This is a genomic window from Kitasatospora sp. NPDC127035 (genome assembly GCF_042726075.1).
Classification (GTDB): Bacteria; Actinomycetota; Actinomycetes; order Streptomycetales; family Streptomycetaceae; genus Kitasatospora.
On sequence record NZ_JBHXDN010000004.1, the window covers coordinates 1 to 55,182 of the forward strand.

Consider the following 55,182-nt stretch of genomic DNA (forward strand, 5'->3'; position numbering starts at 1 on the left):
CCGGGCGCCCCCCCACCCCCCCCCCGCGGCCCCCGCCCCCCCGCCCGCCCCCGGCGCCCCGCCCCGCCCCGGCCCCCCGGGGGGCCGGGGGCGCTCCCGGGGCCGCGATCGTCGGCGGGGCCGAGCGACGCGGGGGCTCAGGAGGGCGGGTCGTCCGGGCGGACGCGGTCCAGCAGGGGCAGGAGCTCCAGCGGCGCGCCCGGGTAGCGGGTCGCGGCCAGTTCCCCGTACGCGGCGCGGTTCCCGTCCACGACACGGGCCAGCAGCACCGCGAACGGGCGGTCCTGCGCGGCGGCGAGGCCCCGCACGAGCTCGACGGGCGGGTCCACGGGTGGGGTCCGTTGCCCGGAGGGGGTGCTCCCGGAGGGGGTGTTCCCGGAGGCGGGGAACGGGTCTTCCGGCGGTGCGGCGGAGTGGCGGGGACAGGAGGTCCGGACAAACGTTCGGTCTCGTTCGCGGGCCCGGTCAGGACGACGCGCCGGCCTGCTTCGGTCCTTGCCTCGGGCGCTGCTCCGGGCCTTGCTCCGGGCCCTGCTCGGACCCGGCGGCCGGTGCGGCCGGTGCGGCCGAGAGGAGTTCGCAGTCGGTGAAGTTCATGCAGCCGCAGGCGAGACAGGCGGCGACGGCGGCGCGCAGCTGCTGCGTCTCGCGGACGATTCGGTCGAGTTCGGGCAGCTTGCGTTCGGCCAGCTCGCGCCACTGACGAGTGGCGCCCCGGTCGGGGGCGTCGTCCAGGAGCCGGCGGATCTCGGCGAGCGTGAAACCGGCGCGCCGGGACATCCGGATCAGCGCGAGGCGCCGCAGCGTCGCGGCGGGCCAGACCCGGCGACCGCCCTCACGGCGGGCGGCCGGCAGCAGCCCGAGGCTCTCGTAGTAGCGCAGTGCGGACGGCCGCAGCCCCGCCTGCCGGGCCAGCTCCCCGATGGCCAGGTACCGCACGGCATTCCTCTCGGACCGGCTTGACTTCAAGCGCGCGTGAACCGCTTGCCTGGCCCGCATGATCTCATCTGCCCTGCGCTCCAGGCTGCCCCGGGACTACCGGCCGCTGTTCGAACGGCGCGGACCGTTCCGGCGGCTGCTGCCCGCCTTCGCGGTGTCCGACCTCGGCGACGGAATGAGCGTGGTCGCGGTGGCGTGGCTCGCGCTGCAACTGGCCCCGCCCGGCGGTTCCGGCCTGCTGGTGGGCGCGGCCGTCGCCGCCTACGTCCTGCCGGGCGCCGCCGGCGGGCTGCTGCTCGGCCGGTGGCTGCGCGGCCTGCCCGCGCGGCGGCTGATCCGGGCCGACGCCTGGACCAGGGCCGTCCTCCTCGGCTGCGTCCCCCTCGCGTGGGCGCTCGGGGTGCTCGGCCCGGCGCTCTACTTGGCGCTGCTCGCCGGCTCGTCCCTGCTGCACGCGTGGGGCAGCAGCGCCAAGTACGCGTTGGTGGCCGAGGCCGTGCCGCCCGGGCAGCGGCTGGCGGCGAACGTCCTGCTGAGCACGAGCACCTGGGTCGCCACCGTCGCCGGACCGGCGCTCGCCGGGGCGCTGGCGGTGGCCGTCGCCCCGGCCTGGCTGATCGGGCTGGACGCGCTCTCCTTCGCGGTCCTGGCCGTCCTGGCCGTCCGCTCGGGCCGTCCGGACGGCAGGGAAGTGGGCCGGGAGGAAGAGGGCCGGGAGGACGGCGTGGCGGCGGCAGTGGCGCCGCCCGCCGGACCGCGTCGCTCGGGCGAGGGCCTGCGCGTCCTGCGGACCCGGCCCGGGCTGCTCGGACTGCTGGCGTTGACCTGGTTGTTCAACCTGTTCTACGGCCCGGTGGAGGTCGCCCTGCCGCTGTTCGTCGGGCAGGACCTGCACGCCGGACCGGGGCTCCTCGGCCTCTACTGGACGGCCTTCGGCCTGGGGGCGGCGCTCGGCACCCTGGCCGTCGGCGCGCTGCGGCGGCTGCCGGTGTGGCCGATGCTGCTGGGCATCGTCGCCGCCCACGGCCTGGCCATGCTGCCGTTCGCCCTGCACGGGCCGAGCTGGCCCTCGGTCGTCGGCTTCGCCCTGGCCGGGGTGGTCTACGGGCCGTACAGCGCGCTGGCGCTCAGCCTGTTCCAGGACGGTGTGCCGCCGGCCGCCCTGACCGCCGTGCTGGCCCTGCGCGCCTCCGTCCTGCTGACGGCGGGCCCGGTGGGCACCGCGCTGGGCGGCCCGCTGACGGCCGTCCTCGGCCCGCGCCAGGTCCTGGTGGGCGCGGGCCTCGCCATGGCCGCCGTAGCGGTCGGCGCCGCCGTGGTGAGGGTCCGGTCCCTGGCGAGGGGGCGGATCCCGTCGCCGGCAGGGCTCCTGAGGCAGGAGACGCGGTAGCGGTCCCGCTGCGGTCAGGGACGCCGGGTACCGCCCCGCACAGGACGTCGGACCGGTCGACTTCCTGTGCGGGGTCTTTCCGGACGGTTCGTGGCCGGGGCAACCCGCCGGGCTCCACAGCGACGGTGACGGCGGCCCGTCGGCGGTGTGTCGGTCCTCGCAGAGCGCACGACGGAGGCGGCTTGCGCCGGTAGTCGGCCGGTCCGACCTCCTGTGCGGGATCCTGCGCTGATCAGGGTGATCGGTGGGGGCGAACGGCTGGAGGCTGCGCGGGTGCTGCTGCTCGGGCGGCGTCGAACAGCGGGAAGCCGACGGGTGCCCGGGCATGGGCGCACGGCCGTGAGTGCCGGCCCCGACGGACGAGCTCGCGTGTGGAGTCCGACGGCGCGGGGCCGGGTACCGGGGAGGGGGGAACGACTCACCAGGGGGAGCGGGATGGCCTATCGCGGTTTGATCGTCGACTTCGCGGGCGTGCTGAGCACTCCGCTCGGACTGTCCGTGCGGGCGTGGTGCGATCGGCAGGGGCTGCCGTCGGACGCGTGGCGCCGCGCGCTCGTGGACGACCCGGCGGGGCGGGCGCTGTACGTGGAGCTGGAGTTGGGCCGGATCTCGCAGGCGGAGTGGAACCTGCGGACGGCGGAACTGCTGGGCGGGATCGAGCACGAGGACCTGATGGGCCGGGCCCACGCGGAGGTGCGGGCCGTGCCGGAGATGGTGGCCCTGGTGGAGTCGGCGCGACGGGCGGGGCTGGCGGTGGCGCTGCTGTCCAACTCGTACGGGGTGGATCCGTACAACCCGTACGTGGCCACCGGGGTGTGGGATCTGTTCGACGTGCAGGTGATCAGCGGGGACGTGGGGTTGGCCAAACCCGACCCGGAGATCTTCCGCCTCACGCTGGACAGGATGGGGCTGGCGGGCGAGGACTGCGTCTTCGTGGACGACTACCCCGCGAACCTCCTTCCGGCGGAGGAGTTGGGGATCACCACGGTGCACGCCGACGGTCCGGCGGCGGCGAGCCGGGCGGCGGGGATCCTGGGTCTGGCGCCGGGGCAGTGAGACGGGGGGCGTCCCGGGCGCGCGCCGCCGGAGGGGGCGGTCACCTGTTCGGCGCGGCGGCTTCGAGCGCGTCCAGGGAGCCGGACATGACGGTGCGCAGGTGCTGTGTGAGGCGTTCGGCCGGCCAGTCCCACCAGGCCAGAGCGAGCAGGCGGGCGACGTCGGGTTCGCTGTAGCGGGTGCGGATGAGTCCGGCCGGGTTGCCGCCGACGATGCCGTAGTCGGGGACGTCGTCGACGACGACGGCGCCGGACGCGACGACGGCGCCGTGGCCGATCCGGACTCCGGGCATCACCATGGCGCCGTAGCCGATCCAGACGTCGTTGCCGACGACGGTGTCGCCCCGGCCGGGGAGACCGGTGAGGAGGTCGAAGTGTTCGGCCCAACTGCCGCCCATGATGGGGAACGGGAAGGTCGACGGGCCGTCCATGCGGTGGTTGGCGCCGTTCATGATGAACCGCACGCCGGTGCCCAGCGCGCAGAACTTGCCGATGACCAGCTTCTCCGGACCGTAGTGGTACAGGACGTTGCGGGTCTCGAAGCCGGTGGCGTCGTCCGGGTCGTCGTAGTAGGTGTAGTCGCCGACCTCGATCAGGGGGGACGTCACCAGCGGCTTCAGGAGGACCACGCGGGGTTGCTCGGGCATCGGGTGAAGGGTCGAAGGATCCGGCAGGGCGGAACTCACGGCAGCACTACTCCGATCACGGGCGGGGACGACGTGTCCGTGATCGTAACCTTCGTGTGCCACCCGACCGGGGGCCGGCCTGCTGGGTTGGTCAGGTGTGGGTGGGGAGTTCGCCGGTGTGGATGGCGGTGATGAAGGCCCGCCAGGCGTCGAGGGTGAAGGCGAGGACCGGTCCGTCGGGGTCCTTGCTATCCCGGACAGGGATGAGGCCCGTGAGACCGTCGGCTATCTCGATGCAGTCGCCTTGGCCATTGCTGTAGGTGCTCTTGCGCCACTGGATGGGTTCGAAGGTCTGCTTCATGTCTCGTACTCCTCTGCGACTTTCCTCAACCATGTGACGGACTTCTCGGGCTGCACGGACGAAGCCATGAGACGAAGGAACGTGTCCTCATGGCGCGCGACCTCGGTCGGCCGTTCCGTGTAGGTGCTGCTGGTCGTTGCCTCGGAGTAGGCCACGCTGCCAGGGATGTCGCTGAACGACAGCACAGAGAACGACGCTCCCATGGCCGCGTGTGCTCCGGCTGAAAACGGGAGGACCTGGATGGTGATGTTGGGCTTCTCATCCGCCATGAGCGCGAGATGCCTCAGCTGTGCCGCCATGGCTGGCCCGTTGCCGACGGGTCGCCGTATGACGGCTTCGCCGATGATGGCCCAGAACTGCGGGGGATCCTGTCGATTGAGAATGTGCTGACGGTCCATTCGGAGTGCCACGCGGCGCTCGACCTCTTCTGTGGACTCCGTGGGATTCATCGCTCGGATGACATGTCGGGCGTACGTCTCGGTCTGGAGTAACCCAGGAACCAGCTCACACTGGTATGTCACGATCTTCGTGGCGTCCGTTTCGAATCCGACGTAGGCCCGGAACCAGTCCGGCAATGCATCGCCGTAGGCGTGCCACCAGCCCTGCTGACGACTCTGCCGAGTCAGACTGAGGAACTGTCTCACCTCTTCGGGTGAGCTGATCCCGTAGTGGGCCAACAGCTTCGCCGCGTCACGTTCTTGTAGTGAGACCAGTCCGCTCTCGATGCGACTCAGCTTGGAGGCGGACCAGCCGAGGGCCGCGGCGACATCCTTGGCATTCATCTCGCGTGACGCACGCAACTTGCCAAGCTCACCGCCGAGCCTACGTCGCAGCACGGTCGGACTGCTCACTCGTCACACTCCCTGGCTGTTCGGTTCCTTGCATAGTCTGCCACCCCTTCCAGAGCCTCAACCATGATGGCTGAAGCTGCAATTGCTGGCGACTTGCGCTTGCATGCAATCCATCCTGAGGTGCATGCTACACAGAGTAACTCGACGGATCGTCTGAGTGATCAAGGCGGCTGGTCGCCGGGCATTCCTTTGCCCTCCTGGCCGTCCTCGTGGCAGCACCACGCCTTCAACTCCCTGTACCTGGAAGGTGAATCCGCCATGTCCGGAACCTCCCCCTCTCCCGCCTCTCCGGCCTCCCCCGCCTCCTCCCTCTCCTGCTGGCTGCTGCGCAGCCGGCGTTCGCCCGGGGAGGCCCGGCGGATCCTCGAACGGTTGCTCGCCGACGCCCCCGGCGGCGAGCGCTTCCTCGGCACCGGGCGGCTGCTGGTCACCGAGTTGGTGACCAACGCCGTCGTTCACGGCACGCCGATCGGCCGTCGGGTCCGGCTCGTGCTCCACGTCGACCGGCGGCGCCCGCGGATCGAGGTGCACGATGCGCGTGGGGAGCGCGGTCCCGTGTTCCGCGCCGCCAGCGGGGAGGACGAGTCGGGGCGGGGCATCCTGCTGGTCAAGCTCCTTGCCCGCCGGTGGGGTTGCTGCCCGCGCGACGGCGTCGGCAAGATCGTCTGGGCCGAGGTCGCCCCCGCCGCCGAGCCCGCTCCCGCCTCCGGCGAGTGTGCCGCGTGACGGACCGCCGCCCGGTCACGGCCGAGATCACCGGCGGCATCCTGCCCCCGACCACCTACCCGCTCCTCCCGGGAGCCCTCTCCGCGCTCTGGTTCGCCCTCCAGTTCCGCCCGCTCGGCAGGGCGCAGTGGGAGCGCTTCGAGCGCTACCTGACCGGTCCCGGCGCCGACCGCTTCGTCGCCGAACACCTCACCGGCATCGGCCCGTTGTCGCTCCAGGTCCTGTTGCCGGACGGCGTGCACCACCTGCGCCTGGGCTGGACCGGTGCCGAAGCCCCCGGTGCCGACACCCCCGACACCTCCGGCGCCGCCCGGTAGGCCGTCCCCGTCCCTGGGAGTATGGCCCGATGGACAACACCCCGCGACGGAACATCGGTTCCGGCTCCCCGCTCGAACCCCGCATCGGTTTCTCCCGGGCGGTCCGCAAGGGCCCCTACGTCGCGGTCGCCGGCACCGCGCCCATCGGCGCCGACGGCGCGACCGTGGGCCCGGGCGACGTCCACGCCCAGACCGTGCGCTGCCTGGACATCGCCGAGGCCGCCCTCGCGGAAGCGGGTGCATCGCTCGACGACGTCGTGCGGACCCGCATCATGCTCACGGACGTGAGCCGGTGGGAGGAGGCCGCGCGGGCGCACGGCGAGCGGTTCGCCTCGATCCGTCCGGCCTGCACGTTCGTCGAGGTCTCGCGCTTCATCGACCCCGACTGGCTCGTCGAGATCGAGGTCGACGCCGTCCTCGGCTGACGTCCGGCCGCCACCAGTCGGCCGCCGGCCTCAGGTGCCGACGCCGCCGAGTGCCTGCGTGTGCGGCCTGCATGCCAGCTGTGGTTCGAGGGTCGGGTTCTACGCCGGCCCCGTGGCGAGCAAGACGGGTGGGCGGCGGTGCCCGGCCGGTGGCGACCGGCCGGCGACTGGGGCTCGGCGTGGTTCTGTTCGGCGCACTGGCGGCTGGCGGGGCGCGCGACTGGTGGGGCGTACGGCTGCCAGGGGGGCCGCGATCCAGGCCGGAGAGGGGGCGGCGTGCCCGGCGTGCGGGACCTCGTGAACGGTGGGGGTGGGGCGCCTGGTGGGGGCGGTGTTCTGCTCGGGGCGATGCCGGACCCGGGCGTGGAGGGACCGGGCGGGGCCGGTGGCCCGGCCTCGCTCCCGTGGCGACCCGACCGCCGGTGCAGTGAGCCGCTCCGTTCCCCTGCGCCTCTACTCTGCGCAGGATTTGGCGCTGATCCTGCGCTCGGGGCAAGGGGCAGGTTGCCGATGGTGAGAGTCGGCGGCTCCGGGCGGTCGGGTGCGTGATCTGCGGTGACGGATCTTGTGGGTGCGGCTCCGCAGGGGCGGTACGACGAGCTGGTGGCGGAGGGCCGCTCGCCGGTCGGGGAGATGGGCCGGCGCCAGTTCCGGATCGGGGACATCGCCTTGGAGATCGCCCCGTGCACGCGGTGGGCGGCCACAGCCCGCCGGTGGTGGAGGGGCCGACCACGGTGGCGCCGACGGGGAGGCGGGCCGGCGTCGATCCCGGTGCCGTCGACGACGGCCCCGGTGGAAGCGGCGCGGATGTGTAACGGATCGTCAGGGCTGGTGCCTCTCTTAGGCGGGGGCGCGATCACGCCGATGGCGCCCCCGCGATGCGACACCTACCGAGGAATCTGGGGATCGACACATGAGGCGAGTACGAAACTGGGCCGTGGCCGCACTGGCGGCTACCGTGCTGACGGCGGCGACGGCCACCGGGGCCACCGCGGCCGGGGCGCCGGAAGCCGACGGTGTGCAGGTGGACGGCGCGCGGGGGGCTGGGGCGCGCTTCGCGCCGGCGAAGCTGCCGTTCGAGGACGCGGTGCTCAGCTCCGGTGCGCAGCTCGACGCCCGCACCACTTGGGCGGCCGGCTTCCGGATCACCGGGGCCGACCAGGCGCCGCGGTTCACCCCGGTGGTCGCGGAGCGGGTGGGAGGGAACGGTGAATGGCGTGAACTCCCGGCCCCCACCACAGACTTCATCGGCCGGGCGACGGCGGTGGCGGGCAGTTCGCCGCGCGACGCCTGGCTCGTGGGCGATCGCGATCGGCGCACCGGCCGGATCCTCGCCCAGCACTGGGACGGCACCGCGTGGACCAGCACCACCGTCGAGGCGCCGCCCGGCGAGATCGGCTCCCTCCATCTGCTCGGCGCCTCCGCGCCGCGGCCGGGCCGGGCCTGGGCGGTCGGTCGTGCGGCGGTCGTCACCTCCCGGACCCCGGGGCCCGTCCCCGGGAGCGAATCGGTGGAGTACAGGACCACCGGACTGATCGAACGTTGGGACGGTACCGCCTGGCACCGGCTCGCCGCTCCCGAGATCGACGGGGACTGGTGGCTCAGCTCCGTCACCGAGATCGCGCCGGACGACGTCTGGGCGGTCGGGAACACCGCCTACCCCGACGACCGGCCCGTCCTGCTGCACTACGACGGCCGGGACTGGACCAGGGTCACCGCCCCCGCCTTCACCGGGCTCTACGGCGAGTACCAGAGCGTTGCGGCCAACGGGCCCGACGACGTGTGGGTGGTGGGCCGGGCCGTCCTCACCGACAAGGACCGCGGCCACCCGCTGGTCGCCCACTACGACGGCCGCTCCTGGAGCACGGTGGCCGCCCCGGAGGGCGTGGCCGGCAAGCTGTGGTCGGTCACCGCCGTCCCGGGCGGCATGGCCGCCGTCGGCTGGGACGCGAGCGGCGGGCCGGACCGGCCGCTCGGCCTGCGCTTCACCCACGGCCGCTGGGAGACGCTCGACCTCTCCGTGCCCGGCTACTCCGACCTGTCCTACCAGGCGGTGGTGGCCGGGCCGGGCGGCCGGTTGACCGCTGTGGGCGCCGGCACCACCCCGAAGTCGTCGACCTACCAGCCGATGGTGCTCACCGGCCGCAGGTGACGCCGTCCCGCTCCCGTGCCCGGCCCGGGCACGGGAGCGGGGAACGCGCGGACCTGAATGTCCCGTCTCATTCGATCTTGCTCATGAGCAAGGCCGTGACCTGCGCGGATGCAACGGCATGTGAGATGGGTTCAGGTGGAAGTCTCAGATGCCGTTGCCTCTCAGATGCACTTCGCGGCGGGTGTCTCAGTTGACGATGTCGGTTGCTGCGACTCTCGGTGTGTTGTCGGGTGCTGGACTGGTTCCGGCTCGGAAAATCGTTCGCCAACCCGGGGTCTGTGGGCCGAGACTGATGAGCCCATCACAGCGGACGGAAGAGCGGCCAGCACTGACGTACAACCGAGACACCTTGCCCTTCCCCGAGAACCTCGTGCCCCGAGCCCCTGATCCGGGCATGCACCACTGGGAGGGTCTCGACCCGGACCGTCACCCGTTCACCTGGGACGACGACGAGGAAGCCTTTCTTTGCGCGCTGGTGCGCGAGTGGGTGCCACCCGTGCTCTCCGGCATGAGGGGTCACTGGGAGGGCGAGTACTGGTGTGCAAGCCAGGTGGACGCGATCATCCGGGAGCGGTACGGGAACTGGGCTCAGGGATGGAACTGGTGCTACCGGTACGGCGGGCCCATTGGCAGCTGGGTCACCGGGGCAAGCTCGGTGACGACCCCTGATGAGACTGCGGCAAGCGTCGTGGCCGCGCTGTTGGAGTGGCGGGAGTGGTTGGAGAGGATGGCTCAGCGCTTCGCGGAGCTGGCGCCGCCACCAGAAGCCTCTCCCGAGGATCGCAGCTGGCATCTGGAGCGGGCCTGCGTCCGGCTCGTGACACTCGCGCTGGACTCGGGAGCGGAAGGCGGTTGGCACGGGCAGGCCGCGCGGGTCCTGCGCTGGTTCCTCACCACCACCGGCATGGGGCAGGCCGAGGCTGAGCAAGCGGTGGAGAGCGCGATCGGCGGCCGGTTCAAGAGCTGGGTCGCCCCTGGACGGACGCTGATCGAATCTGTCGGCGAGGACCTCGCCACCGGCCTGACCGGCCATGCCCCCTATCGGGACCACCGTGAGCGGGCGGCCCTGGAGGATCTCCATGACCGCTATTGACAGTCTTTCGACCTGGCTGCGCGTGCGCCGCGAGACCGACTGGCAGCAAGCACCCGCTCTGCGGCGGGGGTTGACTGCGCGCGATGGGTTCCGGGCGTGGTGTGAAGGGCCAGTCCGCCAGCGCGACGCTGTCCGCGCCGAGCGCCTGCTCGCCGCCCACACTCTGGCCTGCGCCGATGCTGCACGCCGCGCCCCGCTGGACTTCGCCCTCCTGGCCAGCTGGCAGCGCGAGGTCCTCGGCGGGGTGGAGGTGCCATTCCGTGCGGCGGACGCCTATGCGAAGGCCGGCCGCGAGCGCTATGGCCTCACGTCACGGACCCAGGCTGACTTCGCCGCCTGCCTGTACGAGGCGACCGACCAGGGTCTCCCGCTGGCGGCCCGCGCGGCCCGCGCGTACCTCGACGTGGCGTTCTTCCATCCTTTCACCGACGGCAATGCCCGCTCGGCCCTGCTGGCCTTGGTCCACGTCCTGGCCCGCGAGGACATAGTCCTCTCGGAGGTCGGCCCTCTCCAAACAATCCGCTACGCGGACGACCCGGCGGGCGTCGCTGACCTGGCCACTCTCATCGGCGTGCTCAACCGCCGCCGATGCTGAAGTTCATCAGCATCGGCAGCCCCCCGGCGGCAGGTCACGTGGTCGACGCGGACGGACGCCCGCCCGATCACCGTACCCGGACACCCGCCGTGCACGGACGGCCGAGGCGGCGCGGTGGGGCCGTGTGGCAGTGAGGCAGCGGGGCGGAGGCCGTCAGGTGAGGTGCCGCAGGTAGGCCTCCGGGCGTTCGAGGTAGCGGCGCCAGTGGTCGACGAGGGCGAGGTCCTGCCAGCGGGTGGGCCGGATGCCGTGCTCGCCGACCTCCAGGACCGCCGCGTCCGGGGTGGCGGCCAGGATCGGGGAGTGGGTCGCGCAGACCACCTGCGCGCCGGACCGGCCCAACTCCTGGAGCAGGGCGACCAGCCGCAGGCTGGAGGTGAACGAGAGCGCCGCCTCCGGTTCGTCCAGCACGTACAGGCCGGGCCCGCGGAACATCGACTCGAAGACGGTGAGGAACCCCTCGCCGTGGCTCATCAGGTCGGTGCGCTCCTCCCAGTAGCCGGGCCATCCCTGCTTCTCGGCCATCATCCGCATCGCCGACTCCGCCCGCAGGAAGAACCCGCGCCGCCCGGAGCGCGGGCCGGAGGCCATGGCGAGGCCGCGCGGGGTGTACTCCAGGCGCAGGCGATCGCCGAGGGCGCTCCTCGCGCGCGGCGACGCGTACCGGGAACCGCCGCGCCCGCCGTACGAGTCGAGGCCGAACGCCTCGGCCACCGCCTCGACGACGGTCGACTTGCCGCTGCCGTTCTCGCCGACCAGGAACGTCACCGGCGCGGGCAGGGTGACCCCCGCCCCGACGAGCGCGCGCACGCACGGGACCGTCCACGGCCACGCGTCGCGGTCGTCCGCGCCGAGCAGCTGCGGGTGGACGCGTAGGCGTTCGACGATCATGCGGGGCCTCTCCGGGAAGTGCCCGACCGCCGTCGGAAGCTCGGTGGCCGTACGTCCGAGCCTAGGCGGCGGGTACGACACTCCGGGGTGGGACGGGGCCGCACGTCGGCGGCTACGACCGGCGCAGCCCCAACTCTCCCGCGCGCAGGCCGGCCTGGAAGCGGGAGCCGGCTTCGAGCCGTGCCATCAGCTCGGCCACCCGCCGCCGGTAGGTGCGCAGCGAGAGGCCGAGCCGCCGGGCCGCCACCTCGTCGGTGAGCCCGGAGGCCAGGGAGCGGAGGATCGTGCGGCCGTCCGCGTCGAGGTGCGGGACGTCGCCGGACAGGTAGGCGTCGAGGTCGACGGCGCTGTCCCAGACCGCTTGGACCAGCGCGTGCACGCCGTCGATCAGGGCCTGCGACGTGGTCACGGTGTACTCGCGGCCGGCGGGGTTCTCCCGTCCGGCCAGGATCATCACCCGCCGGTCGATGAGGATGGTCTCGTGCGGCAGCGGTGAGCCGCTGATCCGGACGAGGGCGCCCGCGCCCTGCACCAGCCGCAGGTGGACGCGGGCCTCCTCGTCGGCGAGGGCGACCGGGCTGAGGAGCTTGCGGGTGGTGAAGCCGGGTGCGGCGGTGTCCTTCGGCCGGGTCCGGACCGCGGCCCTCGCCTCCGGCCGGGACCACGTGCGGAGGTCCCTGGCCGCGCACAGGAACTCGGTCTGCGCGGACTCGAAGAGATGGCCGGCGCGCGCGGTCAGTTCCGCGTCGCCGTGGACCGAGAACACCTGCTCGTTGCGCATCCGTCCAGTCTGGCAGCAACTGGCCACGGTCTCGCCGGGGTTCGTGGCGGCGGACAGCATGGCACGCATGACGACCACGACGTTCCCGCTCGGCGGCGACCTCCCTGTCAACCGGCTCGGCTTCGGCGCGATGCGCCTCGCCGCCGGCACGTTCGACGGCCCGCCGAGAGATCCGGCGACCGGTGTCGCGGTGCTCCGGCGCGCCGTCGAGCTGGGCGTGAACCACATCGACACGGCCGGCTTCTACAACCGCGGCGCGGTGCGCGCGAACGAACTGATCCGCAGGGCCCTGGCCCCGTACCGGGACGACCTGGTGATCGCGACCAAGGTCGGTCCGCTGCCCGGTCCGGACGGCGTGCCGATCGGGCAGGCGGGGCCCGGCGACCTGCGCGGCCTGGTGGAGGCGGACCTGCGGGCCCTCCGGCTGGACCGGCTGGACCTGGTCTACCTGCGGGTGGGCGGGCTGACCGGGCCGGGCACCGAGTCGATCGCGGAGCGGTTCGCGGTCCTCGCCGGGCTCCGCGAGCAGGGGCTGATCCGGCACCTGGGCGTGAGCAACGTCGACGCCGCCCAGCTCGCCGAGGCGCGGGCGGTCGCGCCCGTCGCGGCGGTGCAGAACTCGTTCGAGAACGGCCCGGGACTGCTGGCCGCCTGCGAGGCGGCGGGTATCGCGTACGTGCCGTACTTCCCGCTCGGCGGGGGTTGGGTCCCGCTCGACCTCGAACGGCTCGGCCGGGTGGCCGCCCGGGTGGGCGCGACCACGTCGCAGGTGGCGCTCGGCGCGCTGCTGGCGTCCTCGCCGTCGGTGCTGGCGATTCCGGGTACCGGGTCGCTCGACCACCTGGAGGAGAACCTCGCGGCGGGCGGTCTGGTGCTCGGTGCGGAGGACCTGGCCGAGCTGCGCGCCTGACCGGGGGCACGGGGCGCGTCCCGGACTGCGGCTGCGCGGGCTCCCGTGGCTCGGGGTGGTCCCGTGGCGCAGGGTGGTCCTGCGGATCCGGGTGTTCCTCCGTCCGCGCGGCCGGTCCCGGGGCGGTGGCGGCTTCCGGTCGATGAGCGGGCGGCGGGGCGTGGGATGCGCGACCCGCGCGCCCCGCCCGGCCCGGTGCGTCCCGCCCGTTCCCGCCGTGCGGCGCGGTGCCGGGGAACGCGGCAGCCGGCGGCGGGTGCTGGCGACAATTCCCCTGTCATATGCGGAACTTCACGGTCCCTCCCTAGAGTCGCCGAGGCGTCTCCGGCGGGGCGCCCTCGCCGGAGCGCCGTCCGGCCGCGGGTCGCAGCGGCACATCACCACCGACAAACGAGGGCGGAACCATCGTGCGTGGGAACACCAGGGGCAAGAGGGTCGGGATCGCGGGCTGTCTGCTGGCCGGGATCGCGGCGGCGGCCGTCGTCACGGCCCCGGCCGCCGAGGCGCGGACCGCGTCCCCGACCCGGACCGAGGGCGTGAACTGCAGCACCGGGAGCTTCGGCTCGGACGGTAACCAGTGGTACTACAACATCTCCTGCTCGGCCTGGGGCACGAGCAAGTGGTGGGTGAACATCAGCTGCTCCGACGGCACCACCCGCACCTCCGGCCCGAACACGGTCTTCATGAACGTGCGGGTCTACTGCCCGCCGAACACCACACCGATCCAGGGTTGGGTGACCTACACCGCCTGACCCGGGACCGGCCCGGGCGACCGGGCCCGCCCGGGCCGGTCTGCGCCGCCGCCCCGCTCGGGGTGGCGGCGCAGCACGTCGGCGGGCCGACCTGCGGTCGTCACTCCGTGAGCTCCCGCGCGGCCGGCTCGGGGCCGGTGGCGGGGTCGCGGGTGAGGAGGTAGCGGGCGCCGGGGCCGCCGGCGGCGGCGCGGTCGCCGGCGTTGTAGAGGGAGCAGCGGGTGAGCGAGAGGCAGCCGCAGCCGATGCAGCCGGTGAGCTTGGCCTTCAGGCGTTCCAGTTCGGCGATCTGCTCGTCGATCCGGCTCTGCCAGGACTGGGCGACGCCGTCCCACTCGGCGCCGCTGGGCGCGCGGCGCTCGGGGAGGCGGTCGAGGGCGACCTTGGCCTCGTCGAGGGAGAGGCCGACCCGCTGGGCGGCGCGGACGAAGGCGATCCGGCGCAGGGCGCCGCGGGCGTAGCGGCGCTGGTTGCCGGTGGTGCGGGTGGCGTGGATCAGCCCCATCCGCTCGTAGTAGCGCAGGGCGGAGGTGGCGAGGCCGCTGCGTTCGGAGAGCTGGCCGATGGTGAGGAGGTCGTGGCGGCCCGGGGGGTTGACGGTCATGGGATCACTGTAGCGGCTTGACTTGAAGTCGACTTCAAGTTGGAGCATCGTGGTCATGACGACGAGCACCCTCCCCGCCATCCCCACCGCCACCACCACTCCCACCGCCGGTTTCGCGGACCTGCCGGGCCTGATGGCCCTGATGACCGGCGACGAGAAGCACGGGCCGGCCGCCACCTCCACCCTCGACGCCCTCTGGGTGCTCTACGACCGGGTGCTGCGGGTCTCCCCGGCCACGGCCGAGGAGCAGGACCGCGACCGCTTCCTGCTCTCCAAGGGGCACGGCCCGATGGCGTACTACGCGGTGCTCGCCGCCAAGGGGTTCATCGCGCCGGAGGTGCTGCCGAGCTTCGGCGCGTACGACTCGCCGCTCGGCCACCACCCGGACCGGATGCTGATCCCCGGGGTGGAGATCAGCTCCGGGTCGCTCGGGCACGGGCTGCCGCTGGGGGTCGGCACGGCGCTCGGGCTGCGTGCCCAGGGGCTCACCGACCCGGTGGTCTGGGTGCTGATCGGGGACGCCGAGTTCGACGAGGGGTCGAACCACGAGGCGGTGGCCTTCGCCGGTGCGTACGGGCTGGACCGGCTGAACGTCCTGGTGATCGACAACTCCTCCGCCACGCACGGCAGGGAGGGCGGCATCGCGGCCCGGTTCGCCGTCGAGGGCTGGTCGGCCGAGACGGTGGACGGGCGGGACCACGAGGCGCTGTACGCGGCGTACACCGCCGAACACCCCGGCCGCCCGCGGGTCGTGGTGGCCCGGGTGGAGCCGAAGGACTCCTGACCGCCGCCCCGGCCCTCCTCCCCGCCCCCGCACCCGCCGCCGCTCCGCACCCCCGGAACCACACCCGCACGACCCCGCCCCGAACGACCCCGCCCCGAACCACCCCGAACGGTAAGGAATCCCGACCGATGGACACCATGCGCGACCGCTTCGTCGACCTCACCGCCCGTCTGCTGGAGGACGACCCGCGATTGGCCGTCGTCCTGGCCGACGTCAGCGCCGCCGGCTTCACCGGGGCGGCCCGGCGCCACCCCGACCGCGTGATCAACGTGGGCATCCGGGAGCAGCTGCTGATCGGCGCGGCCGGCGGCCTGGCGCTCGCCGGGATGCGGCCGATCGCGCACACCTTCGCCAGCTTCCTGGTGGAACGCCCCTTCGAGCAGGTCAAGTTGGACCTGGTGCACCAGAGCGTCGGGGCCGTGCTGGTGAGCGCGGCCGGCTCGTACGACTGGCCGGCCGGCGGGCGTACCCACATGGCGCCGGGCGACGTCGCGCTGCTGGACACCCTCCCGGGCTGGACGGTCCACGTGCCCGGCCACCCGGACGAGGCGGAGCTGCTGCTGCGGCACGCGGTGGCGGACGGCGACCGCAACGTGTACGTCCGGCTCTCGGGGCACCGCAACGAGCACGCGGTGCCGGTCGAACCGGGCCGCTTCACCACCGTGCGCCGGGGCGCCAAGGGCGTGGTGCTCGCGGTCGGCCCGATGCTGGACGCGGTCCTGGCGGCCACCGCCACCCTGGACGTCACCGTGCTGTACGCGGCGACCGTGCGGCCGTTCGACGCGGCCGGGCTGCGGGCCGCCACCGAGCAGCACGCGGACGTGGTGCTGGTCGAGCCCTACCTGGCGGGGACCTCCGCCAACGAGGCGCACGACGCGCTCGCCGACCGCCCGCACCGCGTGCTGGCCCTCGGCGTGCCGCGCAGGGAGCACCGGCAGTACGGGTCGATCCCGGAGCACCTGGCCGCGTACGGCCTGGACGCGGCCTCGCTGCGGGAGCGGATCGGCACGTTCCTCTGGTGAGGCCGGGTCACAGGCGGAGCAGCGCGACCGAGTCGGGCTCCAGCGTGAGGCCGTCGCCCGCCACCGCGTACCCGCCGTAGCCGGCCACCACCTCCGCCTCGCCGCCGAGCGGCACCGCGACGGGCGCCGTGCCCAGGTTGACCGCCGTCCGGTACCGGCCCCGGTGCACCACCAGCCACCCCGCGGCGTCGTCGAACTCGGCCCGGACCGCCGCGAGATCGGGGTCGGAGAGCTCCGGCGCCCCGCGGCGCAGGCGGATCAGCGTCCGGTACCAGTCGAGCAGTCCGGCGTGCGGTCCGCTTCGCGGTTCGGTCCAGTCGAGGACGGAGCGCAGCACGGTGGCGGGCTCCTGCGGGTCCGGTACGGCCTCCGCGGCCCAGCCGTGTTCGGCGAACTCCCGTCGGCGGCCCCGGCGGACGGCCTCGGCGAGGTTCGGGTCGGTGTGGTCGGTGAAGTACTGCCAGGGGGTGGCGGCGCCCCACTCCTCGCCCATGAACAGCATCGGGGTGAACGGCGAGGTGAGCACCAGTGCGGCGCCGCAGGCGAGCCGGCCGGGGGAGAGGGTGGCGGAGATCCGGTCGCCGAGCGCCCGGTTGCCGACCTGGTCGTGGGTCTGGAGGTAGCCGAGCAGCCGGTGCCCGTGGGCGGGCGGGAACGGGCGGCCGTGGTGGCGCCCGCGGAACGAGGACCAGGTGCCGTCGTGGAAGTACCCCCGGGTGAGCGTCCGGGCGACCGCCACCAGCGGGGTTTCGGCGAAGTCGCCGTAGTAGCCCTGGGATTCGCCGGTCAGGGCGCAGTGCAGGGCGTGGTGGAAGTCGTCGCTCCACTGGGCGGCGAGGCCCTGGCCGCCGGCCTCGCGCGGGGTGGTGGTGCGCGGGTCGTTGAGGTCGGACTCGGCGATCAGGAACAGCGGCCGGTTGGTGGCCGTGGCCAACCGGTCGACCTCGGTGGCGAGTTCCTCCAGGAAGTGGACGGCCCGGTCGTCGGCGAGGGCGTGCACGGCGTCCAGCCGCAGGCCGTCGATCCGGTAGTCGCGCAGCCAGGCGAGCGCGCTGCCGATCAGGTAGGCGCGCACCTCGTCGGAGCCGGGTGCGTCCAGGTTGACCGCCGCGCCCCAGGGGGTGTGGTGCCGGTCGGTGAAGTACGGGCCGTACGCGGGAAGGTAGTTGCCGGACGGGCCGAGGTGGTTGTGCACGACGTCGAGGACGACGCCGAGGCCCTTGCGGTGCGCGGCGTCGACGAACCGCTTCAGGCCCTCCGGTCCGCCGTAGGGCTCGTGCACGGCCCAGAGCGAGACGCCGTCGTACCCCCAGCCGTGCTTGCCGGGGAACGGGCAGACCGGCATCAGTTCGACGAAGTCGACGCCCAGGTCGACGAGGTGGTCGAGGTGGTGGGTCGCCGCCTCGAAGGTGCCGGCGGCGGTGAAGGTGCCGACGTGCAGCTCGTACAGCACCGCGCCGGGCAGCGGCCGGCCGCGCCAGTCGGTCCGTGACCAGCGGAACCCGGTGTGGTCGACGGCCCGGCTGGGGCCGTCCGGGCCGTGCGGCTGCCGGGGGGAGCGCGGGTCGGGCAGCGGGCGGCCGTCGTCGAGCACGAACGCGTAGTCCCCGGCGGGTGCGTCGCCGTGCCACCAGCCGGCGCGGGTGGGGTCGCGGGTCAGCGGGTGACGGGTGCCGTCGACCGCCACCTCGACCAGCTCGTCCGCCGACGGGGCCCAGACCTCGTAGCGGGCCCCCGCCCGCGGGGTCCCGTCACGCGGCGCCCCGGCATGTCCGGTCGCCTCACGGTGGGTCGCGGCGCGGCCGGCCGGGTGGTCGGGCGTCATGCCTCGCTCCTTCTGGTCAGCAGCGCCACCGGGTACGCCGCCAGCAGGTCGGCCACCGGTACCGGGCCGGGCGGGAAGTGGCGCTCGGTGAGCTCGTCCGTCCACCGGCCGCCGGCCGGCAGGTGCAGCTCGGTGGTGCGCCAGCCGCCGGCCCGGTCGAGGCCGTACGGCAGCCGGGTGACCGCGGTGACCACGTCCGTCCCGCGCCCGAAGGCGAGCAGGTGGTCGGCGGCGGGGCCGACCGCGGTCAGCGGCCGGTGGGCGCCGAGGGCCCGGGTCTTCCGCAGGTGCAGCGCGGTCGTGGTGAGGTGCAGCTTCTCCCGGGCCGGGTCACCCGGCCGGGTCGCGGGCGAGTCGGTGAGCCGGACGGCCAGCGCCCCGAGGTCGACGACGCCCCGGTTGTCCGGGTCGACCAGGGTGTGGAGCGGCTCCTCGCTGCCCTGGTAGAGGTCGGGCACGCCGGGCACGGTGAGGTGCAGCAGCGCCGCGGAGAGCGTGTTGGACCGCGCGTACGGGGCGAGGGCGCTCACGTACCCCTCGACCCGGGGCAGCAGCCCGGGGTGGCCGAACACGGCGCGGGCGCGGTCGGCGAGGGCGCGCTCGAAGCGGACGTCGGGGGTGGTCCAGGAGGTGTGGACCTTGGCCTCCCGGGCCGCCTTGAGGACGGCGGTGACCAGCCGTTCCGGGGTGACCGGCCAGGCGGCGACCAGGGTCTGCCAGAGCAGCCAGTCGCTGTCCCGGTCCCCGCCCGGCCCGGCCGCGGTGGACCAGGCGGCGGCCTCCGCGGCCCAGGACCGGGGCTGCTCGGCGAGGACGGCGAGCCGGGCGCGGGCGTCGGCGCTGCGCTTGGTGTCGTGCGTGGAGAGGACGGTCATGGTGTGCGGCCAGTGCCGTTCGACGTAGTGGCACCAGGCGTGGAAGTCCTCCGGCCGCAGGCCCGGCCGGGCGGGCTCGCCGCCGACCTCGTTGAGGCTCAGCAGCGCGTTCCAGCGGTAGAAGGCGGTGTCCTCGACGCCCTTGGCGGCCACCGCGGCGGCGGTCTGGGCGAACCGGGCGGCGAACTCGTCCTGCTCGGGGCCGCGGCCGAGCCGGCCCGCCGCGAGGTCGGCGACCAGCCGGTCGGTGGGGTCGGCCGAGCCGTCGAGCGCCTCGTCCAGCTGCTCCGCGGAGGCGGCGGGCAGCGGCTCGCCGGGCCGGACGTACGGGCGGTAGGCGGGGTATCCGGTGAGCAGCCGCTGCAGCGCGGCCCGCAGCCGCTGCGGCGGGTGGTCGGCGTACGCGGGCTCGGCGGCGCCGAGCCGGACGGCCAGCCGGACCAGCCGTTCGACCTCGGCGGCGAGCTCCCCCTCGGGGGCGACCATGTCGGCCCGGCCGCGCCGGGCGGCGGCGAGCGCCGGGTGCGGGTCGGCGCACGGTTCGCCGGCCGGGGCCGCGCCGTCGGCGGGCGACGCGCCGGTGACGAACGCCTCGTACGCGCCGGCCAGCCGGCAGGCGCCCGCGTGGTCGGTGAGCACCCCGTCGATCCGGCGCAGCGCGTCGTACCCGGTGGTGCCGGCGCACGGCCAGTCGGCGGGGAGCCGCTCGTCGCCGGTGAGGATCTTCTCCACCACCGTGTACGCCCCGCCGGTGGCCCGGGCCAGCCGCTCCAGGTACCCGCGCGGATCGGCCAGACCGTCCGGGTGGTCGATCCGGAAGCCGTCCAGGACGCCCTCGCGGTGCAGCCGCAGCAGCACGCCGTGCGTCGCCTCGAACACCTCGGGCTCCTCGACCCGGACGGCGATCAGCTCGTTGACGGTGAAGAACCGCCGGTAGTTGAGTTCGGTGCGGGCCAGCCGCCACCAGGCGAGCCGGTACCACTGCCGGGCGAGCAGCTCGGGCAGCGGGAGCCGCTCGGTGCCGGGGCGCAGCGGGAGGGCGTGGTCGTGGTAGCGGAGGGTGTCGCCGTCGACGGCCAGTTCGCCGAGGACGGCGCCGAGCCGGTCGCCGAGCAGCGGCAGCAGGACCCGTCCGCGCCCGGGGGCGTCGGGCGGGCCGGGCTGGGCGCTCCAGTCGATGTCGAACCAGCGCGCGTACGGCGAGTCGGGGCCGTCCCGCAGGACGTGCCAGAGCGGCCGGTTGAGGTGCTCGGGTGCGGGGACGGCCATGTGGTTGGGCACCACGTCGGCGATCAGCCGCAGGCCGTGCCGGTGCGCCTCGGCGGCCAGCGCGCGCAGGGCGTCCTCACCGCCGAGCTGCTCCCCGATCCGGCCGTGGTCGACGGTGTCGTAGCCGTGGGTGGAGCCGGGGACGGCCTCCAGCAGCGGGGAGAGGTGCAGGTGGGAGACGCCGAGGGCGGCCAGGTAGGGGACGGCCGCGGCGGCGTCGTGCAGGGTGAAGCCCGGCTGGAGCTGGAGGCGGTAGCTGGCGGTGGGGACGCCGGCGGGAGGGACGACGGCCGGGCGGGGCTGCGCGGGCTCGGCGGCGTTGGTCATGTGTCCATGCCTACCCGGCCGGGCCGGTACGCAAGACCCGTTGCTGACCCGAACAGGTGAGCGGCGCGGTGGACGGCCGGGCCCGGAGGCTCCCGCCGGGGCCGGCCGCGCCCTCGCGGCCCGGTCCCCCGCCGCCCGGCGCCCGCCACCGGCCGGCAGGGCTCTCGCCGGCCGGTGGCGGGCACCGTCCTTCCTGCGGGGGAGGCGGTGCGCCGGACCCCGGGGGATCTCACGCGGGCCGTTGCAGCACCATCAGCGAGCGGTCGGTGAGCCAGAGGGTGTCCCCGGCCTTGACCCGGGCGCCCGACCCCGGCGCGGGCAGTCGCGGCTGCGCGGTGTCCACCACCACCTGCCACTCCTGCCCGTGCCCGGCCGGGACGGTGAACTCCAGCTGTTCGAAGTGCGCGTTGAACAGCAGCAGGAAGGAGTCGTCGACGATCCGCCCGCCGCGCCGGTCCGGCTCCGAGATGGCGTAGCCGTTGAGGAAGACGGTGAGGGACTTGGCGTAGCTGGCGCCCCAGTTGCGCTTGGTCATCTCCTCCCCGCCGGGTGTGAACCAGGCGATGTCGGTGAGGTCCTCGTACCCGCCGGCGCCGTCCCCGGTGGGGCGGCCGGAGAGGGCGGGGCCCGAGACGGGGCGGCCGTGGAAGAAGCGGCGGCGCCGGAAGACGGGGTGGTCGCGGCGGAGCCAGACCATGCCCTGGGTGAACTCCAGCAGCCGGGCGCCGGGCCCGTCGCCGTCCGGCCAGTGCACCCAGCTCAGCTCGTTGTCCTGGCAGTAGGTGTTGTTGTTGCCCAGTTGGGTGCGGCCGAACTCGTCGCCGTGCGAGAGCATCGGTACGCCCTGGGAGAGCATCAGGGTGGCGAGGAAGTTGCGCTGCTGGCGCGCGCGCAGCTCCTCGACCGCCGGGTCGTCGCAGGGCCCTTCGGCGCCGCAGTTCCAGGAGCGGTTGAAGGACTCGCCGTCCCGGTTGCCCTCGCCGTTGGCCTCGTTGCGCTTCTCGTTGTAGGAGACGAGGTCGCGCAGGGTGAAGCCGTCGTGGCAGGTGACGAAGTTGATCGAGGCGATCGGGCGGCGGCCGTCGTCCTGGTAGAGGTCGGAGGAGCCGGTGAGCCGGGAGCCGAACTCGGCGAGGGTGGCGTTCTCGCCGCGCCACAGGTCGCGGACGGTGTCCCGGTACATGCCGTTCCACTCGGTCCACAGCGGCGGGAAGTTGCCGACCTGGTAGCCGCCCTCGCCGAGGTCCCAGGGCTCGGCGATCAGCTTGGCCTGGGAGACCACCGGGTCCTGCTGGACGAGGTCGAAGAACGAGGACAGCCGGTCGACCTCGTGGAACTGCCGGGCGAGGGTGGCGGCGAGGTCGAAGCGGAAGCCGTCGACGTGCATCTCGGTGACCCAGTAGCGCAGCGAGTCCATGATCAGCTGGAGCACGTGCGGGCTGCGCATCAGCAGGCTGTTGCCGGTGCCGGTGGTGTCCTCGTAGAACCGCTGGTCCCGGGCCAGCCGGTAGTAGGAGGCGTTGTCCAGGCCGCGCATCGACAGCGTCGGACCGAGGTGGTTGCCCTCGGCGGTGTGGTTGTAGACCACGTCGAGGATGACCTCGATGCCGGCCGCGTGCAGGGCCTTCACCATCGACTTGAACTCCTGCACCTGCTGGCCGCGGTCGCCGGTGGAGGAGTAGGAGGAGTGCGGGGCGAAGAAGCCGATCGTGTTGTAGCCCCAGTAGTTGGAGAGGCCGAGGTCGCGCAGCCGGTGATCACGGACGAACTGGTGCACCGGCATCAGTTCGATCGCGGTGACGCCGAGCTTGGCCAGGTGCTCGATCACGGCGGGGTGGGCGACGCCCGCGTAGGTGCCGCGGATCTCCTCCGGGATGCCGGGGTGGAGGCGGGTGAGGCCCTTCACGTGGGCCTCGTACAGGACGGTTCGGTGGTAGTCGGTGCGCGGCGGTCGGTCGGTGCCCCAGTCGAAGTAGGGGTTGATCACCACCGAGTGCATGGTGTGGGGCGCCGAGTCGAGGTCGTTGCGGCGCTCGGGCGCGCCGAAGTGGTAGCCGTAGACGGACTCGTCCCAGTCGATGTTCCCGCTCATCGCCTTGGCGTACGGGTCCAGCAGCAGTTTCGCGCTGTTGTGCCGCTGACCGAGCCCCGGGTTGTGGGGGCCGTGGACGCGGAAGCCGTACCGCTGGCCGGGCTGGACGCCCGGGAGGTAGGCGTGCCGGACGAAGGCGTCGGTCTCGCGCAGCTCGACGGAGGTCTCCGCACCGTCCTCGCCGAGCAGGCAGAGCTCGATCCGGTCGGCGCTCTCCGAGAACACCGCGAAGTTGGTGCCGGCCCCGTCGTAGGTGGCACCGAGGGGGTAGGGCTTCCCTGGCCAGACCTGCATGGCTCCTCAACTTCCTTGCTTAGAAGGAGAACTGACAGATAGTCCGATGGTCGGGCCGGACCCCGACGCTCTCTTCCCGGCCGGGCGGCCGGGCATGTGCGACGGTCGTGTGCCGTGACGCACGGCACAGTCCGCATACTCCCCGACGCGTCCCCCGAGGGCGGGGCCATTTGTGCCGTATTCGCCCGAACGGGTGTCCGCCCGGACTCCCGGGGCCGGTCCGCGGCCGATCCGCGGCCGGTCCGGGGTGCGTCGGGGCCCTGCCGGAGCGGTTCCGGCGCCCGTGCGCGGCCCTGCGCGATCCGGCGCGTCCCGGTGCCGTCCGGGGGCTTCCGGGCGGGCGGGGCAGGTGAGACGGTTGGGGCGGGCGGGGGCCGGGGCGCCGCCGTGGCCGAACCGGCTGCGGGCGGTTCGCGGCGGGCAGTACTCTTGATCGTCCGGCCGCCCCGCACTCGTGGCGCAGTATCAGAAGGCCCGGCGGTGAGCCGTTCCGGACGAGCCGGACGGGCAGCACACAGACAGCAGCAGAGCCGGCCGTACGGCGAGCCGTACAGCGAGCAGGCAGCTCCGAGCAGGAACCAGGTGAGGTGGCGCATGGTGTTCCCCGCCGGCGGACGTGGCGGTGGGCCCGGCGGCCCCGACCGGGGCAGCGCCCGCAGCGAGGCGCAGACGGTCGTCATGCGCCCCGCCCTGACCGGCCGGGCGGTCGTGCCCGCGCAGGGCGGCCCGGTCGAGGTCCCCGCGCTGGCCTGGTCCGGCGCCGAGTGGGAGGACGCCTACCAGCGGGTCCGGCTGTCCGGCCGCGCCTATGTCTGGCTCAACCTCGTCGAGCAGCGGCTCCGCTCGCTCGTCGACGAGGTGCTGCACCCGATCTACGCGCCCGCCCACGGCGAGGACTGGGTCACGGCCGCAGCCGGCCCGGCGGGCGAGGAGTGGGCGCACCGGGCCGGCGCCGTCCGCGAGGTCAGCCGCCGCAAGGGCTACCTGCTCGACCCGGCCGACGACGACCCGCTGGTCTTCCTCACCCTGCCCCAGCTGCGGGAGCTGATGGTCCAGCACTGGCCCTGCTTCGAGCCCTACCTGGCGGACCGTCGGGAGATAGAACTGGCGCTGGACGAGCTGGAGGTCGCCCGGCACGTCGTCTCCCGCAACCGCGTCCTCACCGGCACCGTCCTCGCCCAGACCGAACGCGCCGCCGCCCGGCTGCTGGCCCTGCTCGACGGCGGCGCCGGCGGCGTCCCCGCCGACGTCGTCGAGTCCCTGGTCGCCGGCCGCTACGCGGACGTCGTCGCCGTCCACCCCGACCGGGTCCGGCTCCAGCGCGACCTGCCCGTCGAGGACCTGCTCGACGGCGCCCGGCGGCTCGACGCGCTGGGCATCGGCCTCGGCATGCTCTGCCAGAACTACACCGGCAAGCGGCTCGTCCGGCTCGCCACCGACGGCTGCCGGGTCCGGCTGCTGTTCCTCAACCCGACCAGCAGCGCCGTCCGCCGCCGCGAACGCGAGCTGGGCCTCGGGCGCGGCGAGCTGGCCCGCTCGATCCAGATGAACATCCTGCACGTCCGCCGGGTCCGCGCCCGGCTGCGGGACCAGGGCGGCTTCGAGATCAGGGTCTTCGACGAGACCCCCCGGTTCACCGCCTACCTGGTCGAGGGCCCGGCCGGTGCGGGGCAGCTCGGCGCCGGCGGACGCCGCCAGACCCGGGACCTCGGCGTCGTCCAGCCCTACCTGCGCCGCGCGCGCGGCATGGAGTCGCCCGCGCTGGTGCTGCGCGGCGGTGCCGGCCAGCAGCCGGGCGGGACGGACGCCGGGCTGCTGGAGGTCTACCGCGAGGAGTTCGAGGGCATCTGGGCGGACTCCCGGCCGGTCTCCTGACGCCCGCCTCCCCGGGCGGGGAGCCCGCGCCCCGGGGCCTCACCGAGGCGCCCTCGTGACGGGACCTCGCGAAAGGACCCCGCTGCGGCGACCTCACGAAGGGACCTCGCGAAGGGACCTCGTGACGGGACCTCGGCAAGGGGCCTCGGCAAGGGGCCTCGCGACGGCTGCGGGCAGGGCGGCGGACGGGCCGTAGGCCGGACGGATGGAGACGGGCGGCTGATCGGCCGACGGACGGTCAGCCGGGGTGCACGTTCCGGGGGCGGGCCGGGCCGGGGCTTGCTAGCGTCGATTTCATGATCAGCAGGCCGGTTCCGGGCCTGCCGCGCGTCCCCCCGGCTGCCGCGAGGCCCCCTTCGGCATGCCCGCGCACCCCTGCCCGTCGATCCGGAAGGCCCGCCGTTGTCCAGTCAGTACACGACCGACCCTGGCGCCCCCGGCGCCTCCCGCCGCAGCTTCGTCCGCACCGCCCTCGGGGCCGGCGCCGCCGGGGCGCTCACCCTCGGCACCGGCGGCGCCGCGCCCGCGGCCCCCGGGCCGCGCGCGACCACCGGCCTGATCCCGTTCCACGGCCTCCACCAGGCCGGCATCCTGAACCCCCCACCCGGGTACGGCACCTTCCTCGCCGTCGACGTCAACGTCGCCGACCGCACGGCGCTGGGGGCGCTGCTGCGCACCCTCACCGACCGGATCCGCTTCCTGACCGGCGGCGGCACCCCGCCCGACCTCGGCCCCGACGCCCCGCCCGCGGACAGCGGCACCCTCGGGACCGCCGCCGCCCTGCCCACCGACGACCTCACCGTCACCGTCGCCGTCGGCGCCTCCCTCTTCGACGCCCGCTACGGCCTCGCCGACGCCCGCCCCCGCAAGCTCACCGCGATGCGGACCTTCCCCAACGACGCGCTGCGCCCCGCCGAGTGCCACGGGGACCTCTCGCTCCAGGTCTGCGCCACGAGCCGGGACACCGTCGAGCACGCCGTGCGCGACCTGCTGCGGGCGCTCCGGGGCGCGGTCCGGCCGCGCTGGCAGCTGGACGGCTTCCAGAACCGCGCCCGTCCGTCCGGCGCCGCACGGAACCTGCTCGGCTTCAAGGACGGCATCGAGAACCCCGACACCGGCTCCGCCCGGGACATGGACGAGCTGGTCTGGGTCGGCGCGGGCGGCGGCGAACCCGCCTGGGCGGTCGGCGGCAGCTACCAGGTGGTCCGGGCCGTCCGCACCCTGACCGGGCCCTGGGACGAGGTGCCGCTGACGGACCAGGAGCGGATGATCGGCCGCCGCAAGTCCGACGGCGCCCCGCTCGGCCGCGCCAAGGAGAACGACAAACCGGACTACGGCCAGGATCCGAAGGGCGCCGTGATCGCCCTCGACTCGCACATCAGGCTCGCCAACCCGCGCACCGACGCGGCCCGGGGCAGCCGCATCCTGCGCCGCGCCTTCACCTACGACCGGGGCCTCGACGCGGACGGCGTCCCCGAGCACGGCCTGGCGTTCTGCTGCTACCAGCAGGACGTGGTCCGCCAGTTCGAGGCGGTCCAGACCCGGCTCGCCGACGAGCCGCTGGCCCGCTTCCTCCGCCCCACCGGAGGCGGCTACTTCTACGTCCTCCCCGGTGTCCGGGACGCCGCCGACTGGTTCGGTCGGACCCTGCTCGACGCGGCCTGAGCGCCGCCCCCGCCCGCCCCACCGGCCGGATTGTCGGAGGGGCGGGCGATGATGGGGGCTGTTTCGACCAGTAGGACGGAAGGACACACCCCTATGAGCTGGTGGCAGCAGCCACTGGTCGGCTTCGACCTGGAGACCACGGGCACCGACCCGGCCGTGGACCGCATCGTCACGGCCGCCCTCGTGGACACCGTCGGGGCCCGCCGGCTGAGCGCCACCGGCTGGCTCCTCGACCCGGGCGTCCCGATCCCCGCCGAGGCCGAGGCGATCCACGGCATCGGCGACGGCCTCGCCCGCGCCAAGGGCCGCCCGGCCAAGGAGGCGGTGGACGAGATAGCCGCCGCCCTCTGCGAGCGGCTCGCCGCCGGGCGTCCGGTGGTGGCCTTCAACGCCACCTTCGACCTCTCGCTGCTCGACGCGGAGCTGCGCCGGCACGGACTGCCGTCGCTCGCCGAGCGCCTCGGCGGCCCCGTCGGACCGGTCCTCGACGCGCTGGTCATCGACCGCGCCGTGGACAAGTACCGCAAGGGCTCCCGGACGCTCCAGCGGGTCTGCGAGGTGTACGGCGTCGAGCTGACCGACGCGCACGAGGCCGGCAGCGACGCGCTCGCCGCCGTCCGGGTGGCCGTCGCGCTGGGTGAGCGCTACCCGGCCGAGGTCGGCGCCGTCCCGCCCGCCGAGCTCCACACCCGCCAGATCGGCTGGTACCGGGTCTGGGCCGAGGACCTCCAGGCGTGGTTCCGCCGCGGCAAGGACCCGCAGGCCGTCATCGACCCCCGCTGGCCCCTGCGCTGAGGCGACCGGCGACCGGCGACCGGTGATCGCACTGCGCCCGCCCGCCCGACGCGGTGCGGGCGACGGTGCGGGCGCCGGTGCCCGGCGGCGCACCCGGCCCGTGACCGGAACGCGGGCCGGGTGCGGTCGCGTTGCCGATCCGCCGCCGGGCCGCCCGGCAGCCTGCCGTCCGGCGGCCCGTCTGCGACACTGCCGCAATGATCATCAGACTGGCTGAGCACGATCTCCCCGCCTTCCTCGGGCTCGCGGCCGAGGTGGAGGAGTGGTTCGGACCGATGGTGGCCGAGCCCGGGTTCCACCGGGCGGTGGCCGGGCACACCGAGCGCGGGCTCGCGCTGGTCGCCGACGGCCCGGACGGCCCGCTCGGCGGGCTGCTCTTCGGGACCGGCCCGGACGGCCGCCACCACCTGCACTGGCTGGTGGTGGCCGAGCGGGCCCGGGGGACGGGCGTCGGGCGGGCCCTGGTCGACGACGCGCTGCGGCGGTACGTCCGCGGCCCCGCGACGGTGGAGGTGATCACCTTCGGCGCCGACCACCCGGGTGCGGTGGCCAGTGGCGCCAGGGTCTTCTACGAGCGGCTCGGCTTCGCCCCGGGCGGGCCCGCCGCGCCGGGGCCGGAGGGCGGCTCGCGACAGGTCTACCGGCTCGCCGTGGAGTAGCCGGCCTCCGGCGCGGGAGCGAGGAGGCGCGCCTTGGCGAGGGCGAACTCGGCGCCGTCCAGGAGGCCCTCCCGGTGCAGCACGGCCACTCGCTCCAGCTCCCGGGCGAGGACGGAGACGGCGTCGCCGGACTGCTCGTCGGGCGGGCGGACGGCGATCTCGGCACCGTCCGGGTGCCGCGGGTCGTAGCGGACGGTCACCCGGTCGCCGACCCGGGGCAGCGCGTAGGCCGGGAACGCCCCCGGCTGGGTGGTCGCGCGCTCCTCGCCGTCGAGGGTGCGGTACTTCACGGTGAGCCGCAGACCGACCCGGCGAGGAGCGGGGGTGGCCGCCTCCGCGAGCGCGGTGACGGTGCCGGCGACGGTGACGCCGTGGTCGGCCAGTCGTCGGGCGAGGGCCCGTGCCCGGCGGTGCACCGCGGTCTCGCGGGCCACCCGCCGTTCCGCGGGGACGCCCGCCAGGAGGGCGATCAGGGCAAACGCACCGATCGGGACCAGGAGCCAGGGGCGAGGGGCCCCGTCGGCGCCGTAGGCGCCCACCAGGGTGAGCAGGAGCCAGACCGGGAGGATCAGGCCGCCCGACATGCGGTGGCAGCGGTCGTCCTCGTCGGCGTTGTTGGCCAGGGCAGCCGCGCAGACCATCGAGAGCAGCCAGCACACCAGGCCGCAGGTGATTTCCAGCACCATGGCGTTGGCGTCGCAGCCCGTCTCCCGGCCGCAGGGGTCGGCGGCGGGCACCCGCACCAGCCCGGCGGTGCCGAGCCGACCGGCCGCCACGGCGAGGCCGCACAGGAGGACGAGGGCCAGCAGACGGGGTCCGGTGATCCGGCGCTCTGTCGTCATGCGCGGACGGTAGTGCCGTTCGACCGTCCGCGGGGTGAACCGGGGCGGCCCGCGGGGGAAGACCCGGGTGAACGGGAGGCGTCGGCGGTGCGGCGTCTACGGCAGGGCGGGCCGGCGGTCCTCGGGGGCGCGTCCGAGCAGCTGGGCCTTGGCCAGGGCGAACTCGACCTCGTCCAGGGCCCCTTGACGGTGCAGGGCGGCGAGGCGCTCCAGGCCGTCCACGATCTCCGGCGGTGCGGCTCCGGGGGTGGTGGTGGGGACGGCGTCGTCGGGGCCGGGGTCCGTGACGGTGGCCCGGGCCACCGACGGGTCGGCCGGGTCGTAGCGGACCTCGGCGGGGCTGCCGCGGCGCGGGCCCCCGGGGGCGGGGAAGGCGCCGGTCACGGTGGTGGTGCGGACGGTGCCGTCCGCGGTGGTGAACTCGACGGTCAGCCGAAGCACGGGGGCGCCGTCGTGAGTGCTGCCGTCGCCGGCGACGCCCACCACCGTGCCGGTGACGGTGACACCGGACCCGGCCAGCCTGCGCTCCTGTCCGGCGGTGCGGAGCTGCTCCGTCCGCGTGGTGCGCCACCGCCGGGCGCCGAAGCGGTCGAGTCCGATCGTGGCCAGCGCGAGCGGGGCGACCGGGGCGAGCAGCCACGGGTGGAAGGTGTTGTCGGCGAAGGAGGCGCCGACCAGACCGAGGGCGACGCAGCCGAGCAGGACGCCGCGGTCGGAGGTGGCCGAGTCGCCGTCCAGCGGACCGTCCCCGTGCGCGGTGGTGGCGGTGCCCACCAGGGCTGCCAGCCAGCCCAGGAGGCCACCGGCGAGGTGGACGGCGATGTCGAGGCCGCCGCAGGACCGTTCGGGCCCGCAGGCGTCCTCGACGAAGGCCCGGACGAAGCCGGTGCCGGTGATCCAGCCGGCCGCCGCGACGGGGGCGGCGAGCGCGAGCAGTCCGAGGACCCGACCGGTACTCAGGCGTGGTCCGAGCGGTCCGAGTTCCGTGGGGTGATCGGTGGCCATGGGCCGGATTCTAGGGGGCGCGGGTGACGGGACGGGCGGTGCCCGGGTGACCGGATCAGCTCGCCGGGACGTCGAAGCGGTAACCCTGGGCCACCAGCCAGGGCAGCAGTTGCCGGAGCGCGGCGACGGTCTGGCTGCGGTCGCCGCCGCCGTCGTGGAGCAGGACAACGCCGCCCGGCCTGAGCCCGGTCCGGACGGCCGAGACGATCGCGGCCGTGCCGGGGCGGGACCAGTCGCGCGGGTCGACCGACCAGCCGAGCGGTCGCAGGCCGTTGTCCGCGGCGATCCGCCGGTTGTCCTCGGTGAACGCGCCGCCGGGGGCGCGGAACCAGCCCACCGTGGAGCCCGGGCCGCCGGCCCGGACGATCATGGCCTCGGCGTCGGCGATCTGACGGACCGCCCGGTCGTGCGGGAGGGCGGCGAACGGCTGCGGGTGGTCGACACTGTGGTCGCAGAGCCGGTGGCCGGCCGCCACGATCCGCCGGACGGTGGCCGGATCGGCGGCGGCCTGCTTGCCGACCAGGCAGAACGTGGCCTTGGCGTGGTACTGGGCGAGCAGGTCCAGGACCTGGCCGGTGGCCGGGCCGGGGCCGTCGTCGAAGGTGAGCGCGACCGTCCGGCCGCCGGACGCGGTGGAGCTGACGATCGCGGTGGAGACCCCGGTGGACGGCGCCGGGGGCGCCGGAGTCCTGGGCGCGGTGGTGGTGGGGGACGGCGCCGGTGCGGGGGGTGTCGTCGGCCTCGCGGTCGGGGGGCGGGGGGTGGTGGGCTTCGGGGCGGGCGTGCGGGTGGGCGGTGACGTGACCGGCGGGGTGGCCGGGGCGGAGCCGGACACGGGAGGGCCGGACACCGGAGGGCCGGACGACGGCGACCCGGACGGCGGAGGCGCGGACGCCGATGGCCCGGGCGACGGCGGTCCGGACGGCGGTGGCGCGGACGGCGACGCGGGGGCGGTCGGTACCGGGCCCGTCGGCGAGGAAGGTGCGGCGGTGGTCGTGCCCGGTTCGGGCCGGAGCGCGCCGTTGGCGGTGCCGCAGGCGGCGAGCGCCAGCGAGGCGGCGAGCGCGGCGCAGCCCGTGGCGAGTCGGCGGCGCCGGGCGGAGGACGAGGGGCGCGGCGGGGCGGAGTGCTGCGGCATGGCGGCGGCTCCTGAGGTGCAGAGGCGGATGCCGATCCTCGGTCGGGATGACTGTCGGATAAGACGCCGATGGCATCGACCCGGTTGCGCCCTCCTCGGGGGACACCCCGCCCCGACGGCCCCTCAGGGCCGCCGCCACGCGCGGTCCGCCGCACCCCCGCCCGTGCCCCTGCCCGCACCCCCGCCCGCCGGACCGGCCCGCCGCACCGGCCGCAGGGTCAGAACGGGTACCAGCGCACCTCCGTCGCCCCCGAGCGCAGCGAGTCCACCCGCCGCCGGAACTCGGCGAGCGCGGCCGGGTTGCCCGGCACCTGCTGGGCGACCCAGGAGGCGCTCGCCGTCTCGCGGGCCCCGCGCAGCACCGTGAAGCCGGACCACTCGCGCACGTCCCAGCCGTACGCGTCGGTGAACGCCCGGTACTCCCCGACGGGGACGCCGTAGCGGTCGTGGCTGAGCGCCAGGACCACCAGGTCGTGCTCACGCAGGTCGCGCGAGACGGTCTCCAGGTCGAGCAGGACGGGTCCGTCCGGCCCGATGTGGACGTTGCGCGGCAACGCGTCGCCGTGGATCACCCCGGTCGGCAGGTGCGGGTGGAGGTCGGGCAGGGCCGCGGCGAAGGTGTCCCGGCGGCGGCGCAGGAAGTCCACGTCGGCCGGGTCGACGTGGCCCTCGGCGGAGGCGAGCCAGCGTTCGACGGGGGCGAGCAGGTCGCGCCGGGCGAGCCGGAACGGCGGGTCGGGCAGCAGGTGCAGGGCGGTCAGCAGCGGGGCGAGGTCGGCCGGGCGGGCGGGCCGCCCGGCGGGCGGGAGCCGGTGCCAGAAGGTGACGGGGTGCCCGAGGGTGTGCCGCGGTTCGGCGGGCAGCGCGTCGTACGGGCGGACCACGGGGATGCCCCGGCCGGCCAGCCAGTCGGCGACGGTGAGTTCACGGCGGGTGCGCTCGGCCAGTTCGGGGCCGCGCCCGACCTTGGCGACCACGGCCGGGTCGCCGAGGTCGAAGACGGCGTTCTCGCCGAGCGCGAGCAGCCGCGCGCCGTCGGGCGCGGGAAGGCCGGCGGACTCGCAGGCGTGGGCGAGGATCAGCCGGGCCCGGCTCTCGTCGAAGGGGAGCATGGGGGTCCGTTCCGTGGTGGCGGTCGGGGCCCGCCTTCGTCCTGCGGCCTGCCGGGCTCCGGACGGACGGCGGGGGCGTGCGGGCGGGGGTGAGGGCGGGCTCCGGGGGGAGACGGCGATCATTCTGGCAAAGAGGTGCCGGGCCCCGCGTGTCGCGGGGCCCGGCGGGTGTGAGGTCGGAGGGGAAGGTCAGACCTCGATCCGGCGGTGCCGGGCCTGGAGGGCCGGCTCGGGGGCCGGCGGGGCGATCGTCGCGGCGGGGGCGCCGACCGGCGGGAAGGTCTCGCCGTGCGAGAGGTTCGGCAGCCAGCCGAGCCAGCGGGGCAGGTACCAGTTGTGGTCCCCGAGCAGGGTCATCACCGCGGGCAGCAGGACCGCGCGGATGATCGTCGCGTCGATCAGCACCGCGACCGCGAGGCCGACGCCCATCTGCTTCATCGCCTGCATGGAGAGGGTGCCGAAGACCCCGAACACCGCCACCATGATCACCGCGGCGCTGGTGACCACCCCGGCCGTGGAGCGGATGCCGTGCGCGACGGCGGCCCGGGTCGGCATGCCCCGGTCGTGGCCCTCCTTGATCCGGGAGACCACGAAGACGTGGTAGTCCATCGAGAGGCCGAAGAGGATCACGAAGAGGAAGAGCGGCACCCAGGACTCGACCGCGCCGACCCCGGCGGTGCCGAGCAGCGAGGCGCCGACACCGTGCTGGAAGACCAGGGTGAGCACGCCGTACGCGGCGCCGACCGAGAGCAGGTTGAGCACCACGGCGGTGCCGGCGACGGCCAGCGAGCGGAACGAGGTCAGCATCAGGAGGAAGGCGAAGGCCACCACGAAGCCGAACACCAGCGGCATCGAGCCGGTCATCTTGGCGTTGAAGTCGTACGAGCCGGCGGTGCGACCGGTGACCGGGGCCTCGGTGCCGGGCACCTTGAGGACGGTGGAGGGCACCAGGTCCTCGCGGAGGGCCTTCAGCGCGCCGTTGCTGACGTCGTCGTTGCCGGTGCCGTTGAGCGGTATGTCGACGGTGGCGACGTTCTGCTCGGCGTGGACGGTGACGTCCACCGGACCGTGCATCCGGCCGCTGGCCAGGGCCTTCGCCTTGAGGTCGGCGATCGCCGCGGTCATCGCGGGGGAGTCGATGTCGGTGGACTTGATGACCACGGAGGCGGGGGCCGGGCTGCCGGGGAAGGCGGCCTCGATCTTCTGCGAGACGGCGACCAGCCGGTTGCCCTCGGGCAGCTGCTGCTGGAACGTGAGGTTGGCGGTGTGCATGGTGAGCATGGGCGCGGACAGGCCGAGCAGGACGGCGCCGGCGAGGACGGTGGCGGCCAGCGGGCGGCGCAGCACGGGGGTGAGGACGGCGTTCCAGAACCGGCCGCCGGTGGTGGCGGCGTCGGCGCGGCGGAGCTTGCGGAGGAAGGGGACGCGGCCCTTGTCGACCCGGTCGCCGAGCATGGACAGCAGGGCGGGCAGCACGGTGAGCGAGCCGAGCACCGCGGTGACGACGACCACGATGGTGGCGTAGGCCATGGCCTGGAACTCGGCGATTCCGGTGAGGAACATGCCGGCCATGGCGACCACCACGGTGACGCCGGAGACCAGGACGGCCCGGCCGCTGGTGGCGGCGGCGACCTTCAGCGCCGTGTCCAGGTCGCGGCCGGCGGCCCGCTCCTCGCGCTCGCGGCGCAGGTAGAACAGGCAGTAGTCGACGCCGACGGCGAGGCCGACGAGGAGCATCACGGAGCTGGCGTTGTTGCTGGTGTGGAGGAACCCGCTGCTGAGGGCGACCAGCCCGCCGGCCGCGACGAAGGCGGTGATGGCGAGGACCACGGGGAGGACGGCGGCGACCAGCGCGCCGAAGGCGATCAGCAGGATGCCGAGGGCGAGCGGGACGGCCGTCCACTCGGCGCGGGCGAAGTCGTCGGCGAACTGCTGGTCGATCCACTTGCCGGAGCTGGCGTCGCCGAGTTCGACCACGGTGAGGTCGGGGTGCTGCTTCTGCACGGCGGCGACGGCGTCCACCACGGCGGTGACGTTCTCGACCGCCTCGTCGTGATCGCCCTTCACGGTGAGCTGGACGAGGACGGAGTGGCCGTCCGCGGAGATCGCCCGGGTGTCGTACGGGGAGCGGATGCCGTCGGCCTTGCCGGTGCCGTCGACGCCCTTGATCACCTGCTCGACGGTGGTCCTGAAGGCGGGGGCCTCGGAGGTCAGGGTGGCGCTCTGGATCAGCACGGTCTCGCTCGCCGGGGACTTGAGTCCGGCGTCGTCGAGGATCTTGGCGGCCCGGGAGACCTGGCCGGGCATCGCCTCGGACTCCTTGACCTGGGTGCTTCCGTGCAGGCCGCCGAGGAACGCGGCGGCGACGACGAAGATCAGCCAGCCGAAGACGGCCGTCTTTCTGTGCCGGGCGCTCCATGCGCCCATCGCGGCGGCCATGCCGAGCTTGGTCTTCACGAGGTCCCCCTGGGAGAGCGGCCGGAGCCCCGGTGAGCGGGTGCGGCCGGTGGTACGGCGGTGGTCGGCCGCCGGGAGCGGAGGCCGGCTGCGGATCCGGCGTCGCAATCGACCTTAGGGAGACGGAGGTTGACGGAGTATCCGGCTGGCGGGGGAGTTCCCCCTGTGGTCTTCCTCGGGGGAGGGGTGGGGTTTTCCCTACCAGGGAACCCTGACTTCTCCTCCCTGCGGGAGGGTAAAAAGTCCACCCTGAGGGGGATCGGTCTCCACCCGGAGCACGAGGTCACGGGTGTCGTACGCGCGCGAAGATGGGTGCGGCCTCCGTACGGCGGCCTCAGGGGGATCGGCTACAGGGTTACGGGGGTTGCTTGCCGGCCGGCAAGCAAGCGGTCGTAGGATGATGCTCCCTGAATACTTACCTGCCGACCGGCTAGGTGCTGTGCCCCTGCACGGCCCGGGCCGGTCTCGATCCGTCGCCCGGCGTCCCGTCCCCCAAGGGCTGCGGTGAACCATGCCCAGGAGGCATCACGAGCATGTTCCACCGACTAGGACATTTCGTCGTCCGTCGCGCCTGGTGGGTGATCGCGGCGTGGGTCATCGCGATGATCGCCATCGCCGCATCGGCCCCGAAGATCACCGCGCAGACCGACGAGGCCTCGTTCCTTCCCAAGCACTACGAGTCGATCCAGGCCTCGGTGCTCCAGGAGAAGGCGTTCCCGGCCAACTTCACGCCGTCCGCACTCGCGCTCTTCGAGCGCAACGACGGTGCCCCGATGGACGCGTCCGACAAGGACGCCATGGCCAAGATCGTCCAGGGTCTCACCGACAAGAAGATCGAGCACGTCGAGAAGATCGTCCCGGCGAGCGAGCAGTCGACCTCCAAGGACGGCAAGTACGCGCTCGCCCCGATCGCCATCGACAAGGCCACCCAGCAGTCCGACGAGTTCGGCGAGGCCGCCAAGAAGCTCCGGGACGAGGGCAAGTCCCTCACCTCCGGGACCAACCTCAAGTTCCAGCTCGGCGGCGCAGCCGCCCAGGCGCTGGACCAGAAGGAGTCCTCCGGAGCCGCCGACGCCGTGATCGCGCTGGCCACCCTGGTGCTGGTCGTGATCATCGTCGGGATCATCTTCCGCAGCGTCCTCGCCGGACTGCTGCCGATCGTGGTCTCGCTGATCATCGCCATGCCGGCGGCCAACGGCCTGATCGCCTACGCCACCAAGGCGTTCAAACTGGAGAGCACACCGGTCCTGTCGGCGATCCTGATCGTCGTGGTGCTCGGTGTCGGCACCGACTACTTCCTGTTCCTGGCGTTCCGCTACCGCGAGCGGCTGCGCGCCGGTGACGACCGCAAGGAAGCCGTCGCCAACGCGGTCGGCCGGGTCGGCGAGGCCATCGCCTCCGCGGCCGGCGCGGTCACCGTCGCCTTCGCGGTGCTGATCCTCTCCAGCCTCGGCATGTTCAAGGCGCTCGGCCCGGCCCTGGCCATCGCCGTCGTCGTCACCGCGTTCGCCTCGCTCACCCTGGCCCCGGCCCTGCTCGCCGTCATCCCGGCGCGCGCGGTCTTCTGGCCCGGCAAGAAGTGGATGAACGAGCCCAAGGACGCCCGCTTCCTCGCCCTCGGCCGCCTGGTGCAGAAGCGCCCCGCCCTGGTCGCCGTGGCCTCCGGCGGCGTGCTGCTGGCCCTCTCGGCCGGCGCCCTCGGCTACAACGGCACCTTCGACCTCGCGGGCAGCTCCATGCCCAAGGACAAGGAGTCGATGGTCGTCCAGGACAAGCTGGTCAACGGCTTCTCGGCCGGCGCCGCGGACCCGAGCCACGTCTACCTGACCACCACCGGCGGCGGCAAGCTCGACGCGGGTGCGTTCGAGGGCTTCGCCGCCAAGCTCGGCGGCGTTCCCGGCGTGGCCACCGCCGCGTCGAAGCCCCAGCTCAGCGAGGACGGCGCCACCGCCGACTTCACCGTGCTGCTCAAGAACGAGCCGTCCAGCAACGAGGCGATAGACACCCTCACGAAGCTGCGCGAGGTCGCCCACGCGCAGGCGCCGGGCGGCACCGAGACCAAGGTCGGCGGCCTGACCGCCGTCTACAAGGACATCAACCTGGCGATGAGCCACGACTACAAGCTGGTGTTCCCGATCGCAGGTCTGCTGATCCTGCTGATCCTCGGGCTCCAACTGCGCAGCGTGGTCGCGCCCTGGTACCTGATGGCCTCGGTGGGCCTCGGCTTCACCGCCACCCTCGGGTCCTCGACCCTGCTCTTCCAGAACATCAAGGGCGAGCACGGCATCATGTTCATGCTGCCGATCCTGATCTACCTCTTCGTGGTGGCGATCGGGACCGACTACAACATCCTGATCATCGCCCGTCTGCGCGAGGAGGCCCGCGAGGGCCGCTCCCCGCGCGAGGCGGCCCGGGAGGCGCTGCGCCACGGCGGTCCGACCGTCGCGGCGGCCGGCTTCATCCTGGCGGCGTCGTTCGGGACGTTCATGCTCGCGGGCAACATCTTCATGCTGGAGTTCGGCTTCGCGATGGCCTTCGGCATCATCCTGGCGGCCTTCGTGATGGCGATGTTCTTCACCCCGGCGCTCACCGCGCTGATCGGCCGGGCGGCCTGGTGGCCCGGCCACGGCGACGCCCCGGGAGCCGGCCACGCCCCCGTGGGCGGCGCGCAGGACGCGCACGGACTGCCGGAGGCGGCCGGGCGCCGCTGACCGACCGGTCACCCGGCGGGTACGGCGCAGCACGTACGGCGTATCCGTCACCACGCACCACGCACGCGCACACGGCGCCCGCTCCGGCGGGCGCCGTGTGCGCTTTTCGCCGCCGGGTTGCCCCTTTCCCGAGGGCTGCAAACGTGATCTGTAGAGCAGAAAATCCCCGGTCAATCGGGGTGCGGCCGTGCTACAGTCGAACCAGTTGCAGTTTTGGTTCCCATGAACGCTTGTGTGCGCCTGCTGGTTCCAACCAACAGGCGCATTTGTTTTGTCCGGTGTTTCAGCCTCCGGATGGGGATCGCGGCTACACGGGGTCCACGAGGTGTGGGCTCCGATGCCCCAGTTAGAGGAGACGGTTATGGCTACCGGCACCGTGAAGTGGTTCAACAGCGAAAAGGGCTTCGGCTTCATCGAGCAGGAGACCGGCGGCCCGGACGTGTTCGCCCACTACTCGAACATCAGCGCCCAGGGCTTCCGCGAGCTGGTCGAGGGTCAGAAGGTCGAGTTCGACGTGACCCAGGGCCAGAAGGGCCCGCAGGCCGAGAACATCCGCGTCATCTGAGTCCGGCTTCCGAGCTGACTCGCGATCTCGCGTAGCGAGGGCCCGTACCGCACGGTGCGGGCCCTCGTCCATGCCGCCGAACGGCCGGGGCGGCGCACTCCTTTCCCGACGGCCGGGCAGCCCTTTGAACGGGGCTGTTGACCGACGGATGGAGAAACCGTGACCACCCCTGCCCAGCCGCCCCGCGACGGCGGTCGCACCCGCAAGCCCCGCACCACCCGCACCGGCGGTGCCCCGCGCGCCGGCGCGCCCCGCACCGAGGGCGCCCGTTCCGGCGCCCCCCGCGGCGGTGCCCCCCGCACCCCTCGCCGCAACGCGCCCCGCGTCGCCGAGGCCGCCGACTTCACCGTCGTCGAGGGCACCCCGGCCCGGCCCCCGGCGGCGAGCTTCGCCGAGCTGGAGCTCCCCAAGGGCATCCTGAGCGCGCTCACCCGCGAGGGCGTCATCGAGCCGTTCCCGATCCAGGCGGCCACCCTGCCCGACTCGATCGCCGGCCGCGACGTGCTCGGCCGCGGCCGTACCGGCTCCGGCAAGACCCTGGCCTTCGGCCTGCCGGTCCTCGCCCGCACCGCCGGCAAGCGCGCCGACGCCCGCCACCCGCTGGCGCTCGTGCTGACGCCCACCCGCGAGCTGGCCCAGCAGGTGACCGAGGCGCTCACGCCGTACGCCACCGCCGTCAACCTGCGGATCGCCACCGTCGTCGGCGGTATGTCGATCACCCGGCAGGCCAACGCCGTCCGGCGCGGCGCCGAGGTGCTGGTCGCCACCCCCGGCCGGCTGGACGACCTGATCGGCCGCGGCGACGTCAACCTCTCCGACGTCGCGATCACCGTGCTGGACGAGGCCGACCAGATGGCCGACATGGGCTTCCTGCCGCAGGTCACCAAGCTGCTGGAGCAGGTCGCCGAGGGCGGGCAGCGGATGCTGTTCTCCGCCACCCTGGACCGCAACGTCGACCGCCTGGTCAAGCGCTTCCTGACCGACCCGGTCACCCACTCGGTGGACCCCTCGGCCGGTGCCGTCACCACCATGGACCACCACCTGCTGCAGCTGGAGCAGGCCGACAAGGCCTCCGCCGCCGCCCACATCGCCTCCCGCGACGGGCGCGTGATCATGTTCGTGCACACCAAGCACGGCGCGGACCGGCTCGCCAAGCAGCTGCTCGCCACCGGTGTGAAGGCCGCGGCCCTGCACGGCGGCAAGTCCCAGCCGCAGCGCAACCGGGTGCTCGACCAGTTCCGTGACGGTCACATCACCGCGCTGATCGCCACCAACGTCGCCGCCCGCGGTATCCACATCGAGGGCCTCGACCTGGTCGTCAACATCGACCCGCCGATCGACCACAAGGACTACCTGCACCGCGGCGGCCGCACCGCCCGGGCCGGCGAGTCCGGCACCGTGGTCACCCTCGTGCTGCCCGACCAGCGCCGCGAGGTCAACCGGCTGATGACGGTGGCCGGCATCCGCCCGACCACCACCAGGATCCGTCCCGGTGACGCCGAGCTGACCCGGATCACCGGCGCCCGTACCCCCAGCGGCGTCCCGGTCACCCTGGCGGTGCCCGCCCCGGCCGCCGCCCCGGCGGCCGAGGGCAAGTCCTCCGCCCCGCGCCGTCGCCCCGGCAAGCGCTCCGCGCTGCCCGCCGACGTCGACATGAACGGCAACCCGCGCCGCCCCCGTCCGAAGCAGCGGCTCGGTGCCGGTGGTTCCGGCAGCGGCCAGGGCGGCCAGGGCGGCGGCGGTTCCCGCCAGGCGGCCGGATTCATCGGCCGCTCCTCCGGCCGTGCCAAGCCCGGCAGCGGCGCCAAGTCCGGCTCCAACTACGGCACCGGCCGCCAGCGCCGCCAGGCCGACTGAGCGACTCGACCGTGAACGGCCCGGCTCCCCCGGTGAACGGGGGAGCCGGGCCGTTCGGCGTTGCCCCCGCTGACGCGGTGCGGGCGGCGACTGCCGACGTGACACGTGCGTACCCGGGGGCGGTGGCGGGTGCGGGGCGGGTGCTTTCCGGACGGATCGGCCCGTCCGGCGGGTGCGGTCCGGTGGCGGGTCCGGCTCCTCGCGGGTGCTGGTCCCGGGTGGTTCGTCCACCCGGGGCCGGGGCCGCTCCGTGGACGGAGGGTTGGCGGATATCGGACGGCGGTCATTGACGGCCGTCCGGTATCCGCTGAGGCTTTCACGCGACCCGCACAACTGGCGCACCGTCACCACACGGCTGCCGCCCGCGGGTTGACCGGGCCCACCCGTCTCCGGAAGGACCTTCCGATGCGCCGTACCGCCGCCCTGTTCAGCACCGTTCTGCTCGGAGCCGCCGCCGCGATCGTCGCGCCGGCCGCCACCGCCCAGGCCGCACCCACCGCGCAGGCCGCACCCACCGCGCAGGCCGCGCAGGCCGGTGCGGAGGTGCTCGCCGGGACCTGCTACGCCTACACCTCCGGCTGGAACGCGTACGGCCAGTGTTCCGGCATCGACCCGCTGCAGACCTGGTACGTCACGGCCACCTGTCAGTACCTCTCCAACGGCCACCCCTTCAACCGGTTCGTCAGCAGCTACAGCTGGGCCGGCGACGGCTCCGTCTCGCTGTCGTGCAACGTCAACGAGACCGCGATGGCGGCCGGTGTGATCGCCGGCCCCAAGCTCCCGCCGCAGCCGGCCGGCCCGATCGGTCAGATCTCCGGGTACGCCGGCAAGTGCGTGGACGTGAAGGGCGCGAGCAGCGCCGACCGCACTCCCGTCCAGATCTACGACTGCAACGGCACCAACGCCCAGCAGTGGAAGATCGCCGTCGACGGCACCGTCCGGGCGCTCAACAAGTGCCTGGACGTCACCGGCGCCGCGACGGCCAACGGCACCAAGGTGCAGCTGTTCACCTGCAACGGCACCGGCGCCCAGCAGTGGCAGGTCCGGGCCGACGGTTCGATCCTCAACCCGCAGTCCGGCCGCTGCCTGGACAACCTGGGCTTCGTCGCCACCAACGGCAACCAGCTCGGCATCTGGGACTGCAACGGCGCGGACAACCAGATCTGGCACGTCCCCGCCTGACCGGGCGCCCGGGCCTCACCGGCCCAGGGTGCCGTGCGCGAGGGTCGAGAGGCCGGCGGTGATCTGCCCGGGGGTGCGGCCGCTGTCGCGCTGGTGGCGGAAGAGCTCGGGGGCGAGCGGGGCGAGGAGCTGGTCGGCGAGCGTCTCCGGGTCCGGCAGGCCGGCCTGCCGGGCGAGGTGGGTGACGTGCAGCCGCCAGAACGCGTAGGCGCCGGTCCGGAAGCGGGCGAGGCCGGTCTCCGCGCCCAGCACCAGGTGGACGTGGGTCTCCAGGAGGTCGACCATCGCCCGGTAGAACGCGGCCAGCCGGTCGGCCGGCGTCGGATGCGCCTCACCCGCCCCGCCGCCCGGTCCGAGCGGCGGGGCGCCGCGCAGCAGTTGCTCCTGGAGGGCCCGCTCGTGCTCGTCGAGCAGGGCGCGGGCGATCGACGCACGGTCCGGGTAGCGGCGGTAGAGGGTGCCGCGGCCGATGCCGGCCGCCTTGGCGATGTCGTCCATGGTGACGGCGGCCGGATCGCCCGCCGCGAACAGCCCCTCGGCGGCGGCGAGGACCTTGGCCCGGTTGCGGGCGGCGTCGGCCCGCTCGCGCGGTGGGGGGCCGTCGGCCATCGGGAGTTCCGTCATGGCTTCACCGTAGAGCGAAGTGGACACCTGGTCCACTTCGCTCTACGGTGGACGGCGGACGTAAGTGGACGGAGTGTCCACTTAATGCCCAGGCCTTCCGTACCCGTCTCCACCCGGGGGTTCACCGTGTCCCACCTCCTGCACCTCGACAGCAGCGCGCGCTCCGACTCCTTCACCCGCCGTCTCGGCGAGGCCTTCGCCGAAGCCTGGCTGGGGGGCGGGGGCGAGGTCACCCACCGCGACCTCGCCGCCGAACCCCTGCCCCCGATCCGCGAGGGCTGGACCCGGATCTGCGACACCCTGCTGCGCGAGGGCATCACCGAGACCGACCGCTACCCCGAGGCCGTCCGCACCGCACAGGAGCAGGAGGCCTGGGCGGTCGTCCGGCCGCTGCTCGACGAACTGGTCGCGGCGGACGTGGTGCTGATCGGGGCGCCGATGTACAACTTCGGCATACCCGCCGCGCTCAAGGCCTGGATCGACCAGGTGACGTTCCCGAAGATGGTCCTCGCCCCGCGGAAGTTCGTGGTCGTCGCCGCCCGCGGCGGCGCCTACGGGCCCGGCACCCCGCGCGCGCCCTTCGACCACAACGGCCGCTACCTGCTCGACTTCTTCCGCGGCCACTACGCGGTCGAGGACGGCGAGGTCATCGCCGCCGAACTGGTCAACTCGCTGGTCGACCCCGCGCTGGCCGGCCGGCTGGAGCAGCACCGGGAGTCGGCCGCCGACGCGCTGTACCGGGCCCAGGAGCTCGGCAACAAGCTCGTCGGCTACCGCGTCCCGCGGGCGGGCTGACGCCGTGCCGTGGATCTGGCTGCTGCTGGCGGGAGCGGTGGAGGTCGCCTGGGCGCAGTCCATCAAGCCGACCGAGGGGTTCACCCGGCTCCCGCAGACCGCGCTCTGCCTCGTCCTGATGCTCGGTGCGGTCTACCTGCTGTCGCGCGCGCTCCAGGACCTGCCGGTGGGCACCTCGTACGCCGTCTTCACCGGCATCGGCACGATCGGAGCCGTCCTGACCGGGCTGGTCCTGCGCCACGAGACGCCGTCCCCGGCGGCCCTCGCGGGCCTCGCCCTGATCACCACCGGCCTGGTCACCGTCCACCTCGGCACCACCGACTGAGCCGGGGCCTCCGGATCGATGGTGGTGGCGCATAGTCCCATGTACATAACCGACATCGATACAGCGGAGGCGTGAATGTCCGTGACGCAGATCGACATCGATGAAGAGGCATTGGAGCGCGCGATGGCTGGCTCTCACCGGCCGGCACCGGAGCGCTTCCGCGGTCGACCTCCTGATCGCGGCGACTGCCGCGCACCACGGGCCCACCGTGCTGCACGACGACGCCGACCACCGCACCGTGGCCCGCCATGCCCCCGACCTCGGCGAGCACAGCATCCTGGACCACGCCCGAGCCCGAGCCGCGCTCGGGATCAGGCGGCCAGTGCGGGGGCGGCCGACGCGGTCCGGCGGGCCGCGTCGTAGCGGTGGAGGAGGAGACGGGCGACCTCGGGGGCGGCGCCGAGGACGTCGGCGAGGAGGTCCGCGCCGTGGGCGGCCCCGGCGATGCGGTCGGGGAGACGGCCGGGGGCGAGCAGGTAGGGGGCGACGGCGGTCCGCCGGGCGCCGGCGCGGCGCAGCGCGGCCAGGGCGTCGGGGACGCGGGGACCGTCGGCGGAGGCGTAGGCGACCTCGACGGCGGCCCAGCCGCGGGTGCGGCGCCACTCGGCGGCGACGGCGCGGGTGGCGGCGTCGGCGGCCGGGTCGGAGGAGCCGGCCGCCGCCAGGACGACGCCGGTGCGGGCCCGGACGGCGGCGGACGCGAGCTCCGGGCCGGCCTCGGTGAGCCGGCGGTCGAGGGCGGCGAGCAGCAGCGGGGACGGGCCGAGGACGTCGGCCGTCGGCAGTCCGGCGCCGGCCGCGCGCAGGGCGGCGGGGATGTCGTGCTTGGCGTGGAACGCGCGGTTGAGGAGCAGCGGCACGGCCACCGCGGCGGAGCCGAGCCGGGAGACGACCTGCGGGATCCGCGGGGCGCAGTGGTCCAGGTAGGCGGTGGCGACGTCGAGGCCGGGGCGCAGCGCGCGGACCCGGGCGACCAGGTCGGCGACGGTGGCGGCGTGCCGGGCGTCGCGGCTGCCGTGGGCGATCAGCAGCAGGGCGGGGCTGCCCGCCGCCACCGGGGTGGCGGGGGCGGCGGACAGCCGGCCTTCGTTCATGCGGAGCGGCCTTACTTGACGGCGGCCAGCAGGCCGCGGTTGCGCAGGACCCGGCGCTCGACCGGGGTGAAGACGAGGAGTTCGATGGCGATGCCGACGAACAGGATGAGGATGATGCCGAGCAGGACGCCGGCCATGTCCGAGAACTCGCGCTGGTTCTCCAGGTACCGGCCGAGGCCGAGGCCCAGGTCGGGGGAGGAGGCGACGAGTTCGGCGGCCATCAGCGAGCGCCAGGAGAACGCCCAGCCCTGCTTGAGTCCGGACAGGTAGCCGGGGAGCGCGGCGGGGAGCAGGATGTGGCGGGCGCCGGTCAGGCCGGTGGCGCCGATGGTGCGCCCGGCGCGCAGGAACAGCGGCGGCACCTGGTCGATGCCGGCCACCAGGCCGTTGGCGATGGACGGGACGGCGCCGAGCAGGATGACCGCGTACATCATCGAGTCGTTGATGCCGAGCCAGATGACGGCGGCCGGCACCCAGGCGACCGAGGGCAGTGACTGGAGGCCGGAGAGGACCGGTCCGAGAGCGGCCCGGACCGGCTTGACCCGGGAGACCAGCAGGCCGATCGGGGTGCCGATGATGACGGCGACGACGAAGCCGGAGAGGCCGCGCCAGACGCTGGTCCAGATGATCGAGAACAGCGTGCCGGCCGACCACAGGTCCGTGGCGGCCTGCCAGACGTCGGACGGGCTGGGCAGCTTGTAGGAGCTGGTGATCTCCAGGCTGTAGGCGCCCTGCCACAGGGCGAGCACCAGGAGCACGCCGAGCAGCGGCGGCAGCGCCTTCTGCCGCAGGGTGTCCGCGACCGAGCTGCCCTGGGTGCTGACGGCGTCGAGCGCGTCGAGGCCGGCGCCGACGTCGGCACTGTCCGCACCGGGAGCCTTGTCCAGGGTGGCCCGGCTGGTGGGCGTGGTGTCAGTGCTGGCCATGGCGGCGGATCTCCCCACGCAGTTCTTCGGTGATCTCGATGGACAGGTCGGCCACGCCGGAGGACTCGATCCGGCGCGGCTGCGGGAGGTCGATCCGCCACTCGCGGGCGACCCGGCCGGGGCGCGAGGAGAGCAGCACCACGCGCTGGGCGAGCCGGACGGCCTCCCGCACGTTGTGGGTGACGAAGAGGACGGAGAGCTTGCGCTCGGCCCAGATGCGGGTGATCTCGTCGTGCAGGACGTCGCGGGTGATGGCGTCGAGGGCGGCGAACGGCTCGTCCATGAGCAGCAGCGAGCTGCCCTGGGCGAGCGCGCGGGCCAGGGCGACGCGCTGGCGCATGCCGCCGGAGAGCTCGTGCACGCGCTTGCCGTGGGAGCCCTGGAGGCGGACGAGTTCGAGCAGCCGCTCGGCCTCGGCGCGGCGCTCGGCCCGGGGGACACCGGCGAGCTTGAGGGCGAGTTCGATGTTCTTTCCGGCCGTGAGCCAGGGGAAGAGCGCGTGTTCCTGGAACATCAGCGCGGGGCGTCCCCCGGGTACCTCGATGGTGCCCGCGGTGGGCGCGTCGAGGCCGGCGACCAGGTTGAGCAGGGTGGACTTGCCGCAGCCCGAGGCGCCGAGCAGCGTGACGAACTCGCCCGGTGCGACATCGAGGGTGATGTCGTCCAGGACGTGCGTCTGCGCGCCGGGGCGGCCGAAGGACTTGTGCACGTGCGATATCCGGACGGCGGGCGCGCCGTTCCGGGTGCCGACGCCGGGGGCGTCGTCCGAGGTGGTCAGTGCCGGGGTCATCCGGGCACCTCCTGCGTGGTGTGGTCATGGGCCCCTCCGGCCCGCCGGCGGGCCGTGGAGGGGTGGTGGCGAAGGGAGCCGGGGTCCGGGCCCCCGCCCGCACCGTGCTCGGGGCATCGAGCGGGCACGGGGCCTGGGCGGGCGGGGGGTCCGGACCGCGGGGCTTGAACGCGGTGGGCACGCTGCAGGCGCGCCCACCGGTGCCGTGGGGGGTGTTACTTGGTGCCGAGTCCGGCGTCCGCCACGGTGGTCTGGCCCTTCTCCTTGAGCACCTTGTTGAGCAGGGTGAGGTCGTAGATCCCGCTCAGGTTCGGCTTCTTGAGCAGACCGGCGGTCACCGCGTTGTCGGCCTCGGTCTGCAGGGTGGCGGCCAGCGGGTCGTCCAGGAAGTCGATGTCGGCCCACGCGGGGTCGAGGATGGCGGCCTCCAGGGCGTTGCCGGCCTCCTTCTTGATGGCCTCGTTGGCGATGGCCTTGGCCTTGTCCGGGTTGGCCTTGATGAAGGCGTTGGTGGTCACCGAGCCGCGCAGGACGGCCTCGACCACGTCGGGGTGCTCGGCCAGGAACTTCTGCGAGACGATGATGTTGGTGATCACGAACTGCTTGTTCGGCCAGATGTCCTTCTCGTTGAGGAGGACCTTCGCGCCGAGGGTGACCAGCTTGGACGCGGTCGGCTCCGGCACCCAGGCGCCGTCGATCGAGCCCTGCTTGTAGGCGTCCGGGGTGACCTTGTTGTCCGAGCGGACCACGCTGACGTCGCCGGCGCCGGACTGGGCGTCGACCTTGTAGCCCTTGCCGGCCAGGTAGTTGAGGAGCGCCACGTCCTGGGTGTTGCCCAGCTGCGGGGTGGCGATCTTCTTGCCCTTGAGGTCGTCCAGGGTGGCGATCTTCTCCGGGTTGACCACCAGCTTGACGCCACCGGAGGCCGAACCGCCGATGATCTTCAGCGACTTGCCCTCGGACTTGGTGTAGCCGTTGATCGCGGGGGAGGGGCCGATCCAGCCGATGTCGATGGAGCCGGCGTTGAGCGCCTCGATCTCGGCCGGGCCCGCGTTGAAGACCTGGGTCTTGATCTGGGTGGCGCCGAGCTCCTTCTGGAGGATGCCCTCCTGGAGGCCGACCAGCGGGGTGCCGTGGGTGAGGTTGGCGAAGTAGCCGATCTTCACCGAGTCGGCGGAGAGCTTGGCGGCGCTGGCGGAACCGGCGGCAGCGGTGCTGGGCTTGCTGTCGTCGCTCTTCGAGCCGTAGCCGCAGGCGGAGAGCAGGGTCACGGCGGTCAGCCCGGCCACGGCTGCGGCGGCGGAGCGTCTGATCCGGCCAGCGCCGGGATGTGCCGGGCTATGCGGCTGGTGGGCGTGCGGGAGCGCCTGGTGCGGTGCCATGGTGGAAGTCCTTCTCGCGGACGGACCGCCGGGATGCGGTCTCGGGGCGGACAACGGTCAGGGTGGTGCTTGCGGCATCGAGTGATGCGGGGCAAGCCGGGTCGGCACTGCTGTTCCGGCTGTGGGGCGGAACAGTGACCGGCCCGGTGACAGGGCTGTTGTCAGCCCTGTCGGCTCACACATCGCGTCAGGCCGCCCTGGCCGCTGCCGAGGACGCCGCTGCCTATGCGGCCGCCTTCCTTGTCCATGCCCGAGAACGCCTCGCTGGGCATCAGACCCAGTCCTCCTCGTCCGGTGTGTCGGAAGCGTCGTTGCTGCGTACGGTGTCGAACGCCTCGCCCGCCATGCCGGCGGTGAGGGTGGTGCCGTCGGCCGGGTCGATCAGCAGGAACGACCCGGTCAGACGGTTGTCGGAGTAGCCGTCGAGCGCCAGCGGTTCGGCGGTGCGGAGCACCACGTGGCCGATGTCGTTGACGTTCAGGCCGTCGGCGCCGGAGCCCTGTTCGAGCTTCCCGTCGCGGATCGGCGCGGTGATGTCGATCCGGTAGGAGATCTCCTTGACCAGCGCGCGGACCGTGCGGGTGGTGTGCTTGAGCAGCACCTTGTCGCCGGCCCGCAGCGGGCGCTCGCTGAGGTGGCTGACGGTGGCCTCGATGTCCTTGGTCGGGACGGGGGCCGGGCCGGCCGCGATCAGGTCGCCGCGGGAGATGTCGAGGTCGTCGGCGAGGCGGACGGTCACCGACTGGGGGGCCCAGGCGGCGTCGGTCTCCCGGCCGAGCGCGTCGATGCCCACGACCGTGGTGGTGTGGCCGGAGGGCAGCACCGTCACCGGGTCGCCGACCCGCAGCACGCCGGAGGCCAACTGCCCCGCGTAGCCGCGGTAGTCGGGGTGGTCCTCGGTCTGGGGGCGGATCACGTACTGGACCGGGAAGCGGACCGGCTCGATGCTCGGGTCGCTGCCGACCGGGACGGTCTCCAGGTGCTCCAGCAGGGTCGGACCGCCGTACCAGTCCATGTGCGCGGAGGGCTCGACGACGTTGTCCCCGGCCAGGGCCGAGATCGGGACGGCCACCACGTCCTTGACGCCGAGCGAGGCGGCGTAGGCGGTGAACTCCTCGGCGATGGCGGCGAACACCGGCTCCGCGTACTCGACGAGGTCCATCTTGTTGACGGCCAGCACGACGTGCGGCACGCGCAGCAGCGCGGCGACGGCGGCGTGCCGGCGGGTCTGCTCGACCACGCCGTTGCGGGCGTCCACCAGGACGACGGCGAGCTCCGCGGTGGAGGCGCCGGTCACCATGTTCCGGGTGTACTGCACGTGCCCCGGGGTGTCGGCGAGGATGAACCGCCGCCGCGGGGTGGCGAAGTAGCGGTACGCGACGTCGATGGTGATGCCCTGCTCGCGTTCGGCGCGCAGGCCGTCGGTGAGCAGCGCGAGGTCGGGCGTCTCCTGGCCGCGGCTGCGGGAGGCGTGCTCGACGGCCTCCAGCTGGTCGGCCAGCACCGACTTGGAGTCGTGCAGCAGGCGGCCCACCAGGGTGGACTTGCCGTCGTCGACGGAGCCGGCGGTGGCGAAGCGCAGCAGCGAGGTGGCGGTGGTTTCCTGGGTGGTGCTCATTAGAAGTATCCCTCGCGCTTGCGGTCTTCCATCGCGGCCTCGGAGAGCTTGTCGTCGGCGCGGGTGGCGCCGCGCTCGGTGAGGCGGCTGGCCGCGATCTCGACGATGACGGCCCGGATGTCGGTCGCGTCCGAGTCGACGGCGCCGGTGCAGGACATGTCACCGACGGTCCGGTAGCGGATCAGGCGCCGCTCGACCGGCTCGCTCTCCTTGGGGCCGCCCCACTCGCCGGCGGTCAGCCACATGCCGTCGCGGGCGAAAACGTCGCGCTCGTGGGCGTAGTAGATCTCCGGGAGCTCGATGGACTCGCGCTCGATGTACTGCCAGACGTCCAGCTCGGTCCAGTTGGAGAGCGGGAAGACGCGGACGTGCTCGCCGACCGCGTGCCGGCCGTTGTAGAGCGACCACAGCTCGGGGCGCTGGCGGCGCGGGTCCCAGGCGCCGAACTCGTCGCGCAGCGAGAAGACGCGCTCCTTGGCGCGGGCCTTCTCCTCGTCGCGGCGTCCGCCGCCGAAGACGGCGTCGAAGCGGCCCGTCTCGATGGCGTCCAGCAGCGGGACGGTCTGCAGCGGGTTGCGGGTGCCGTCGGGGCGCTCGCGCAGCCGGCCGTCGTCGATGAAGTCCTGGACGTGGGCGACGTGCAGGCGCAGGTTGTGCTCGGCCACCACGCGGTCGCGGTAGGCGATGACCTCGGGGAAGTTGTGGCCGGTGTCGACGTGCAGCAGCGAGAACGGGACGGCGGCCGGCCAGAAGGCCTTGAGCGCCAGGTGCAGCATGACGATGGAGTCCTTGCCGCCCGAGAACAGGATCACCGGGCGCTCGAACTCCCCCGCGACCTCGCGGAAGATGTGCACCGACTCGGCCTCCAGCGTGTCCAGGTGGGACAGCGTGAAGGCCCCCCCGGCGTTCTGGTCGGGGTCGTCGGCCTGCACCGGGTTCTGGGTCGCGGTGGTCATGCGAGGCCCCTCTCGGTCAGGAAGGCGTGCAGCTCCGCGGCGGACTCGGCCACCGCGCGGCCCTGCGTCTGCAGGCGCAGCTCCGGATGCTCCGGCGCCTCGTACGGGTCGTCAACCCCTGTCAGGCCGGAGATCTCGCCGGCGGCCTGCTTCGCGTAGAGCCCCTTGACGTCGCGCTCGGCGCAGAGCTCGACCGGGGTGGCGACGTGGATCTCCAGGAAGTCCGTGCCGTTCGCGGCGTGCCGCTCGCGGACGGCGGTGCGGGAGTCGGCGAACGGCGCGATCACCGGGGCGAGCACCTTGACGCCGTTGGCGGCGAGCTTCTCGGCGACGAAGCCGATCCGGGTGACGTTGGTGTGCCGGTCCTCGCGGGAGAACCCGAGGCCCTTGGAGAGGAACTCGCGGATCTCGTCGCCGTCCAGCACCTCCACCCGGTGGCCCTCGGCGCGCAGCCGCTCGGCCAGGGCGAAGGCCAGCGTGGTCTTGCCCGCGCTCGGCAGCCCGGTCAGCCACACGGTGGCGCCGCGCTCGCAGGGGGCGGCCGCACGGGCCGCCTCTGCGGCTCTCTCGGCGACCGGGGTGTGGACTGTGCTCACGGTGACTTCTCCAGACGGAAGGGGTGTTGACGATCGATCATGTGCGGCGGGGGTGGCACGGAGGATGCCCGGAGGTGGCTCAGAGGTGAATGCCGCACTCGGTCTTGCCGGTGCCGGACCAGCGGCCCGCCCGGGCGTCCTCGCCCTCCCCGGGCTTGCGGGTGCAGGAGAGCGGCGAACAGCCGATCGACGTGTAGCCCTCCCACAGCAGGGGGTTGAGCAGCACGCCGTTGGCGTTGACGTAGGCGTCCACGTCCTCCTGCGTCCACCGGGCGATCGGGGCGATCTTGACCTTGCGGCGCCGGGCGTCCCAGGAGACCACCGGGGTGCCGGCGCGGGCCGGTGAGTCGTCGCGGCGCAGCCCGGTGGCCCAGGCGTCGTAGCCGCCGAGGCCGCGGTTGAGCGGCTCGACCTTCCGCAGCGAGCAGCACAGGTCCGGGTCGCGGTCGTGCAGGTGCGGCCCGTGCAGGGCGTCCTGCTCGGCCACGGTCAGCGCCGGGGTGAGCGTGATGACGTTGACCGGCATCACCGCCGCCACCGCGTCCCGGGTGCCGATGGTCTCCGGGAAGTGGTAGCCGGTGTCCAGGAAGACCACGTCCACGCCGGGGAAGACGGAGGAGGCGAGGTGGGCGACGACCGCGTCCTCCATGGAGGAGGTGACGCAGAACCGCTTGCCGAAGGTGTCGGCGGCCCAGCGCAGGATCTCCTGCGGGGTGGCCTCCTCCAGCTCCCGGCCGGCCTGCTCGGCCAGCGCCCGGTGGTCATCAGTGGTCGCGGTGGTCATGCGGTGCGCTCCCCCCACTGGTCCGACTCGCGTTGTCCGGGCTGCCGCCGCCCTGGTTCCCACCGGTCTGGTTCCCACCGGTCCGGGCGCCGTTGGCCCGGGCCCCGTTGGCGGGGGAGAGCAGGCCGAGGAACTTCAGCTGGAAGGCCCGGCGGCAGCCGTGGCACTCCCAGGCGCCGTGTCCGACCTCGGAGGGGCGCAGGTCCTCGTCACCGCAGTACGGGCAGAAGAACGGTGCGGCGCGCTCGCTCACGACAGCTGCTCCTCGCCGGCCCTGGCCGCCCACTGGGCGAACCGCTCGCCCTCGGCGCGGTCGGCCTGGTACCGGGTCAGGACGCGCTCGACGTAGTCGGGCAGGCCGTCCTTGGTGACCTTGAGGCCGCGGACCTTGCGGCCGAAGCCGGCCTCCAGCCCGAGCGCGCCGCCCAGGTGGACCTGGTAGCCCTCGACCTGGTTGCCCTGCTCGTCGGTCACCAGCTGGCCCTTGAGACCGATGTCGGCGACCTGGATGCGGGCGCAGGCGTTCGGGCAGCCGTTGATGTTGATGGTCAGCGGCTCCTCGAAGTCGGGGAGGCGCTTCTCCAGCTCGTCGATGAGCGTGCGGCCGCGCTCCTTGGTCTCGACGATGGCGAGCTTGCAGTACTCGATGCCGGTGCAGGCCATGGTGCCGCGGCGGAACGGTGAGGGCGTGACCCGCAGGTCCAGCGCCTCCAGGCCGGCCACCAGCGACTCGACCCGGTCCTCGGTGATGTCGAGGACGAGCATCTTCTGCTCGGCGGTGGTGCGCAGGCGGTCGCTGCCGTGGGCCTCGGCGAGGTCGGCGATCTGTCCGAGCAGCTTGCCGTCGACCCGGCCGACGCGCGGCGCGAAGCCGACGTAGTAGCGGCCGTCCTTCTGCCGGTGCACCCCGACGTGGTCGCGCCAGCGGCCGGCGGGCTCCGCCGGGGCGGGGCCGTCGACCAGCTGGTACTTGAGGTACTCGTCCTCCAGTACCTGGCGGAACTTCTCCACGCCCCAGTCGGCGACCAGGAACTTCAGCCGGGCGCGGTTGCGCAGCCGGCGGTAGCCGTAGTCGCGGAAGATGCCGATCACACCGCCGTAGACGTCGGCGACCTCGTCGAGCGGGACCCACGCGCCGAGCCGCACGCCGAGCTTGGGGTTGGTGGAGAGGCCGCCGCCGACCCAGAGGTCGAAGCCGGGGCCGTGCTCGGGGTGGACGACGCCGACGAAGGCGATGTCGTTGATCTCGTGCGCGACGTCCAGCAGCGGGGAGCCGGAGACGGCGGACTTGAACTTGCGCGGCAGGTTGGAGAAGTCCTTGTTGCCGATGAACCGGCGCTGGATCTCGTCGATGGCGGAGGTGCCGTCGATGATCTCGTCCTCGGCGATGCCGGCCACCGGGGAGCCGAGGATGACGCGGGGGGTGTCACCGCAGGCCTCGGTGGTGGAGAGGCCGACGGCCTCCAGCTTCTGCCAGATGGAGGGGACGTCCTCGATCCGGATCCAGTGGTACTGGACGTTCTGCCGGTCGGTCAGGTCGGCGGTGTTGCGGCCGTACTCCTGCGAGACCTCGGCGACGGCGCGGAGCTGGGCGACGGTCAGCCGGCCGCCGTCGATGCGGACGCGGAGCATGAAGTACTCGGCGTCGAGCTCGTGCGGGTCGAGGATCGCGGTCTTGCCGCCGTCGATGCCTTCCTTGCGCTGGGTGTAGAGACCCCACCAGCGCATCCGGCCGCGGAGGTCGGCCGGGTCGATCGAGTCGAAGCCCCGGTGCGCGTAGATCGTCTCAATACGTGTCCGCACGTTGAGACCGTCGTCGTCCTTCTTGAACTGCTCGTTGGCGTTCAGAGGGGTGAAGTGGCCCATGCCCCACTGGCCCTCACCGCGGTGACGGGTCACCTTGCGAGGCGCGGCGGGGCGTCGCGCGGGGGCGGCGTCGGCCGTGGGCTCGGCGGTCTCGGGAGTGGTGGCCATGGTGAAGTCCTTCGGGGCAGGTGGCTCTGACGCCGGGTGGGTCGCTGGACGAGCTCGGCGGTTCGGTGCTGCTGTGACCTGCGGGTTCTCAAGGCCTGCGATGCAGTGACCGGCTGACCGGGCGGGCGCCTGCGCGTCCGCTGCGGCGGGGACGGCGAGGTGGTGGCGCCGGGTGCGGTGGGTGGCGGCGGGGTGGGGCTCAGGTCACCGGACAGATGGCGCTGGACACGCGAAGGAGATCGACGTGAAGTCGACCTACTAGGGTGGTTCCGGCGCTCGGCATGGCAAGAGATTCGCACGGAGCACGACTCGCGGTCCACTAACGTCCGTATTCTGGACCAGAAGGTTTCGAATACTGAGATGTCGGAGCGTTCCCGCCGCTCCCCGTTCCGGGCCCCTCGGCAGATCGTCGACGGACGGTCGGCACGGCCTCGCCCCGGGGCCGGCGCGGGGCCGGCAGATGGTCGGCGGGTGTTCGGGAAGTGTCCGGCGGGCGGCCGCCGCGGGTCGGACGACGGGTCGAACGGCGGCTCCGCGCCACGGGAGATCAGTGGACCGGCCACGGCCCGATACCGTTAGCCCTGTGCAAGCAGCAGGCGAAACGACCAGACCGAACCCCGAGCGGCCCTCCCGTCGTCGGGGCAAGGGCTCCCGGCGGGCGGCCAGACAGGTCACCTGGCGGTCCACCACCTGGGCCCTGGTCAAGGACACCACCAACACCTGTGTCGAGTACCGGGTCACCGGCCTCGCGGCGGAGGCGGCGTTCTTCACCCTCCTCTCCATCCCACCCCTGCTGCTCTGCCTCGCCGGCACCCTCGGCTACCTCGACGACTTCCTCGGCGCCGGCACCATCGACAACCTCAAGGCCGACATCGTCAAGGCCGCGGGGACGGTCCTCTCCGACTCCTCGATCACCGAGGTCGTGCAGCCGCTGCTGGGCCAGGTCTTCGACCAGACCCGGCCCGACCTGATCTCGATCGGCTTCCTGCTCTCGCTCTGGTCCGGATCCCGGGCGCTCTACATCTTCATCGACACCATCACCGTGATGTACGGGCTCGACGGCAAGCGGGGCATCGTCAAGACCCGGCTGATGTCGCTCGGCCTCTACCTGGGCGCCCTGGTCATCGGCTCGCTGGTGCTGCCGCTGCTGATGGCCGGGCCCGGGCTGGTGATGAACGCCGTCCCGGGGATCGCCGGGCTGGTCAACGCCGCCTACTGGCCGTTCGCCATCCTGCTGCTGATCGTCTCGCTGACGACCCTCTACCACCTCGCCGTGCCGGTCTCCACGCCCTGGCGGGAGGACATCCCCGGGGCCCTGGTGGCGCTGGTGGTGCTGGTCTTCTGCAGCGTCGCGCTCCGCCTCTACCTGGTCAGCTCCATCGAGGGCCACTCGGTGTACGGCTCGCTGGCCGCCCCGGTCGCCGTCCTGCTCTGGATCTTCGTGGTGGCGCTCGCGGTGCTCATCGGCGCCGCGATGAACGCGGCCATAGACCGCCGCTGGCCCACCCTGGAGACGGCCGACGCCCGGGCCGAGAACGAGCGCGCCCACGAGGAGGCGGCCGCCGCCGTGGTCCGAGAGGTGGCCGCCCGCCGTGCCGTCGAGCGGGCCCGCCGGGCGCGTGAGCTCGGCCTCGCCGAGGGCGGCGAGGAGGAGCACTGGGAGGACGAGGGCGAGGAGGTCGACGTCCCCTCCGAGTACCCCGAGCGGTGGGCCGACGTGCTGGCCGCCGACAACGTCCGCGGCCGGATCGCCGCGCGCGGGGGCGGTCCGCACCACCGGCCCGCGCCACCCCCGCCGGACAGCGACCGGCCGGTCGCACCGCCCCCGGAGTACCCGCTGCCCAGCCACCCGCCCCGCCCGCCGTGGGACCGGCGCTGAGGCGGGTCCGGTCCCGGGACGCGGCCGGACCCGGGACGGGACGGCGGCGGGGGCGGGACGGCGCCGGGCTCGCGGCCGGCTTCGGGACCGGCGTCGGGGCAGGGTCGGGGCCGGGTTCGTCGCGGTGAATCCGCCGGTGAAAAACCGGTTGGCAGGCGGGGGCGGCTTGGCTACGGTGTGAGTCGTCCGGTTCGGGCCGTGCCAATGCCGGTCCGAGGAGAGAAAGCAGGAGGTGGGTCCCATGGCCACGACTGTCATGACGGCTGCCCTGGGCAGCGCCCGCATCCACCTCTCCCTGCCGGCCGTCGGCTGACGTAGCCCCTCGCACGTGCAGCCGCAGCCCGGCGGGATCACTTTCCTCCCGAAGGGCCCACTGCGTTGTTCAACGCTGCCTCCGCTTCCGTTTCCTCTTCTCTTCCCGTCTCCTCCTCCCACGAGGACTCCCCGCTGGCCGGGTACGGCTGGACGGCCGAGCTCGACGACCTGTTCGCGCCCCTCGCCGAGGCCGGTCTGACGCCTGCCCGGATCGTCCGGGTCGACCGTGGCCAGTGCGACGCCGTCCTGACCGACCCGGAGACCGGCACGCTGCGCACCGTCCGGGCCGACACCCGGCCGGTCGG

At 73.7% G+C, this 55,182-nt stretch carries 51 protein-coding genes and 2 pseudogenes (1 of these 53 only partly in view); 25 read left to right on the top strand and 28 right to left on the bottom strand.

The features are described 5' to 3' along the window. Nucleotides 1-137: 137 nt before the first annotated feature. Both ACFWIC_RS03045 and ACFWIC_RS03050 read right to left on the bottom strand, forming a co-directional pair. On the bottom strand, nt 138-329 hold the full coding sequence (locus ACFWIC_RS03045; protein WP_329952098.1) for a hypothetical protein: 192 nt from the start codon (nt 327-329) through the stop codon (nt 138-140). Between the two features lie 136 nt (nt 330-465). Next, nucleotides 466-939, bottom strand: coding sequence for a MerR family transcriptional regulator (locus tag ACFWIC_RS03050; RefSeq protein ID WP_380515320.1), 474 nt, complete (start codon nt 937-939; stop codon nt 466-468). Between the two features lie 58 nt (nt 940-997). Here ACFWIC_RS03050 and ACFWIC_RS03055 point away from each other — a divergent pair, with 58 nt between their 5' ends. Both ACFWIC_RS03055 and ACFWIC_RS03060 read left to right on the top strand, forming a co-directional pair. Then, nucleotides 998-2,329 (top strand): MFS transporter, encoded by a 1,332-nt coding sequence (locus ACFWIC_RS03055; protein ID WP_380515323.1) that lies wholly within the window; start codon nt 998-1,000, stop codon nt 2,327-2,329. Nucleotides 2,330-2,764: 435 nt separating this feature from the next. Continuing rightward, nucleotides 2,765-3,385, top strand: a complete 621-nt coding sequence (locus tag ACFWIC_RS03060) for an HAD family phosphatase (protein ID WP_329879176.1) — start codon at nt 2,765-2,767, stop codon at nt 3,383-3,385. A 40-nt stretch (nt 3,386-3,425) separates the two neighbouring features. Here ACFWIC_RS03060 and ACFWIC_RS03065 read toward each other — a convergent pair whose 3' ends face one another. The 3 genes from ACFWIC_RS03065 to ACFWIC_RS03075 all read right to left on the bottom strand — a co-directional run bounded on the left by ACFWIC_RS03065 (nt 3,426) and on the right by ACFWIC_RS03075 (nt 5,222). Beyond that, entirely contained in the window at nt 3,426-4,031 is a 606-nt protein-coding gene (locus ACFWIC_RS03065; protein ID WP_380515326.1) for a CatB-related O-acetyltransferase, read from the bottom strand. A gap of 130 nt (nt 4,032-4,161) precedes the next feature. Then, nucleotides 4,162-4,371, bottom strand: coding sequence for a DUF397 domain-containing protein (locus tag ACFWIC_RS03070; RefSeq protein WP_380515329.1), 210 nt, complete (start codon nt 4,369-4,371; stop codon nt 4,162-4,164). Continuing rightward, nucleotides 4,368-5,222, bottom strand: a complete 855-nt coding sequence (locus ACFWIC_RS03075; protein WP_329879173.1) for a helix-turn-helix transcriptional regulator — start codon at nt 5,220-5,222, stop codon at nt 4,368-4,370. The genes ACFWIC_RS03070 and ACFWIC_RS03075 overlap by 4 nt, the downstream gene beginning before the upstream one ends. Before the next feature lie 258 nt (nt 5,223-5,480). Between ACFWIC_RS03075 and ACFWIC_RS03080 the strand changes: the two genes are divergently transcribed. The 6 genes from ACFWIC_RS03080 (at nt 5,481) to ACFWIC_RS03105 (ending at nt 10,530) form a co-directional block, all read left to right on the top strand. Further along, on the top strand, nt 5,481-5,948 hold the full coding sequence (locus tag ACFWIC_RS03080; protein ID WP_380515332.1) for an ATP-binding protein: 468 nt from the start codon (nt 5,481-5,483) through the stop codon (nt 5,946-5,948). Then, nucleotides 5,945-6,265 carry a hypothetical protein gene (locus tag ACFWIC_RS03085; RefSeq protein ID WP_380361848.1) on the top strand — a complete coding sequence of 107 codons (321 nt, stop codon included), beginning with the start codon at nt 5,945-5,947 and terminating at the stop codon, nt 6,263-6,265. Before ACFWIC_RS03080 ends, ACFWIC_RS03085 begins: the two co-directional genes overlap by 4 nt. 29 nt (nt 6,266-6,294) lie before the next feature. Continuing rightward, nucleotides 6,295-6,690: a RidA family protein gene (locus tag ACFWIC_RS03090; protein WP_329879170.1), complete on the top strand. Its 396-nt coding sequence runs from the start codon at nt 6,295-6,297 to the stop codon at nt 6,688-6,690. A gap of 913 nt (nt 6,691-7,603) precedes the next feature. Beyond that, nucleotides 7,604-8,842, top strand: a complete 1,239-nt coding sequence (locus ACFWIC_RS03095; protein WP_380515336.1) for a hypothetical protein — start codon at nt 7,604-7,606, stop codon at nt 8,840-8,842. A 394-nt stretch (nt 8,843-9,236) separates the two neighbouring features. Beyond that, a complete protein-coding gene (locus ACFWIC_RS03100) occupies nt 9,237-9,935 on the top strand; it encodes a hypothetical protein (protein WP_329952106.1) in 699 nt (232 codons plus the stop codon). After that, a complete protein-coding gene (locus tag ACFWIC_RS03105) occupies nt 9,922-10,530 on the top strand; it encodes a Fic family protein (RefSeq protein ID WP_380515339.1) in 609 nt (202 codons plus the stop codon). Before ACFWIC_RS03100 ends, ACFWIC_RS03105 begins: the two co-directional genes overlap by 14 nt. A gap of 153 nt (nt 10,531-10,683) precedes the next feature. Here the strand turns inward: ACFWIC_RS03105 and ACFWIC_RS03110 are convergent, their stop codons facing one another. Next, complete coding sequence (locus ACFWIC_RS03110) at nt 10,684-11,421, bottom strand: AAA family ATPase (RefSeq protein ID WP_380515342.1); 738 nt, start codon at nt 11,419-11,421, stop codon at nt 10,684-10,686. A gap of 112 nt (nt 11,422-11,533) precedes the next feature. After that, nucleotides 11,534-12,202, bottom strand: a complete 669-nt coding sequence (locus ACFWIC_RS03115; RefSeq protein ID WP_329952165.1) for a DNA-binding response regulator — start codon at nt 12,200-12,202, stop codon at nt 11,534-11,536. Nucleotides 12,203-12,269: 67 nt separating this feature from the next. On the opposite strand from ACFWIC_RS03115, the gene ACFWIC_RS03120 reads away from it, so the two are divergent. After that, nucleotides 12,270-13,112, top strand: coding sequence for an oxidoreductase (locus ACFWIC_RS03120; RefSeq protein WP_380361841.1), 843 nt, complete (start codon nt 12,270-12,272; stop codon nt 13,110-13,112). Nucleotides 13,113-13,519: 407 nt separating this feature from the next. Next, nucleotides 13,520-13,864, top strand: coding sequence for a hypothetical protein (locus ACFWIC_RS03125; RefSeq protein WP_329881882.1), 345 nt, complete (start codon nt 13,520-13,522; stop codon nt 13,862-13,864). Between the two features lie 100 nt (nt 13,865-13,964). Here ACFWIC_RS03125 and soxR read toward each other — a convergent pair whose 3' ends face one another. After that, nucleotides 13,965-14,468 carry a redox-sensitive transcriptional activator SoxR gene (gene soxR, locus ACFWIC_RS03130; RefSeq protein WP_329952110.1) on the bottom strand — a complete coding sequence of 168 codons (504 nt, stop codon included), beginning with the start codon at nt 14,466-14,468 and terminating at the stop codon, nt 13,965-13,967. Nucleotides 14,469-14,523: 55 nt separating this feature from the next. On the opposite strand from soxR, the gene ACFWIC_RS03135 reads away from it, so the two are divergent. Next, nucleotides 14,524-15,252 carry a transketolase gene (locus ACFWIC_RS03135; RefSeq protein WP_380515346.1) on the top strand — a complete coding sequence of 243 codons (729 nt, stop codon included), beginning with the start codon at nt 14,524-14,526 and terminating at the stop codon, nt 15,250-15,252. Nucleotides 15,253-15,380: 128 nt separating this feature from the next. Further along, on the top strand, nt 15,381-16,274 hold the full coding sequence (locus tag ACFWIC_RS03140; RefSeq protein ID WP_380361838.1) for a transketolase family protein: 894 nt from the start codon (nt 15,381-15,383) through the stop codon (nt 16,272-16,274). Between the two features lie 7 nt (nt 16,275-16,281). Here ACFWIC_RS03140 and treZ read toward each other — a convergent pair whose 3' ends face one another. The 3 genes from treZ to glgX form a co-directional block, all read right to left on the bottom strand. Then, nucleotides 16,282-18,099 carry a malto-oligosyltrehalose trehalohydrolase gene (gene treZ / locus ACFWIC_RS03145; RefSeq protein WP_380515348.1) on the bottom strand — a complete coding sequence of 606 codons (1,818 nt, stop codon included), beginning with the start codon at nt 18,097-18,099 and terminating at the stop codon, nt 16,282-16,284. Continuing rightward, nucleotides 18,096-20,570 carry a malto-oligosyltrehalose synthase gene (gene treY, locus ACFWIC_RS03150; protein ID WP_380515351.1) on the bottom strand — a complete coding sequence of 825 codons (2,475 nt, stop codon included), beginning with the start codon at nt 20,568-20,570 and terminating at the stop codon, nt 18,096-18,098. The genes treZ and treY overlap by 4 nt, the downstream gene beginning before the upstream one ends. Before the next feature lie 229 nt (nt 20,571-20,799). Beyond that, the gene (glgX, locus tag ACFWIC_RS03155; protein ID WP_329952115.1) at nt 20,800-22,956 is read right to left on the bottom strand and encodes a glycogen debranching protein GlgX; all 2,157 of its coding nucleotides are present in this window, start codon (nt 22,954-22,956) and stop codon (nt 20,800-20,802) included. Nucleotides 22,957-23,550: 594 nt separating this feature from the next. Here glgX and ACFWIC_RS03160 point away from each other — a divergent pair. The 4 genes from ACFWIC_RS03160 (at nt 23,551) to ACFWIC_RS03175 (ending at nt 27,950) form a co-directional block, all read left to right on the top strand. Next, nucleotides 23,551-24,831, top strand: a complete 1,281-nt coding sequence (locus tag ACFWIC_RS03160) for an SAV2148 family HEPN domain-containing protein (protein WP_329881889.1) — start codon at nt 23,551-23,553, stop codon at nt 24,829-24,831. A gap of 402 nt (nt 24,832-25,233) precedes the next feature. Further along, nucleotides 25,234-26,496 (top strand): Dyp-type peroxidase, encoded by a 1,263-nt coding sequence (locus ACFWIC_RS03165; protein WP_380356390.1) that lies wholly within the window; start codon nt 25,234-25,236, stop codon nt 26,494-26,496. 93 nt (nt 26,497-26,589) lie between these two features. Beyond that, nucleotides 26,590-27,291, top strand: coding sequence for an exonuclease domain-containing protein (locus tag ACFWIC_RS03170; RefSeq protein ID WP_329881891.1), 702 nt, complete (start codon nt 26,590-26,592; stop codon nt 27,289-27,291). Between the two features lie 197 nt (nt 27,292-27,488). After that, nucleotides 27,489-27,950, top strand: a complete 462-nt coding sequence (locus ACFWIC_RS03175; protein WP_380356394.1) for a GNAT family N-acetyltransferase — start codon at nt 27,489-27,491, stop codon at nt 27,948-27,950. Here ACFWIC_RS03175 and ACFWIC_RS03180 read toward each other — a convergent pair. The 5 genes from ACFWIC_RS03180 to ACFWIC_RS03200 all read right to left on the bottom strand — a co-directional run bounded on the left by ACFWIC_RS03180 (nt 27,929) and on the right by ACFWIC_RS03200 (nt 34,486). Further along, entirely contained in the window at nt 27,929-28,792 is an 864-nt protein-coding gene (locus tag ACFWIC_RS03180) for a DUF3592 domain-containing protein (protein ID WP_380515357.1), read from the bottom strand. The genes ACFWIC_RS03175 and ACFWIC_RS03180 overlap by 22 nt on opposite strands. A 96-nt stretch (nt 28,793-28,888) precedes the next feature. Continuing rightward, the gene (locus tag ACFWIC_RS03185; RefSeq protein WP_329952120.1) at nt 28,889-29,797 is read right to left on the bottom strand and encodes an SHOCT domain-containing protein; all 909 of its coding nucleotides are present in this window, start codon (nt 29,795-29,797) and stop codon (nt 28,889-28,891) included. 55 nt (nt 29,798-29,852) lie between these two features. After that, nucleotides 29,853-30,935 carry a polysaccharide deacetylase family protein gene (locus ACFWIC_RS03190; RefSeq protein WP_380515360.1) on the bottom strand — a complete coding sequence of 361 codons (1,083 nt, stop codon included), beginning with the start codon at nt 30,933-30,935 and terminating at the stop codon, nt 29,853-29,855. Nucleotides 30,936-31,153: 218 nt separating this feature from the next. Beyond that, nucleotides 31,154-32,047, bottom strand: coding sequence for a phosphotransferase enzyme family protein (locus ACFWIC_RS03195; protein WP_380515363.1), 894 nt, complete (start codon nt 32,045-32,047; stop codon nt 31,154-31,156). A gap of 189 nt (nt 32,048-32,236) precedes the next feature. Continuing rightward, nucleotides 32,237-34,486 (bottom strand): MMPL family transporter, encoded by a 2,250-nt coding sequence (locus ACFWIC_RS03200; protein WP_380515625.1) that lies wholly within the window; start codon nt 34,484-34,486, stop codon nt 32,237-32,239. 551 nt (nt 34,487-35,037) lie between these two features. Here ACFWIC_RS03200 and ACFWIC_RS03205 point away from each other — a divergent pair. From ACFWIC_RS03205 to ACFWIC_RS03220, 4 genes are all read left to right on the top strand, one after another. After that, on the top strand, nt 35,038-37,215 hold the full coding sequence (locus ACFWIC_RS03205) for an MMPL family transporter (RefSeq protein WP_329881898.1): 2,178 nt from the start codon (nt 35,038-35,040) through the stop codon (nt 37,213-37,215). Nucleotides 37,216-37,576: 361 nt separating this feature from the next. Continuing rightward, nucleotides 37,577-37,780 carry a cold-shock protein gene (locus tag ACFWIC_RS03210; protein ID WP_329881899.1) on the top strand — a complete coding sequence of 68 codons (204 nt, stop codon included), beginning with the start codon at nt 37,577-37,579 and terminating at the stop codon, nt 37,778-37,780. Between the two features lie 159 nt (nt 37,781-37,939). After that, nucleotides 37,940-39,637: a DEAD/DEAH box helicase gene (locus ACFWIC_RS03215; protein WP_329952124.1), complete on the top strand. Its 1,698-nt coding sequence runs from the start codon at nt 37,940-37,942 to the stop codon at nt 39,635-39,637. A gap of 405 nt (nt 39,638-40,042) precedes the next feature. Beyond that, nucleotides 40,043-40,819 (top strand): ricin-type beta-trefoil lectin domain protein, encoded by a 777-nt coding sequence (locus ACFWIC_RS03220; protein ID WP_380515368.1) that lies wholly within the window; start codon nt 40,043-40,045, stop codon nt 40,817-40,819. A gap of 15 nt (nt 40,820-40,834) precedes the next feature. Here the strand turns inward: ACFWIC_RS03220 and ACFWIC_RS03225 are convergent, their stop codons facing one another. Further along, nucleotides 40,835-41,443 (bottom strand): helix-turn-helix domain-containing protein, encoded by a 609-nt coding sequence (locus ACFWIC_RS03225; protein ID WP_329881902.1) that lies wholly within the window; start codon nt 41,441-41,443, stop codon nt 40,835-40,837. Nucleotides 41,444-41,527: 84 nt separating this feature from the next. Here ACFWIC_RS03225 and ACFWIC_RS03230 point away from each other — a divergent pair, with 84 nt between their 5' ends. The 3 genes and pseudogenes from ACFWIC_RS03230 to ACFWIC_RS03240 all read left to right on the top strand — a co-directional run. Next, nucleotides 41,528-42,238, top strand: coding sequence for an FMN-dependent NADH-azoreductase (locus tag ACFWIC_RS03230; protein ID WP_380515371.1), 711 nt, complete (start codon nt 41,528-41,530; stop codon nt 42,236-42,238). Between the two features lie 4 nt (nt 42,239-42,242). Next, nucleotides 42,243-42,563 (top strand): multidrug efflux SMR transporter, encoded by a 321-nt coding sequence (locus ACFWIC_RS03235; protein ID WP_329881904.1) that lies wholly within the window; start codon nt 42,243-42,245, stop codon nt 42,561-42,563. Nucleotides 42,564-42,690: 127 nt separating this feature from the next. After that, a pseudogene (locus tag ACFWIC_RS03240) lies at nt 42,691-42,852 on the top strand (VapC toxin family PIN domain ribonuclease); the annotation flags it as partial. Between the two features lie 22 nt (nt 42,853-42,874). Here ACFWIC_RS03240 and ACFWIC_RS03245 read toward each other — a convergent pair. The 11 genes and pseudogenes from ACFWIC_RS03245 to ACFWIC_RS03295 all read right to left on the bottom strand — a co-directional run bounded on the left by ACFWIC_RS03245 (nt 42,875) and on the right by ACFWIC_RS03295 (nt 52,966). Beyond that, entirely contained in the window at nt 42,875-43,657 is a 783-nt protein-coding gene (locus tag ACFWIC_RS03245; RefSeq protein ID WP_380515374.1) for a sirohydrochlorin chelatase, read from the bottom strand. An 11-nt stretch (nt 43,658-43,668) separates the two neighbouring features. Beyond that, on the bottom strand, nt 43,669-44,583 hold the full coding sequence (locus ACFWIC_RS03250) for an ABC transporter permease (protein WP_380360902.1): 915 nt from the start codon (nt 44,581-44,583) through the stop codon (nt 43,669-43,671). Beyond that, nucleotides 44,570-45,373 carry an ABC transporter ATP-binding protein gene (locus ACFWIC_RS03255; RefSeq protein WP_329952128.1) on the bottom strand — a complete coding sequence of 268 codons (804 nt, stop codon included), beginning with the start codon at nt 45,371-45,373 and terminating at the stop codon, nt 44,570-44,572. Before ACFWIC_RS03255 ends, ACFWIC_RS03250 begins: the two co-directional genes overlap by 14 nt. A 215-nt stretch (nt 45,374-45,588) precedes the next feature. Continuing rightward, nucleotides 45,589-46,755: an aliphatic sulfonate ABC transporter substrate-binding protein gene (locus ACFWIC_RS03260; protein WP_355404300.1), complete on the bottom strand. Its 1,167-nt coding sequence runs from the start codon at nt 46,753-46,755 to the stop codon at nt 45,589-45,591. Nucleotides 46,756-47,026: 271 nt separating this feature from the next. Then, entirely contained in the window at nt 47,027-48,373 is a 1,347-nt protein-coding gene (locus ACFWIC_RS03265) for a GTP-binding protein (RefSeq protein ID WP_329952130.1), read from the bottom strand. Further along, nucleotides 48,373-49,329 carry a sulfate adenylyltransferase subunit CysD gene (gene cysD, locus ACFWIC_RS03270; RefSeq protein WP_329952131.1) on the bottom strand — a complete coding sequence of 319 codons (957 nt, stop codon included), beginning with the start codon at nt 49,327-49,329 and terminating at the stop codon, nt 48,373-48,375. Before cysD ends, ACFWIC_RS03265 begins: the two co-directional genes overlap by 1 nt. Further along, complete coding sequence (gene cysC / locus ACFWIC_RS03275) at nt 49,326-49,925, bottom strand: adenylyl-sulfate kinase (RefSeq protein WP_329881912.1); 600 nt, start codon at nt 49,923-49,925, stop codon at nt 49,326-49,328. The genes cysD and cysC overlap by 4 nt, the downstream gene beginning before the upstream one ends. A gap of 79 nt (nt 49,926-50,004) precedes the next feature. After that, complete coding sequence (locus ACFWIC_RS03280; protein WP_329952132.1) at nt 50,005-50,709, bottom strand: phosphoadenylyl-sulfate reductase; 705 nt, start codon at nt 50,707-50,709, stop codon at nt 50,005-50,007. Between the two features lie 73 nt (nt 50,710-50,782). Continuing rightward, nucleotides 50,783-50,962, bottom strand: a pseudogene (locus ACFWIC_RS03285) (hypothetical protein); the annotation flags it as partial. Further along, the gene (locus ACFWIC_RS03290) at nt 50,959-52,683 is read right to left on the bottom strand and encodes a nitrite/sulfite reductase (protein WP_329881914.1); all 1,725 of its coding nucleotides are present in this window, start codon (nt 52,681-52,683) and stop codon (nt 50,959-50,961) included. The gene ACFWIC_RS03290 and the pseudogene ACFWIC_RS03285, both read right to left, overlap by 4 nt. 199 nt (nt 52,684-52,882) lie before the next feature. Then, on the bottom strand, nt 52,883-52,966 hold the full coding sequence (locus tag ACFWIC_RS03295) for a putative leader peptide (protein ID WP_310593185.1): 84 nt from the start codon (nt 52,964-52,966) through the stop codon (nt 52,883-52,885). 300 nt (nt 52,967-53,266) lie between these two features. On the opposite strand from ACFWIC_RS03295, the gene ACFWIC_RS03300 reads away from it, so the two are divergent. Both ACFWIC_RS03300 and rsgA read left to right on the top strand, forming a co-directional pair. Further along, a complete protein-coding gene (locus ACFWIC_RS03300; protein ID WP_329881915.1) occupies nt 53,267-54,562 on the top strand; it encodes a YihY/virulence factor BrkB family protein in 1,296 nt (431 codons plus the stop codon). Nucleotides 54,563-54,940: 378 nt separating this feature from the next. Further along, on the top strand, nt 54,941-55,182 hold the 5' portion of the coding sequence (rsgA, locus tag ACFWIC_RS03305) for a ribosome small subunit-dependent GTPase A (protein WP_380515383.1). It continues 889 nt past the right edge of the window; the window shows 242 of its 1,131 coding nt (coding positions 1-242); it begins with the start codon at nt 54,941-54,943; the stop codon falls past the right edge of the window.

Excerpts from the sequence above, each read along its gene's own strand:
- ACFWIC_RS03055 (WP_380515323.1), top strand. The coding sequence starts at position 998 with ATGATCTCATCTGCCCTGCGCTCCAGGCTGCCCCGGGACTACCGGCCG.
- ACFWIC_RS03060 (WP_329879176.1), top strand. The coding sequence starts at position 2,765 with ATGGCCTATCGCGGTTTGATCGTCGACTTCGCGGGCGTGCTGAGCACT.
- ACFWIC_RS03065 (WP_380515326.1), bottom strand. The coding sequence starts at position 4,031 with ATGCCCGAGCAACCCCGCGTGGTCCTCCTGAAGCCGCTGGTGACGTCC.
- ACFWIC_RS03070 (WP_380515329.1), bottom strand. The coding sequence starts at position 4,371 with ATGAAGCAGACCTTCGAACCCATCCAGTGGCGCAAGAGCACCTACAGC.
- ACFWIC_RS03080 (WP_380515332.1), top strand. The coding sequence starts at position 5,481 with ATGTCCGGAACCTCCCCCTCTCCCGCCTCTCCGGCCTCCCCCGCCTCC.
- ACFWIC_RS03090 (WP_329879170.1), top strand. The coding sequence starts at position 6,295 with ATGGACAACACCCCGCGACGGAACATCGGTTCCGGCTCCCCGCTCGAA.
- ACFWIC_RS03095 (WP_380515336.1), top strand. The coding sequence starts at position 7,604 with ATGAGGCGAGTACGAAACTGGGCCGTGGCCGCACTGGCGGCTACCGTG.
- ACFWIC_RS03100 (WP_329952106.1), top strand. The coding sequence starts at position 9,237 with ATGCACCACTGGGAGGGTCTCGACCCGGACCGTCACCCGTTCACCTGG.
- ACFWIC_RS03105 (WP_380515339.1), top strand. The coding sequence starts at position 9,922 with ATGACCGCTATTGACAGTCTTTCGACCTGGCTGCGCGTGCGCCGCGAG.
- ACFWIC_RS03110 (WP_380515342.1), bottom strand. The coding sequence starts at position 11,421 with ATGATCGTCGAACGCCTACGCGTCCACCCGCAGCTGCTCGGCGCGGAC.
- ACFWIC_RS03115 (WP_329952165.1), bottom strand. The coding sequence starts at position 12,202 with ATGCGCAACGAGCAGGTGTTCTCGGTCCACGGCGACGCGGAACTGACC.
- ACFWIC_RS03120 (WP_380361841.1), top strand. The coding sequence starts at position 12,270 with ATGACGACCACGACGTTCCCGCTCGGCGGCGACCTCCCTGTCAACCGG.
- soxR (WP_329952110.1), bottom strand. The coding sequence starts at position 14,468 with ATGACCGTCAACCCCCCGGGCCGCCACGACCTCCTCACCATCGGCCAG.
- ACFWIC_RS03135 (WP_380515346.1), top strand. The coding sequence starts at position 14,524 with ATGACGACGAGCACCCTCCCCGCCATCCCCACCGCCACCACCACTCCC.
- ACFWIC_RS03140 (WP_380361838.1), top strand. The coding sequence starts at position 15,381 with ATGGACACCATGCGCGACCGCTTCGTCGACCTCACCGCCCGTCTGCTG.
- treZ (WP_380515348.1), bottom strand. The coding sequence starts at position 18,099 with ATGACGCCCGACCACCCGGCCGGCCGCGCCGCGACCCACCGTGAGGCG.
- treY (WP_380515351.1), bottom strand. The coding sequence starts at position 20,570 with ATGACCAACGCCGCCGAGCCCGCGCAGCCCCGCCCGGCCGTCGTCCCT.
- glgX (WP_329952115.1), bottom strand. The coding sequence starts at position 22,956 with ATGCAGGTCTGGCCAGGGAAGCCCTACCCCCTCGGTGCCACCTACGAC.
- ACFWIC_RS03160 (WP_329881889.1), top strand. The coding sequence starts at position 23,551 with ATGGTGTTCCCCGCCGGCGGACGTGGCGGTGGGCCCGGCGGCCCCGAC.
- ACFWIC_RS03170 (WP_329881891.1), top strand. The coding sequence starts at position 26,590 with ATGAGCTGGTGGCAGCAGCCACTGGTCGGCTTCGACCTGGAGACCACG.
- ACFWIC_RS03175 (WP_380356394.1), top strand. The coding sequence starts at position 27,489 with ATGATCATCAGACTGGCTGAGCACGATCTCCCCGCCTTCCTCGGGCTC.
- ACFWIC_RS03180 (WP_380515357.1), bottom strand. The coding sequence starts at position 28,792 with ATGACGACAGAGCGCCGGATCACCGGACCCCGTCTGCTGGCCCTCGTC.
- ACFWIC_RS03185 (WP_329952120.1), bottom strand. The coding sequence starts at position 29,797 with ATGGCCACCGATCACCCCACGGAACTCGGACCGCTCGGACCACGCCTG.
- ACFWIC_RS03190 (WP_380515360.1), bottom strand. The coding sequence starts at position 30,935 with ATGCCGCAGCACTCCGCCCCGCCGCGCCCCTCGTCCTCCGCCCGGCGC.
- ACFWIC_RS03195 (WP_380515363.1), bottom strand. The coding sequence starts at position 32,047 with ATGCTCCCCTTCGACGAGAGCCGGGCCCGGCTGATCCTCGCCCACGCC.
- ACFWIC_RS03200 (WP_380515625.1), bottom strand. The coding sequence starts at position 34,486 with ATGGCCGCCGCGATGGGCGCATGGAGCGCCCGGCACAGAAAGACGGCC.
- ACFWIC_RS03205 (WP_329881898.1), top strand. The coding sequence starts at position 35,038 with ATGTTCCACCGACTAGGACATTTCGTCGTCCGTCGCGCCTGGTGGGTG.
- ACFWIC_RS03210 (WP_329881899.1), top strand. The coding sequence starts at position 37,577 with ATGGCTACCGGCACCGTGAAGTGGTTCAACAGCGAAAAGGGCTTCGGC.
- ACFWIC_RS03220 (WP_380515368.1), top strand. The coding sequence starts at position 40,043 with ATGCGCCGTACCGCCGCCCTGTTCAGCACCGTTCTGCTCGGAGCCGCC.
- ACFWIC_RS03225 (WP_329881902.1), bottom strand. The coding sequence starts at position 41,443 with ATGACGGAACTCCCGATGGCCGACGGCCCCCCACCGCGCGAGCGGGCC.
- ACFWIC_RS03230 (WP_380515371.1), top strand. The coding sequence starts at position 41,528 with ATGCCCAGGCCTTCCGTACCCGTCTCCACCCGGGGGTTCACCGTGTCC.
- ACFWIC_RS03245 (WP_380515374.1), bottom strand. The coding sequence starts at position 43,657 with ATGAACGAAGGCCGGCTGTCCGCCGCCCCCGCCACCCCGGTGGCGGCG.
- ACFWIC_RS03250 (WP_380360902.1), bottom strand. The coding sequence starts at position 44,583 with ATGGCCAGCACTGACACCACGCCCACCAGCCGGGCCACCCTGGACAAG.
- ACFWIC_RS03255 (WP_329952128.1), bottom strand. The coding sequence starts at position 45,373 with ATGACCCCGGCACTGACCACCTCGGACGACGCCCCCGGCGTCGGCACC.
- ACFWIC_RS03260 (WP_355404300.1), bottom strand. The coding sequence starts at position 46,755 with ATGGCACCGCACCAGGCGCTCCCGCACGCCCACCAGCCGCATAGCCCG.
- ACFWIC_RS03265 (WP_329952130.1), bottom strand. The coding sequence starts at position 48,373 with ATGAGCACCACCCAGGAAACCACCGCCACCTCGCTGCTGCGCTTCGCC.
- cysD (WP_329952131.1), bottom strand. The coding sequence starts at position 49,329 with ATGACCACCGCGACCCAGAACCCGGTGCAGGCCGACGACCCCGACCAG.
- ACFWIC_RS03280 (WP_329952132.1), bottom strand. The coding sequence starts at position 50,709 with ATGACCACCGCGACCACTGATGACCACCGGGCGCTGGCCGAGCAGGCC.
- ACFWIC_RS03290 (WP_329881914.1), bottom strand. The coding sequence starts at position 52,683 with ATGGCCACCACTCCCGAGACCGCCGAGCCCACGGCCGACGCCGCCCCC.
- ACFWIC_RS03295 (WP_310593185.1), bottom strand. The coding sequence starts at position 52,966 with ATGCCGAGCGCCGGAACCACCCTAGTAGGTCGACTTCACGTCGATCTC.